This window comes from Lederbergia citrisecunda (genome assembly GCF_018343695.1).
Taxonomy (GTDB): Bacteria; Bacillota; Bacilli; order Bacillales; family Bacillaceae_C; genus Lederbergia; species Lederbergia citrisecunda.
On record NZ_JAGYPJ010000001.1, the window covers coordinates 2,857,597 to 2,914,915 of the forward strand.

The window sequence follows — 57,319 nt, forward strand, 5'->3', positions numbered from 1 at the left end:
TTTTTCATTTTTTATTTATATAAAAATATTAGGCCCACCACCACTTGCCATCCCACAATCTACTTTATATTATGCGAATGATGGATCGGTTATTGGCGAAAGCAACAGTGGCGAAAAAAGATATTGGGTATCTCTCGACGAGATTTCTCCATCTGCCATCAACGCGGCAATCGCCATTGAAGATCGTACTTTTTACAATCATTCTGGTTTTGATTTTAAAAGAATCGTCGGCGCTGTTCTAGCAAATATTAAATCGATGAATAAGGTGCAAGGCGCCAGTACGATTACACAACAATATGCTCGAAATTTATTTTTGACGATGGATAAAACATGGAAACGAAAAATTTATGAAGCCATTTATACAATACGTCTTGAGGCAAATTACAATAAAAATGAAATTTTAGAAGGCTATTTAAACACCATTAATTTTGGCCATGGTGCATACGGAATTGAGGCTGCTAGTCAATTTTATTTTGGGAAAAATGCAAGTGACTTAACTGTTGCAGAGAGCGCTATGCTGATGGGAATTCCGAAAGGGCCGGGAATTTATTCGCCACTGGTTAACTATGAAAAAGCTAAAAATAGACAGCTGCTCATTTTAAAATCAATGCAGGAAACGAAAACAATTACTGCTCAATCTGCAAGTGAAGCCGCTGAAGAAAAGTTGAATTTTACAGGGATACATCCACATCATAAAGCTGACTCCGCCCCTTATTTTTACGACGTAGTAAAAAAGGAACTTTTAACGACTGTAGGACTGGATGAAAGAGTATTAGCACTAGGTGGGTTAAAGGTATTTACCACTCTTGATCCAAGACAACAAGAGATTGCTGAAAATGCGATGAATGTAACATTTTCTGAAGAATCGGATATTCAAGTAGGATTTGCGGCGATGGATCCAAAGACGGGCTTTGTTACAGCTCTTATTGGGGGAAGGGATTATGATGACAGTCCATTTAACCGTGCAACACAAGCAGTGCGACAACCTGGCTCTACATTTAAACCACTTCTCTATTACGCAGCGCTTGAGCGTGGCTTTACACCATCGACATTGATAAGAAGTGAACCAACGACGTTTACATTTGGTGGGACTACCAAGTATACGCCTCATAATTTTAATAACCAATATGCAAATGGCGAGGTTACGATGGCCCAGGCTTTGGCCGTTTCTGATAATGTTTACGCGGTTAAAACTCATCTTTTTTTGGGAGAAGGAGTTTTAGTCGATACTGTTAAAAAATTTGGAATTACATCAAAAATGACTCCTGTTCCATCGCTTGCACTTGGAACTTCCGGAGTAAAAGTAGTGGAATTGCTAAATGCTTATAGTATGCTAGCAAATGGTGGAAAAAAGGTAGAACCCATCTTTATTCAAAAAGTAGTCGATTATCGGGGAAAAGTTATTTATGAGGTGGAGGAAAAGGAAGAGCAAGTATTAAAGCCGGAACTCGCCTTTATCATGAGTCAAATGATGACGGGGATGTTCGATCCAAAATTAAACGGATATGCGACCGTGACAGGCGCATCGATCGCAAATCAAATGAGTAGAGTGTATGCAGGGAAATCAGGATCGACTCAATCGGACAGCTGGATGGCTGGATTTACACCGGGACTCGCAGCTGTAGTTTGGACAGGATATGATCAAGGTAAAGAAATCACTTTAACCGCTGATAAGCTTTATGCCAAAAATATGTGGATTCGTTTTATGGAGCAATCGATACAAGGACAGCCTGAAAAACTTCATACATTCAAGCCGCCAGCTGGCGTAACAGCAGTTCCCGTCGATCCATCCAACGGAAAACTGGCTACGAACTTATGTCCTGTCTTTAGGATTACCTATTTTGAAAAAGGAACCGAACCAGAAGATATTTGTACAGAACATCTTTTAACGGGGCCAAATTAATGGTCCCGTTATTTTATTGCAATCCTGTTACGATGACTCCATTTTTATTATCCCCTGAAATTTCATAGTACCGGGTAACAGCTATTTTTAAGGAAGGTTCATTTTTAAAATCATGATAGGAAATATAATATTTTTCACCTTTATAATGAAGTGAAATTGATTTTTTCTTCTTTATATAGTCTAAATATTGTTCTAGAGTAAAATTTTTTTTGTACATAATGGCACTATGTGGCAAACCAACATAGCGAAAATGCCAAGGTTCATACTGGATACCTGTAATTGCCGTCTTATCTTTCGGATATCGTAAAATAAATCCGTATTTCCAAGAATTTTTCTCTAGCCATTTTCCCTCTTCCGCATCTTCCATCTTATTTAGCGCGGAGCCAATATCAAGTGAAAGTCCTAAATTATGTTCGCTAAACCCTGCCGGCAAAGCATATGCAGGTCCCATCTCTTCGTAAAGCTGATTTTGTTCTTCTAAACTCCGAAAACCACTATTAATCATAAAATGGTCGACATGGTCTTTTTTAGCCGCATTGACCATTGCTGAAAAACGTTCTGCCACTTGTTCTGATATTTTAATATTATGATCTAACAATTGATACCCTTGCATATGATTTTGATGCTCAATTAAATTTATAATATCTCGTTTTACGCCTATATCTTGCACAGGGTTATCATGATTGACTAATAATAGATTTCCGTGATGAATATGTTCTTTTTCAATTGTAATATACGTTGTATTCTTACTTTTTTCATCCGAAATGTTAACCTCCGGATGTAAATCATTGAACTTATAACCGAATAATAACGCCAGTATCCCTAATATAAATATCCACTTTATCTTTTTCATCGTATCTTCCCTCCATCTTCATAATAGGAAAGACTAATAAAGAAAAATGGAAGAAAAGATAAAGTTTTTATTAAGATTATTAGAAAAGCGCAAGGTGCCTTGCTCATCGATGTACAAACTTCGGGGCCTTCGACTGAGATAACGGAAATACGGTGAGCCTAAAAAGCGAACCGATATTGACTTATCGTAGGAAGAAACCGAAAGTTTGCTAGTCGATAGGAGCTGGACAGCGAGAGACTAAGTTCCAAAATATTGGCTATAAAAAGCTTATACTTTCTTATACTTTTTAGAAAAGCGCAAGGCGCACGTAATCGCCGACAAGCAAATGTTCTGAGACGCCAAAAGTCCTTCTTTGACTTTTAGTGGCGCGGGTTTCTGACCTCGAGCCGATGGTGCCTGGAGCTAGACATCTAAAGCCTAAGTTTAAAAATATAGACTTTAAAAGACTTATACTTTCTTTACTTTAAAGGCAGACACACTTGAAATTTAGTCTGAATCGGGTCGCTATGTGCAGTAATAGATCCTTGATGCTGTTCGATAATATTTTTCGCAATGAATAATCCTAATCCAGTGCTATTATGATTCAAAGATCTTGAACGATCACCTGTATAAAACACATCGAATATATGAGCTAGGTCCTCTTCAGGAATATAGCTTCCATAGTTCACAACGTCTACCACTACCATATTTCCATCTAGATAACCTTTTATATCAATATATTTTCCTTCGGAACCGTAACGGATGGCATTCGAAAGTAAATTCTCGAAAACTCTCGCCAGCATTTCCCCGTCGCCTAAAATTAGTAGGTTCTGAACCATTTCCACCCTAGCCACTAAACTATATTTTTCTAAGCTCGGATAAAATTCTTCGTTTAATTGTATGAGTAATTCTCCAATGTTAATAGGATCCTTTTCCATTTTGAGCATGCCATAATTAAGGCGAGAGATTTCAAATAGCTCATCAATCAGTTTTTCCAATCGCAATGATTTCGTATGGGCAATCGTTAAAAAATGCTTCATTTGATCTTCAGTTATATGTTGATCCTTCATGAGCAATTCTAAATATCCCAAAACCGAAGTAAGCGGAGTACGCAAATCATGGGCTAAGTTAACAATTAGCTGCTCTTTACTGCTGACGGCAAGATTTTCTCTTTGTAAAGATTCCTTTAACTCCTGCGCAGCTTTATTAATATCTTCAGCTATCGCTCGAAATTCATCATTCGTTGAAATATGCACGCGTTTATTAAAATCTCCATTTGCAAGATGATGTATGCCAGTTGAAATTTTATTAAAATATGTTGCGTAAGACTTTGTAAGCAAGAAGAAAAATAGAATGGCAAGTGGAACAAAAATAATTAGGAAAACATTTATATCCCCTATTTTTGCTATCGTATTTCGGATATTTGCCAAAGGCTCCCCCGTTTGCACATGGGAACTTTTATAATAGAATTGAAGTATTTTATAGATAGAAAAAGTAATAGCGCCTGCCAATAACATACTGAAACATAAACGAATGATCATTTGCGTTCTAAAGCTGCGCATCATTTTACCCATTGAATGTATACCCTACTCCCCAAACGGTTTTTATGAATTTATTTTTGTGCTGGTCTTCTTTTAATTTTTTTCGTAAGCCACGAATATGTACCATAACCGTATTACTGCCTTCATAATAATCTTCTCCCCACACGTGCTGGAAGATGTTTTCTACACTATAAACCTTTTTTGGGTAGCTTGCTAATAAATATAAAATATCAAACTCTTTTGGTGTTAACTCAATTAATTCACCGTAAAGTTTCACTGTGCGTTCATCTGGATTAATAACCAATCCACCAACTTCTACTTCATGGTTTCTCCCGTTCGCTAGGTTTAAAAGTTTTGAACGGCGAAGCTGGGCATTGACTCGAGCCACCAATTCCATTGGATTGAACGGCTTCGACATATAATCGTCTGCCCCCATGACAAGTCCTGTAATTTTATCTAAATCGGATGTTTTGGCGCTTAGAAAAATGACAGGTAGCGCAAAATGCTCTCGAACTTGGCGAATGACTTCATAACCATCCAATTTGGGCATCATAATATCTAGTATAGCTAAATCAATCTTTCTGGTTTGAACAGTCTGAAGCGCTTCCATTCCATCATGAACTTTGATAACTTGGTAGCCTTCTTTTTCTATATGAAACCCTACTAAATCAGCAATCTCTTTCTCATCATCTGCTATCAGGATTGTTACCATAGCTTCACCACCTACATAATCAATCAATAAAAAAACCTGAGGTGTGCGGCCTCAGGTTTTGGTGAAAAGCAGCAGGCCTATCGACTAACAAGCTCCTTGTCCTTTTCCCTACGATAAGTCAACATTGATTCGTCCATTCGGACTCATTGTGTTCCCTTTATCGCAAGTCTTAGACCCTGAAGTTTGTACGTCGATGTACAGGAGCCTCCGCTTTTCTTTGTCCTAGTTTGTATTTTTGTACAAACTATATGTAAGTTTACTTTTTTTCCTTACAATCGGCAAGCACACACTATTATATTTCGCAAATGTCATAGATTGTTCATATATTACAATTGGGTCAAGCCAATTCTTTCTTCAACTCTTCACTTGATCGTTCCCATATTTCTGCGTCATGCTGCTTTAAAAAGATACCGAGATTTTTTCTTGATTCCTCGTCCATATTATGAACAATGATGGTTCCTTTCATGGCCTTATCCATATGATTTACATGTTCAGGCATCGATTTATAGCCTCTGCGCGCAGGTCGGTTGATATATAATTCGCAAGCAGTAACCCCTGCGTAATACGGTCCTTCCGGTTTGCGATCGACCGCTACCCAAATGATCCAGTATTTCTTTGTATCTTCTTTCGGATAGTCCGTCAAAAGCTCGTCAAGACTTTTTACGTACCTAACTCCACGTTCTGTTTTACTTCGAGCATGCATGGCCTGAAGCTCAATCCATACTTCGCCTTCTTCTACATCTATCATAATAGGAGTAATATTATCCAAACTAAGTGAGCCTATGCCGAAACCTTTATGTCCATCTGTTGGGTCATTTTTAATAATATTAAATTCTAGTTTTTTCTTCCCTTGTTCCACAAAAAATACCTCCTAACACTAAAATGTTCACTTTTAAGCTTTTCCTCATAAAAACATCGTAAACACATTCTGAAGACTTTTAATAAAAAACGGCACTACCGTATAAATAATTGGATGAATCGTATATCGCCCTAGCGGTGTTATGACTAGAATGATAAATAATAATGAACCGAATTGTTCATATTGCGTCATTTTCGCCCTTACTGAAGGTGGGACAAGATCTTCTAAAATTCTATAACCATCTAACGGCGGAAGCGGTAGTAAATTAAAAACAAATAATAATACGTTAAAGTAAACAAATAAATTGAAAAATTGTATAAGCAATGGCGGCAATGAAGCAGCTATACCTGACATGATAAGGAAAGCTAAAATAGCTGTTCCGATAATAGCAAGCAGAAAATTACTTAATGGCCCCATTAAAGATACCAATATCCCGCCCAGACGAGGATTTTTAAAGTGATATCTGTTTACTGGAACAGGGCGCGCCCAACCGAATCCTGCGATGAATATGAGCAATGTTCCAATCGGATCCAAATGATGGATGGGATTCAATGTTAATCTTCCTTGGTCTTTCGCTGTTGAGTCTCCTAATTTATATGCTGTATAGGCATGTGCAAATTCATGCACGGTAAAAGCGATTAATAATACCGCTGCAATTAACGGAATTTGTTCCAAAGGAAATCTAAGAAAACGCTCCACGTATCCAACTCCTTTTATAATTGTCTCGTTTAGAAACATTATAGCAAATATATTCTTATTGATTCGATTATTAAAAACGAATACACTTTTCCTTGAATACATATTTAGTGGGAGGAATTTATAAAATGCCTTACGTAACTGTAAAAATGCTAGAAGGAAGAAATGAAGAACAGAAAAAAGCATTGGTGGAAAAAGTAACTGCTGCTGTCGTCGAAACAACTGGAGCTTCTGCAGAAAAAGTCGTTGTTTTCATTGAAGAAATGAGCAAAAATCATTATGCCGTTGGTGGAAAAAGATTGAGTGACGAATAGAAACTTTTGGGCATCAGCATGCTTATCATTTAGCTGATGCCCACATCTTAATCACTTAACCCGCGAAGGTCATATTCTTCAAGTCCTCAATATATGTATAGGATTCTTCAATTTCTTCCTTAGTATATGATTGCTCACTCTTTAAAACATGGATTTTTTCTTCCACTTCAGGCTTTGCTAATGAATCGAAGTATAAAACGGTCGACACTAATTCAAGAAAACGCGCATTTTTCCCGTTCATCTTCGCAAAACATTCCTTTAAATTCGGAAGATCCATTTGATATGATTCCAAAAATTCCTGCCCCGCATCAGTCACCCTATATTTATAATGAGCAAATCCGTTCTTCTCTTCTTTTATCTCGTCTATAAAGCCAAAATTGCATAGTTCCTCTACACGTAATGTCAATTCCTCAGAATATGGTCCATAAAAATGAAACTCGAATTTCTCTTGAAAAGGGAAATTCAATTTTTTCGCAATATAAACCATCTTTTGTAGCTTTTTACGACCGATTATTTCTCCTGACACAGCAAATATATTCATTAATCGTAGATGGTCATTCAACATGACAAACATTCAACTCCTGCTTGATTTTTCAGTAATGATTTATCCATGTTTCTTTAAGATGGATAATATTTGCTGTTTGATCTTTCCATGTTTCGATTGGTCTAAGAGGATATCTTCCGGGTAATACAATTTATGATCTGTTCGTCTTTTTCCCGAAATCGCTTGTACAATCGTTGACTCCCTTGATAATTCACGCAACTCGCCGTTAGGCATGAGTAAGTGAATTGGGAGACGTTCTTCCTCTTCGCCAGGTCGGTAAAAATCATAAGGTAAATCCGAAGAAGAATCGACTGCTAAATAATAGTCGGGATCAATTTCCGCTTCCCGAAACAGCTCATCCAAATTACCCAATAATTTATATTCTCGCGCAGGATCAAATTCCACATATTTCAGTAGATTGCGATTCATAAATCGATTGCACAAATCACGGAGAATAAAGTCCTCTTCGTCCTCCCACATTTGAAAATAGTACAAAATAATAGCTTCATCTAATTTTAAATAATCTTCTAAAGTCACATTTCCCTCAAAGAGAGAAATAAAGTGAGTCGGTTCATACTTAAAAGTATACGAGTTTTCGTATAAGGCTTTGGCACGCTGCAAAATTTTTGTCAAAATAACTTCTGCGCTTCTCGTTACAGGGTGAAAATAGACTTGCCAATACATTTGATATCGACTCATAATATAATCTTCAACAGCATGCATCCCCGTTGATTTGAAGACGACTTGATCCTCACGGGGCCTCATAACCCTCATGATTCGTTCCATATCAAAGTGACCGTAGCTAACACCAGTAAAATATGCATCACGCTGTAAATAATCCATTCGATCGGCATCAATTTGACTTGATATTAAACTGACAACGAGCTTATCTTCATACGTCTTTCCAACGACATCTGCCACTTTTTGTGGAAAGTCCGGACTGACAAGCCGAAGAACAGCATTCACTTCAGTATTCCCAAGAATGATTTGCCTTGTAAAAAACTCATGGTCTGTATGGTACACTTTTTCAAATGAATGGGAAAACGGACCGTGCCCGAGATCGTGTAAAAGGGCAGCACAAAGAGATAGAAGTCTTTCATCTTCATTCCATTCAGGTCTCCCCTTAAAAACGTCATCCACAATTCGCCGTACGATTTCGTAAACACCAAGCGAATGATTAAAACGGCTATGCTCTGCACCGTGAAATGTCAAATATGTCGTTCCAAGCTGCTTGATTCTTCTGAGTCGTTGGAATTCCTTTGTCCCAATTAAATCCCAAATTATTTTATCTCGAACATGAGCATAACGATGAACAGGGTCTTTGAAAACTTTTTCCTCGCTTAATTTAACATTGGAATGCTGCATCTACAAACCCTCTTCCTATCTATCATGTTTACATTATATCGGTTTTGATTTTTTTTATAAAGCGCATAAGTTTCTATTAATTTATTGCCATTTTGGTATATAACTTGGCTTTGTTGTCCATCCTATACTTACCGGAATAAAAAGAAAATAAATGGGAGTTGAAAATGATGAAAACACGTCAAGATGCTTGGACGGAAGAAAATGATTTGCTTTTGGCTGAAACAGTGCTCAGACATGTTCGTGAGGGAAGTACACAGTTAAACGCATTTGAAGAAGTCGGTGATAGATTGAATCGAACTTCTGCAGCTTGTGGTTTTAGATGGAATGCAGTTGTGCGCCATCAGTACGAAAAAGCGCTAGATTTAGCTAAAAAACAACGAAAACAACGCCACAGAATGCTTGGAAAAGAACAAGGTGGTAAGAAGAAACTACTTTATCAGCCGCCAGTCGCGCTAATTAATGAGAGTCAAGTAGAACCTTCATCGGGTCAAGCAAATACATTCGACATGTACACTGAAGAAATAGGAGAAGAGGATACAATTTCCCAATTGGCTCCACTAACAGGCAACTTATTGCCTGTACCTGCAACTGTACAATCTGGTGAAGGAATTAACATGGAAAAAATAATTTCATATCTACAGACGTTTCAAAGTTCTGAGATTCATTTAGATGTACTAAGAAGTGAGAATCAGAGATTAAAAAGAGAAATTTCCGCTCTACGAAAAGAAAATGAATCATTGAAGAAACAAGTATCCAAGCTTGAAGATAATTCTGAAACAATGCAAGAAGACTATGAGACATTGATGAAAATTTTAAACCGCGCTCGAAAGCTCGTACTATTCGACGAAGAGGAGCGTCCTGCGAATACATTTAAAATGGACAGAAATGGAAATCTAGAAAAATTAGCGGAATAAATAGATTAGCGAAAGCACCTTGCTTATCGACGTAAGACCCGCACGATGCGGGTCCGTCGACAGTGCCACAGGACGTGGCGGTTTTAGTCGACGTTCTTCTTTCGGCCTTTGACTGATATAGGAAACACAAAGAGTTCGTTAGAACGAGTTGATGTTGACTTATCGTAGGGAAAAAGACAAGAAGTTTGCTAATCGATAGGTGCTGGAGCTAGACATAAGGGAAAGCCGTGAGTTCTCACTCACGGCTTTATTTTACTATTTCTTTCAATCATCCGATCGTAATAGGATTGAAACCATTCGAGCTCATTACCTTGCAACCCGCTAGAATACAATTTTCCAGCTAAGCCTTGCAACGATTGAAGAAAACGTAGCATCACATCTTGAATCGATAATTCAACCTTTAATAATTCCGACAAAGAGGCCATGACTTCAGGCCGTACATCCGGGAAATGGTATTTGGACGATTCATTGAATCTTGCATATGTGTAAAAATCACGAACTAATTCAGCTCGTTTCCGTCCGCTACCTGTTATACAAAGATATATTTGAACGGCGACTCCTTTTCGAATGCGTCGCTGGGAAATACCTGCAAATTTTTTCCCATCAATGCTTAAATCATAGCTTCCAGGACAATAAGACCCCACTATTTCACGAGCTTCAATCGTTTGCGGAAAGTCTTTGAACATAAGGCGAATGAGATCATACATAGAATCATAGCCACGATTGATGTCGATGCCTTTTTCAGAATCCGGGAAAATGAGAGTAAGATTGAGTACCCCCTCATCAAGAACGACAGCAAGCCCTCCTGAATTACGGACAATTCCCTCATAATTTTTTGAAGCTAGAAAGTCAAGCCCCTTTTGCAATGCTGGAAGTTTCGTATCTTGTATTCCTAATACTAGAGTATTAGTGTGAACCCACGCTCTCGCTGTTGGTGAAGAATATCCACTTCCAACCGACATACAAAGGGTATCGTCAATCGCAAATGATTGCATCGCATGAAAATGCGGATTCACACTTGATTGATCGATAATTCTCCACTCTCTTTGCTGTAAAAGTTGATTACTACCTGACATGTACGTAAAACTCCTTCAAACCGGCACGATTATTTTTTTTCAAGAGATTGAACCGCAGTGACGAGTGCTAGATTGTACACATCATCCTCGCTGCATCCTCGAGAAAGGTCGTTTACTGGTGAATTTAACCCTTGTAATATTGGACCAATCGCTTCAAATCCTCCAAGTCGTTGGGCAATCTTATACCCAATATTACCTGCTTCAAGACTTGGAAAAATAAAGACATTAGCATCACCTTGAATAGGAGAATTTGGTGCCTTTTTCTTCGCAACAGATGGAACGATCGCGGCATCAAATTGAAACTCTCCATCAATGATTAATTCGGGGTTCATTTCGCGCGCCAATTGCAAGGCTTCTTCAACCCTCTTCGTTTCTTCAGACACAGCAGACCCTTTTGTCGAAAAACTAAGCATCGCAACACGAGGTTCAATATTAAACATGGTCGCTGTTTTGGCGCTTTCAACCGCAATTTCAGCTAAATCTTGGGCTTGAGGTGCAATATTAATGGCACAGTCTGCAAACACATACTGTTCTTCACCTTTTACCATAATAAACACACCCGATGTTTTACCAAGTCCTGGCTTCATTTTAATGATTTGTAAAGCTGGCCGTACGGTATCCGCAGTTGAATGGACAGCCCCACTAACTAATCCATGTGCCTTATTCATATATACAAGCATCGTTCCAAAATAATTTTCATTAAGTAGTAAAGTTTGTGCTTCTGATTCAGTTTCCTTACCTTTTCGCCTTTCAACGAAAGAAGCTATCATTTGATCCATTTCCACATATTTAGCAGGATCATATATTTCCATGCGATCGAGAGAAATATTCATTTCATCTGCTTTTTCTTGGATTCTTTCCAAGCTTCCGATCAAAACCGGTGTCAATACTTCTTCAGCCGCAAGTCTTCCTGCCGCTGCAAGAACCCTAGGATCCAAAGCTTCAGGAAAAACAATTTTCCGGTCCCAGCCTCGCGCTTTTTCCTTTAAAATTCCAAACAACTCATGATTCAAGTCAACCATGGCATTTTCCTCCTGATAAAAGTAGTATAACCTTGATGGCTTTCTATCATTATCTTCTCCTTAAGCATATACCCATTTTCGTCAGATTGATAATGAAATGCTGTGTATTCTTGACAATATTTTTACATAGCTCGTAAATGAAGCTACCTGTGAGAAATTATGATATAGTTTATTCTAGTAGCTAAAAGGCTAGAATGAATCTCAAATGATTAGAAATAGGAGTTGATCCAAATGAGTGAACCAGCACAAACACTAGATGGTTGGTATACACTGCAGGATTTTAGAACGATGGATTGGGCTTCGTGGAAACAACTTTCAAGTGATGAACGCCAAGCGGCAATTCATGAATTTTCTCAATATCTAGATAAACTTAACGCTGTGCAAGATCGAAAAGAAGGCAGTCATGCCCTCTATACAATTGTTGGCCAAAAAGCGGACTTCATGTTGATGATTTTGCGTCCAACATTGGAAGAATTGAATGAACTTGAAAATGAATTCAATAAATTAACGATTGCTGAATATACCATACCAACCTATTCCTATGTTTCAGTTGTGGAATTGAGTAATTATATGGCTAAGGAGTCAAATGAAGATCCTTACCAAAATCCGTATGTTCGCGGACGTCTATATCCAATCTTACCGAAAACAAAGCATGTTTGCTTTTACCCAATGGATAAACGTCGTCAAGGAAATGACAATTGGTACATGCTCTCCATGGAAGATAGAAAAGAATTAATGTACAGCCATGGTATGATTGGACGAAAGTACGCTGGAGTTATTAAACAGCTCATTTGTGGTTCTGTCGGATTTGACGACTATGAATGGGGAGTTACATTATTCTCTGATGAAGCTCTACAATTCAAAAAGATCGTATATGAAATGAGATTTGATGAAGTAAGTGCACGCTATGGTGAATTCGGATCGTTCTTCGTCGGTAACATTCTTGAAGATAACGATTTAGAGAAATTTTTATATATTAAATAATACATAAACAGTCTTCTTTCCAGATTATCGGAGTGAAGGCTGTTTTTTATTCAGTTTTGTTAAACATGAATGTGGGTTTCTGTTCCAAGAGTCGTTTTCCGGAAGACCCTCTTTAAAAATAAATACAATATAAACGTAATTGTTGATCTGCGTTACAGACCCTTCGCTTTCCGCTCTGGAGTCTCCACTTTACTACAAGAGTCTCGGGCCAACCATAAAAAACCATACATTATCATGAATAAACCTTTGCGGTAGCTTCTCTTTGCATCTGCTAGTTTCCCGGAATGAAGTACTGCATACGAGCCCTCCTTTTTGCATAGTAATGAAAGAGTGAATAAAATTGGTGCTTTTATCATTATTCCTACCCAAACATTCATTGTTGCAATAAGGAAAAGGCATCGAATTTTTAAGGAGGGAGTAATTTGTCAAATACAAATCCATATCAAAACATGGCCGGATATTATCCTCAAGCTCAAAGGCAACAAATGCCGTTTCCAGCACAACCCCAATATCCAGCAGGATTTTACCAACAACCTATGCAAGTTCCTACTGGCATAGCTGCTAAAGGCGGAGTCAATGTCCCGGGCATGCTGCCAATAGAGGAATCTTACATAGAGAATATTTTACGTCTGAACAAAGGCAGGCTTGTCCATGTTAACAGTACTTTTGAACACAACAAAGAATGGAATGCAAAAATATTTAATGGAATTATTGAAGCAGCAGGAAGAGATCATCTTATTTTGAGTGATCCTCAGACAGGCAAAAGATACTTAATCCCTATGGTGTACGTTGACTTTGTAACATTTGACGAGCCAATTGAGTATGAATATCCATTTGGCGCTGGCCCTCTTGCATCTTCCCCGCCAAGATAATTAGAAAAGTAAAAGCGCCTTGATAGGTCCATACTTCAAGGCGTTCTTTTATGTTTATCAATTACATCATTTATAAATGCCACACTTTCTGAAAAAAAGCTTTCATCATGAATTCCATGCAGAAGCATACCGCCAGTATAATCGACCTGGTCCAACTTTTCTAAAAAATATTCGAAATCTACAATTCCGTCCCCAGCGTATGTAGGAATCAAGTTTCCTCCCTCTTTTATATCTTTACCGTGTGCAAGATAAATGTCATTACCTAATAGATTAAAAGCATTGTCCATGATTGGTCTAACGTTTTCCTTTTGAGCTTGTCCTTTTTGGAAAAGATTCGCGATATCCATGATAATTTTTAAACGAGGAGTCCTGAATGTATCCAATAGTTGTCTAGCCCTTTCTGGAGAATTCACGCAGTTATTCGGTTCACATTCAATACCTAAAATTAAATCATATCGCTCTGCTTGCTCTAATACCTTGTCAGTGGAAGTCAAAATGTCTTCCCACGCTTTAAATTCTTGGTTATCCTCATGCCATGCCCACATACTTTTTGTATTTCTGCTCCCAGTGCATAGTGTTACGAATTCACAACCTAACTCCCGACTCGCTTCTGCTACAGAGGCGAACCATTTGTTTCCATTTTCCCTCTCCTGTGTAGAAGGGTGTATCATGTTGAAGGTTCCATTTACTGCAACAATTTCTACTTTATTTCTCTCAGATTGTGTTTTTATCTCTTGTATGAGATTTGGTTCGAACCTTAATGGCATCTGTTCATCACAAACCGAAGAAAAATCAAATTGTACTTGAGAGAATCCCGCATCGTTAATAGCTCTAAATAACTCCCCTGTTGTAGGGCGTTTCATTTCAACAGAGTACATGCCTAGTTTCATATTGATACACTTTCCTTTCTACCAATCTTTTGTAAAAAAAAATCAATAATCAAAATTACTTTTACTTAATCACCTTCTAAATACACTTCTATGCAAAGCACAAAATCCCCTGCGAATAAGTATTTTAAAAATCTCATTTAAAGACTGTAGTAGCAGAACATATAAAAAAACACCTTGCCCATTTACAATACAAGGTGTTTATTACTCAGATATCAAAGATGTTTTACTGCAAACACAATTAGAAGTACCCACGATATAAGAAACGCTATACCTCCTAATGGCGTAATTGCTCCTAATATCTTTATTCCCGAAGTACTCAAAATATATAGACTTCCTGAAAAAAGGATGATTCCAATGAGCATTGTCCATCCAGACCATGATAAAAGAGAGGAAACAGGTATATTTCTACCAATAATTCCAATAGCTATTAGACCAAGGGCGTGGAACATTTGATACGTAACCCCAGTTTTCCAAACTTCTAAATATTTCGGCTCAAGTTTCCCTTCCAAACCATGAGCACCAAATGCGCCCAATGCAACTGCTAAAAATGCATTAATTGCTCCAATAATAATAAAGACTTTCATAATTAATCACCCCATAATAAGTCAGAAATCAAATAAAGAATCTCCATTCGCTTCGTCATCCATTTTAACTCGTTCTTGGCTAGGGACAGAAATAGTTTGGATTTTTTCAGGAACCGTGTTTTGTTGTGTTGTAATGCTGCCTCCAACTTCTCCCTCTAATGCCAATTCAGCGAGAGCTTTTACTGCATATAAATGCCCTTTTAGCTCCTGCTCTCCATTTGCATCCCTAGCTTTTCTTATCTCAATCTCCATTTTTTCCAGCAACGTTTTATATGAAATACTCATTCCGACAACTCCAGTCATTCCATTTACAAATGGTGCGCCATTCGCTTCCTCGCTTAAGCATTTTTCATTTGCTACAATAACAGCATAGGCATTTTTACGATAAAAATCAAAAAATAAATTCATATGGAAAGGCGTGATGTTTCGTCGAATGGATTCAAAAAATAGATTCAGATTATTGGCTGATTGAACAAGATCGAGGAAATTTAACTGTTAGCTATCGTCTAAAAGAAATCATCTTTTCGGAAAAATCCACCTTTCAGCATGTCATGATTGCTGATTCCTATGATTTTGGGCGAATGTTAATTTTGGATGGAGTCGTTCAAACCACTGCATTGGATGGGCATATTTATAATGAAATGATTTCGCATGTCCCTCTCTTTTTACATAAAAATCCTGAAAAAGTGTTAATCATTGGAGGAGGAGATTGCGGCGCGGCGAAAGAAGTAACGAAGCACTCCGTCAAGGAAGTTCATATGGTTGAAATTGATGAGCTTGTCGTCACAGCGTGCAGCAAGCTTTTGCCTGAAGTCTCCGGAAACCTTTCCGATCCTCGTGTATCATTTATTTTTGCTGATGGAATTGAGTTCGCTAAAAACGCTGAACTGGAATACGATGTGATTATCGTGGATTCATCTGACCCTGAAGGACCAGCTGAACAATTATTTGAAATCGAATTTTATCAACATCTTAAAAATGCGTTGAAGGATGATGGTATTTTAGTTTGTCAAAGCCAATCACCCTTGTTCCAACCAAACATTACTAGAAAAACATTCAACAGCTTTCAAGAATTATTTGCTTATGCTGATGTCTATTATGCAGTTGTTCCTACGTATCCAGGTGGATTTTGGAGTTTTACCATTGGCTCAAAATCTCCATTTGCAATTAGCAATGATCCGCTTCCTGACTTGGGGACTAAATATTTCAATAAAGAGATAATGATAAATAGTTTTCAACTTCCAGAATTTCTTTCCGAGAAAATTAAATATTAGAAATTTGCCAATCAATGGGCGTTTCATCCAATTCCTGCAAATACTCATTCGTTTTTGAAAAAGGATGGCTGCCAAAAAAGCCCTTCCTAGCGGCAAATGGACTAGGGTGCGGGGATTGGATGATTTTATGTTTCTTCGTATTAATAAGCGTGATTTTTTCTTGTGCTGGACGCCCCCATAGAATAAAGACAACTGGCTTCTCCCTTTCATTAAGCAACGAAATGACTTTATCCGTAAAAATCTCCCACCCTTTTCCTCGATGAGAAAATGCCTGCCCTGCTCTGACAGTCAAAATCGTATTAAGCATGAGGACTCCTTGTTCTGCCCACTTTACTAAGTACCCGTTATTTGGAACTTCGCACCCAATATCATCCTTTAACTCTTTAAATATGTTCCGCAATGAAGGTGGAATTCGTACTTCTGGTTTGACGGAAAAACTAAGACCATGTGCTTGTCCAGGTCCATGGTATGGGTCTTGACCAAGAATAACAGCTTTTACATTTTCATAAGGTGTGTATTGGAGAGCGTTAAATATATCTTTCTGATCTGGATAAACGGTGAACTTTGAGTACTCTTCGATTAAAAAAGCACAAAGCTTTTCATAGTATGGCTTTTGAAACTCCGATTCTAGCAATGGAGCCCAATCATTTTTTAAAATGTTCTTCATGTTGTCCCTTCTTTCATCATTCAATTCTCTATTCTTTACCCAAAAAATGTTTCATTTAAAATGTATCCGGTTATATAAATAGTGTCCATTTATTATTAGAAAAGTGGAAGCGCCTTGCTTATCGACGTACAGGCCCACAGGATGTGGGTCCGTCGACGTCGCCACAAGACGTGGGGGTTTGTACCTATTTTGGCCTTCGACTGAGATAAAGGAAACACGATGAGCCTTGAAAAGCGGATGGCGCCTGATTAGCCCCGACAAGCAAATGTTCTGAGGCAAAAAAAGTCGCTTTTTGACTTTTATTGACTCAGGTTATTTAACCTCGAGGGGCTGGAGCATGCAGCTGGATCTGCAAAGCGAATCGAAGTTGACTTATCGTAGGGAGAAGGACAAGAAGTTTGCTAGTCGATAGGCGCTGCAGCTGGACAAGTAAGTATAAGTTCAAAATGATAGACCTATTATAAACTTATACTTTCTTCATTTACTAGAAAAGGAGATGTAATGTATGAATACCGTCAGAGTTTGCGAGAATGGTCTAGAGGCGAAAAATATCATCAATGAATTGACAGCCAAGGGATTTAAGCAAGATGATATATTTTTATTTGCTCATGATGAAGAACGTTCAAAGGATTTGACGGACGTTACAGATACCGGAACAGTAGGAGTGGGAGAGCTCGGAGTTCTTGATTCAGTCAGCAATGTCTTCCGAAAAAGAGGAGACGAGCTTCGCGCTAAATTTGAAGCAATCGGATTGACGGAAGCAGAAGCGGAACAATACGAAAGAGTTCTCGACCAAGGACAAGTTGTCATCGTTGCAACAACTCAACACTAAAGTTTGATTAATGAGGGCTGCCATACTTCTAACTGGCAGCCCTCAGACTGTTGGAAAACGCCCGAATACAGAGTTTTCAAGACAGTCTGGGAAATAATACACTCAAAAAACTCTTACATCTCGTCCTTAAATAATTTTCTTGATTTCACAACCCAGTAAATTGAACCTGCTGCGATAATTGCAATCAATAGCTCTACTATATAAATATTTTTAATCACACCTACTTGGTAAAGAGCCGCAGGGAAATCAAAAACTGCGTGAATGATAATCGCTAAGAAAAAAAACAAGATTTTTCGACTCCTGATTGCATACATCACGAGAATCGAAAGACCAAGATGAATTGAAAGTGCACTTAATCGTTCTATCCCACCTAGCAAAATGATAAAGGATGAACCATTCGTCAATTGATCCTTAATTGGAGTCATCGCTTCTTTTGTTTGATCACTCATAAGCAATGAGTCAAACGTTCCATTATTAATCATAAATGCAAAAACAATCATCACAATACTATTAACTCCAACTAATAGAATGGCCTCCATCCCGCCATGTCCAAGTCCAAACGCCAGTCCGTCCTTCCACTCCCGATATTTTTTCAAAGCAAACTTCATCATAATAAATCTGCCTGTTTCTTCAAAAATACCAGCCATTAGTCCTCCATATAGCATGAAAAGCCATGGATTTTCGAAAAACTGTTTCGTTGATTTATTCCATACTAGGAAATAGCTATGTAGAAGTCCTTCCAAAACCGAAGCAAATAGAAAAAACGTTGCCATTCCAATCAATAATACAATCAGCGATATTTTGTATCTTTTTTTGAAAAAAACAAGCAAAAATATAGGTGTACCAATTGCAATGATAAATGACATAATCAATGAAACAAGCGTCCCAGAACTTACCATACTACTACTCCTTCCTTAACCTATTAAAGAATGATAGATTCTCCTCGCTTCGTCTAGATTTTTCGTGCCATGAACGAGAGCACGACCATCTTTAAAAAAGACTAAACTTCTTCCTTCTTTTACGATTGAAAGTAAGAAAGGGTTCCCTCCAACTTCATATCCCGCTGAACGCCACCTTTCAGCAAGTTGTTCCAATAAAAGCGACTCCCCTTCAGCCGGTCTAATTTGTACTGCATCCCTACCACATAAAACCGCCACTTTCGTATTGGCATCCGCTTGTAAAAATGGATAAGTACAGTCTTCCCCACAAGAAAGACAAGCTTTATCTTTGAGTGCCCCAGTTTTTAGTGAAACATATTCATTATCCCAAAGATCAAACGAAACAAAGGTTTTTCGCACCGTGTCGCGATTACCAGATAAAATTTTTAAGGCTTCCGCACTTTGATGTGCCGTAACCATTTGAACTGTTGGCGCGATAATTCCAACGGTATCGCATGTTTGCCCCTGTAAAGGCAATTTTTTCAATAAACATTGCAAACATGGAGTCTCCCCAGGAATAATCGTAAATGCCATACCGAAGCTTCCGACACAGGAACCGAAAATATAAGGGATATTATACTTATGTGCAATGTCATTCATTAAAAATCTTGTTTCAAAGTTATCGGTTCCATCTATTAAAAGGTCGACATCTTCTATGATTCTTTCTACCAATGCAGCATCAGCCTGGGCAACGATTGCTTCAATATCAACTTCACTATTTATTTGCTGCAATCTTTTTTTTGCCGCTTCAGCTTTCGGCCATTTTTTTAGTGCATCTTCTTCCGTAAACAGATGCTGTCTTTGTAGATTGCTCATTTCAACATAATCCCGGTCAATTATGGTTAGCTTTCTTACACCAGCTCTAGCAAGTGTCTCCGAAGTATGTGTACCTAGAGCTCCTACTCCAAGAATAAGTGCATGCTTTTTGGCAATTTCCTTTTGACCTTCTTCACCAATTTTTTTAAATAATATTTGCCGAGAATATCGATCCATGCTTATTAGCCCCCGCTTACCGGTGGAATTAATGCAATCACATCTTCTTCGTTTATTACCGTTTCATCTGTAGCAAATTCTTCATTGATGGCAATCATTATTCCAGCCAAGCTACCTAAATCTGTTTCTGACTCTAAATAATCACGCAGTTCCCTTACAGTTTTTCCTGAAACATCAAAAGTTAGGTTACTGCTCCCAGCCTGCTCTTTTAAATGGGCAAATAATAAAATTTTATTCAATTAACTCTGCCTCCTCCGGTTTCCCATCCACATATTCCTTCGTTCCTTGTTGGTTGCCAATCCACTGCTCCCCGTCTTCCCAATGTTCCTTTTTCCAAATTGGAACAATTTCTTTAATCCTCTCAATGGCGTAGCGATTTGCTTCATATGCTTCTGGACGATGTGGTGAAGAAACAGCAATCGCAACAGCAATATCACTTATTTCTAGCCGTCCAATTCTATGTGAAATTGCTGCTTCTACTTCTGGCCAGCGTTCCTTCATTTCCGCTACAATTTGTTCAAGCTTTTTCAATGCCATTGCTTCATATGCCTCGTATTCCAAATACAGCGTTTTTCTGCCATGTGTAAGTTCGCGAACGGTTCCAATAAAAGTAGTAATAGCCCCTGCTTCCCTTCTCACCACTTTGGCGTATATTTCCTCTATCTTGATAGGGTCCCTAGTGATTTCACAATTCAATGAAGTTCTCTCCTTTCAATTATGTTTTTCGCTTCTAAGTAATCCTCTTTAGTATTCATATTCCGTAAAACTGATGAATTTCCAATTTCAATATACTCAACCTCAATACGATCGAGCAAAGATTTAACTGCCCTTTTATCGTCTTTTAGAGTTTCAATTACGTCTTTAAGAATCCTAGTGTTATAGACAGCAAATAAAGGATGGATTTGTCCATCTGCTACAGGAATAACCGCATCTACTTTTTTGTCAATGATTGTTTGTTCTAACTGCCTTGCTAATTTGTTGGAAGCTAAAGGCATATCGCAAGCAACAACAAAGCATAATCCCTCTCCCGCGGCAGTAAAGCCAGTTAACATTCCAGCTAGTGGTCCTTGACCTTTAAATGTCTCTGAATCTTCTAAGATTAGAACCGAATCATCTATTTGGGGAAGCTCCTCATTGGCGATAATAATGACCTTTTCCGAAACTGGAATAAATTCCTCTATCAATCGATCAATTATTCGTTTTCCGCCTATTTTCATTAAAGCCTTATTTTCACCCATGCGACTTGATTTTCCCCCAGCTAAAATAATCGTATTCACATAATCGCCCCCTTTAAAAATAGATTTACTACTGGGAAGAAGTCTTATATTCTTTAAGTATGAGGTGAGTTTAGATGAAATTTAAAAAGATATTACTATGTATACTGCCTTTTGCCGTATTCGGTATAACGATGTGGATAAAAACCGGAAATTGGATAATCGCTGGCAAGTTGCCAATAGCAAATGGACAATATGAATATGCCATTATTCTCGGTGCAAAAGTAAATGGCGAGGTCCCATCACTTTCTTTGCGTTACAGACTTGAAGCCGCTCTAGATTATGCAAAAGTCCATCCAAATGTAAAATTAATTTTATCTGGAGGACAGGGTCCTGATGAAGATATATCTGAAGCAGAAGCAATGAAACAATATCTCATAGAAAATGGCGTCGATGAAGATCGTTTAATTCGAAACAGCATCAACTTCCACCTATGAAAATATTAAATTTTCCAAGAAACTCCTCCCTGCTTCCGTTAACTCTGTTACGATCATTACTAGCGATTATCATCTCGCTCGGGCCCGAGAAATTGCGCGGCAACTAGATTTAGAGTCAGATGCCGTGGCGGCAAAAACACCAAAAGTCGTTGAATGGAAATTAACGACCCGCGAACGTCTTGCATTATTAAAAACTTCAGTATTTGGGAAGTAGTGAAAAATCGAGTGTTAGCAGTACAGACACTCGATTTACATCTCACTAAAAATATCCATCAATTCAAGATTTAATCCATCTAAGAACTTCGAAGAAATTGTTCCTACCTTTGTTTTTACATCATGTTGCTCATACATACCTTCATCATTAAGCTTGTAAACAGTAATTGACTCTAGCATTGGATTAACAATCCAATATTCTTTCACACCATAAGTCATATAAATATTTAATTTCGTAATTAAATCATGGGACTGATTAGATGGACTGAGGATTTCTATAATTAAGCTTGGTACTCCGACATATTTGGAATCGGTAAATCCCTTTTTGTCGCAAATAATAACGAGATCTGGAATAACAATTTTTGTGCCATCCATTTTTTCACTTTTCAACTCAATATCAAATGGTGCTGAAATAACTTCACAAGACGTCCCTTCCAAAAAACGATCCAATTTAACAAGAAGCTCCCTAGATACTCGTTGGTGCATTGTCGATGGAGAGGGTGTAATATAAATAAATCCATCGATATATTCCAAAAGTTCATCTGTATTCTCACAAATATGTATATACTCATTCAACGTAACTTGATTTTTTTGATAAAGAGTCATGATCATCACCCTTTCTTAATAAGAAAATTATAACACATACTTTTCAAAATTTTTAAAAAGGATATTGACAGCCTTTTTATGTAATGGTAACATTTCCCTTCTGATTATGTTTTTAAGGAGGGAAATGTTTGATTAGAATTGAAGGTTTAAATAAATCATTTAAGGTTGCCAAGCGCTCAACTGGACTTAAGAATTCACTGAAAGCGCTTTTTTATCGTGAGCATACGATTGTCCGAGCGCTTAAGGATATTTCTTTCTCCATTGAACCGGGAGAAATTGTCGGTTATATCGGTCCTAATGGTGCCGGAAAATCTACTACGATTAAAGTGATGAGCGGCATATTAGTACCCGATAGCGGAGAATGCAAAATTATGGGATATACTCCTTGGAAAGAACGAGTTTCATATGTTAAAAATATCGGAGTTGTTTTCGGTCAGCGTTCGCAGCTTTGGTGGGATGTTCCAGTTATGGATTCATTTGAACTTTTGCGTGATATTTATAAAATTCCTCCGCAAGAATATAAAGAAAATGTTGATTTATTAGTAGAAACGCTTGAACTAAACGAGCTTATTAACACGCCGGTACGACAGTTGAGCTTAGGACAGCGGATTCGTTGTGAAATTGCTGCTTCTTTATTACATAGTCCGAGCGTATTATTTTTGGATGAACCGACCATTGGACTTGATGCCCTTTCCAAAATAGCCGTACGTAATTTTATCAAAACGATAAACAAAGAAAAAGGCGTGACAGTTATCCTCACCACGCATGATATGAACGATATTGAAGCACTTGCCGATCGAGTCATTTTAATCGGAAAAGGAAGTTTACTATATGATGGAAAGCTGAATGAACTACGGAAAAAGTACGGATCAAACAAAATGGTAACGGTCGATTACAGAGAGGCCACGCAGCATTTCGAAATATATGGAGCGACTGTACTCTCTCAAACTAGCGACAGAGCAGTATTAAGCGTGGATACAGAGAAAGTAATGGTTTCTGATGTCATTGCTACATTATCAAGCTTGGTAGAAATCGTTGACCTTTCGATCGATTCGCAGCCAATTGAAGAAATCATTGTTCAGTTATATAAGGAGTACCAAATATGAATGCATATATCTCTGTCTTGAAGTTAAGGCTGATGAACGGTATGCAATATCGGACAGCGGCGCTAGCTGGTGTAGCAACGCAGTTTTTTTGGGGATTTATGTACATTATGATCTTTGAGGCATTCTACGAACATGCTATACAAACTCCACCAATGTCATTAAAGGAAATAATTATATATCTCTGGCTTCAACAAGCGTTCCTTGCCTTCATCATGCTCTGGTTCCGTGATAACGAGCTTTTCGATCTTATTACAAGTGGAAATATTGCGTATGAGCTTTGTAGACCTTGTGAAATCTACGGTTTTTGGTATGCAAAGTTGCTTGCCCAACGTCTATCCAGTGCCATTCTTCGTAGCTTTCCAATCCTTATTGTAGCGTTTATACTTCCACAGCCTTACAGAATGACATTACCATCAGACTTCACTACCTTTCTTTTATTTTTAACATCTATCATTCTTGGATTATTGCTTTTAGTCTCCATCTCCATATTCATTTACATCTCTGTCTTTATTACGATGTCACCAGTGGGATCTTTACTGATGTTCAGTGTTATCGGTGAATTTTTTGCAGGACTGACGATTCCCATTCCGTTAATGCCGACTTGGATGCAAAATATCGCCTATATGCTGCCATTTCGTCTCACTGCCGATTTTCCTTTTCGTGTCTATTCCGGGCATATCCCTCAGGATGAGGCTTTAATCGGTATTCTTTTTCAACTAATATGGCTGGTTGTTCTTGTTTTACTTGGGAGATTTGCTTTCCATAAAGCATTGCAAAGAGTCGTAGTTCAAGGGGGGTAAGGCTGGATGAGCTTATATTTAAAATATCTTCACATATTGTTTAAATCACAAATGCAGTATCGAACATCGTTTTGGTTATTATCGCTCGGTCAATTTTTCATTCCTTTTTCCGTTTTTGCCGGGCTATATTTTCTATTTGAACGCTTCGGACAAATAAAGGGATGGACATTTTTTGAAGTGGCCCTTTGCTTTGCCGTAATCCATATGGCATTTGCTATCAGTGAGTGTTTTGCACGGGGATTTGATTCGTTTTCTTCCCTTGTGAGAAATGGAAATTTTGATAGATTACTCGTACGACCTAGAGGTACAATCATCCAAGTAATGGGGTCTCAATTTGAATTTACGAGATTAGGAAGACTAATTCAAAGCGTCGTCGTCTTAGTTTGGGCATTAAGTAACTTACCGATTGAATGGAGTATTGTTAAAGTTTGCATCCTTATGTTGATGGTCATTAGCGGGGTTTTTATTTTTACAGGCATATTCATGCTAGCAGCTACATTATGTTTTTGGACGATCCAAGGACTTGAAGTCGTGAACATTTTTACAGACGGCGGCAGAGAAATGGCACAATACCCATTAAATATTTACCACAAATGGGTGACGAAATTTTTTACGTTCGTCATTCCATTTGGATGCGTAAACTACTTACCCTTACTGTATGTGTTAGGGAGAAGCGAAGGACAATCCATTATATATATGTTGGCTCCTGTAGCTGGAATTGTTTTTATTTTTCCTTGTTTACTTGTTTGGCGATTTGGAGTACGACATTATCGATCGACTGGGTCGTGAGTATACGGATGGGGTTTACTATGGGGAATTTTTGATTCGTGTAAATTTACGGAACAACAAAAAATCACTTTGTTATTTGAATCTCAAACTTATATACAAAGTTGATGACCTTCATCTTGAATATTTCTTCAATTAAAGTCGTCTGTATTCATTGGTGAACTTTCACTTTGATTTTATAAACAATTAAACAATATTAGATTGATTAATTCTTTTGAGGAGAGATAATATGGGTCAAATTAAAATTTACGGGGTTAAAGAAAAGCTAAATCCAATTAAGGAAACTTTATCGAACGTAGTTCATTCTTGTATGGTTGATGCGCTTAAATATCCTTCAGATAAGAAATTTCATCGTTTTTTCCCTATGGATAAAAATAACTTTTATTATGCAAATGGAAGAACTGAAGCATATACCATCATCGAGATTAGTATGTTTGAGGGTAGAACAGTTGAATCAAAAAAACGATTAATAAAGTTGTTATTTGAACGTATTAGTACAGAATTAGAAATATCCCCTCAAGATGTTGAGATTACTATTTTTGAAACACCAAAACATAATTGGGGCATAAGGGGATTACCTGGTGATGAGTTGGTTTTGAATTATAACGTAAATGTGTAAGCTTAGAGGTGGTTATTTACTAACCACCTTTATCAAACTTCTTACTTTGTATAGCAGCCATGATTTAATGACCGATTCATCAGAACGATGAGAAGCCACCTTATTTAAAAAATAAAAATCGCTTGGTTCAATTTCCATTTTTGCAATAGGTAATACGGATCGTTCACTTACCCACTCATTGAATTTAATAACACCTTTACTTATATTGATAAAGGTGTCTTCTGGCAACAAATAAATCATTCCAGTTGTCCACGGCATATTTATAAGTGTTGGTTTAGTTAAAGAATAAAAGTGAAAATACTTTTTGCCATTCGTGGAAACCGATCCATTTCTTATATTTCCAACTATTTTACTCTTATCTAAAATTGCATAGAAAATGGGCCACATTGGATCTTTGGTAGCAAATATTGCCGTCGTCATTTCCCCATTAAATAAGGTCTGCCTGCGAGGTTCAAAAGTATGTATATCTTTATTATTCGAGCCATGTAAAACGACTCGTTTATTTTTTGATAAGAAATAAAGAAATTTGTATTTGGGGATATCTAGGTTGTAGGCGATTAATTTATCCGCTTTTTTACAAGAACTTTCGAATAAATGATTAAAGGCGTGTTCTTCTTCTTTACTAATCGATATTTTTGGTAAAGGATAGAAGATAATACGCAAAAGAGTATTCATAAGTACTGTTTTCAACCAAATTCCCCCGACCTTCACTATATCTTCCCCTCTTTTATCCATCGCTGGATTCTATAACTTCCGTAAATAGATACTAGCAAGAGAATAATGCTTATTAAGACCCAAATGAACAACTCGTTAATTTTTAGTAATCCTTTCTCGTTTTTCACAATAAAAATAATAACAGCAGCAAACATTAAGTAACACATAATATTTGGGATAATCCATATCACTTTTTTCAAAAAAGACTCCTCCTGAAATTGTTTCAGAGTAGTAGATTTATATTCCTTTATACCAAATCAAAGCACGCTCTTCCATTTCTTTCACAAATGTTTTTTTAGCTAGGCTATATTCTCTTGTGTCATCAAACTTTCGAGCCAACTGTTCTTTGAAATTATTATATTTTTCTGCTTCTTGTGGATAAGTACGAAGATAATCACGAAAAATTAAATGTCTTTCAATATGTGGATTATTTTGTTGATAACAATGTATATGATGAGTTCTGTTTTCTCCGCCTTTTCGGAATAATCTTCTTCCTGGAATACCCCATTCTCCGGCAATGTCATATCCAAGGGAATCCATTTTATCATTGAATGAATCTATCTTTCCTATATCTTTCACGATACACATCATGTCGATTACAGGCTTAGCTTTTATACCTCTGACTGATGTACTCCCAAAATGCTCGAATTTGATTATTTCTACACCAAATATTGATTTTAGGAATTGGGCTTCGTCCTGAAACATTTGAGCCCAGTTTTCGTTAAAATCTGAGAGTCGCACTTTCATGGAGATCTCCTTTCAAATTCGTTATCCCTCTTTCTTCCTGTCAAAAGGATTTTAGAAATATAAATTTATAAATTCAACAGTGGAAGAAGGTCTTCGTGTTTAAACATAGTTTCACTTTCTGGGAAAGCTTGAGATATGAAACAGTCAATTGTACTAATTAATGATTTAAGAGCTTTATTAACAAAACCATTTTCGAATTGATTCAGAGGAACTGGCAACTCATCTTCGTCTAAGATAACAAAATGTCCATTTGGAAAAACAAGGATATCTATAATCAAATCTTCAAAAGAAACCGTAGTATCGGTAATATACGTATTTTTTACGATATTAAAATAGGAACCTAAATAAGATCTTTTTTTTCTCTCCAAATATACAAATTAAATGGTTGATCTTTATAATAGTATGCAAGTGTATAACTACCTTTGAGAATAGTTAGTTCGTGTTGATTATGTATCATCGTAAAGGGCTCTTTAATTTCATGAAAAAGGATGATACTTTGTTTCTCGGCTTGTAATAAAATACATTCATTTTCAACAATGACAGAGTCGTAACGTATTTTTCTTTCGGTTATTATCTTATGTTGAAAAGGTTGATTCATCGGATACACTTCAGTAATCTCCCTTCTATTTTCACCATATGTCTACCTACTGCAATTCTGATTATGTTTTTTTCAATTCATAGCTTCTTTATAATTGAACCTTAGTAAAGCATTAGATGTTTCTGAACCTTAACAACTAATTTTAAACCAGCCTGCATCATGTAGAAAGTCGTTTCTAGTTAAGGTTTGACCAGAAATCAATTGTCGATAAGAATTTATAGTACCATCATGTGATACGATATAAATCTTTTCTTTATTGAACTCTCTACATCTACTAATAAACTTTTTTGTTATTTCTATGAATCCACTTTCCGGCATAGTATTTATTCCTTCAGACCATAATTCCACAGGAGATGTCATATCAATTTCAACGTTCGGATATTCCGATTTGATAAGATTTATATCTAGAATTTTGTCACAAGGTAATGTTGTTGCATTAGGAAGAATAGGAAACATTCTTGGAGATACTAATGGGGTTATAATCTTTCGGCAAGGCACATTTTCACTCCAGATTAAAGCAGTTTCCAATGTTCTTCTTATTGGGCTTATTATGATAATGTCTTCTTTTGATAAAGGAAGATCACTTCTTAATAATCTTGCTTGTTCTACCCCTTTTTGTGTTAATGAAGGGTCGTTTAATTGAAGGCTAACAGGAATATCCAGTGTATGCTCACCCTGCCCATGGCGAATAAATATTAACTCCACCTGATCTCTCCTTTTATTTTTTCGGTTATTAAGTCTATTCCTCGTTTAATTTTGTAATCCTTCTTTGACAGATTTAAAAACCGCTCGAATTATAAAAATCCAAGCGGCCTCACATCAAACATCTTATATTTTTTGACAAACATATATCATTTGATAGCTATCATTCGTAATTGGCGTTTCGTTCCAATCTTTATAAAGATGTAGAACTTTAAATCCATGGGCAGATAACATTCGTTCCATTTCCTTTGGAAACACGTATCGCAAACTAATATTTGTTCTCTTTTCATTTACCATTTCATCATTAGTGTTTTTATATTTCCTAATCGTTGTATAATGCTGAATCTGGTTCAGGCTGTCATAATTGCTGATTGTATAAACATCCACTTTATTCCCAGTTTCACGGTCGATATACGTTCTCCAATATTCCTCTGAGCTTGGTTGTAATAATTCCTCCGTACTCGGAAACCTTGTGCCAAAAATAAAGATTCCTTCATCTTCTAAATGTTTATGCACAGAAGATAACAGTCCATCTTGCGCTTCATTACTAAGGAAATGTTGAAAAGAATTCCCAACTGTATAAATCAATCCACTTTTACCATCTAATTCAAACTTGGTACAATCTTGCTCAATCCATTCGATTGGCAGATTCTGTTTAGATGCTTTATTTTTCGCTTCGTTTAACATTCCACGATGTATGTCTACCCCAATCAGTTGATAGCCTTCCTTCGCTAATGGAATCGTAGCTCTCCCTGTACCACAAGCCAAATCAATGATTGGTCCTTGTTTTTTTGCCGCCCATTTCAATAAAAATGAAATATCTTCATTATAAGAATCATTTTCTTTATCGTATAATATTGGATCATTGTATTCTTCGGAATTATATAACATTTATTTACCCTGCCTCTTCAAATTAGCGATTTCACCATCGTATAATAACTACTTCCCGGGGGATAATCTTTGATTTCTCCGACCACTTCGTATCCCTTTTTTTCATAAAAAGATCGTGCTTGGAATTCATAAGTCGTTAATAGTGCCTTTTTTGCCCCTTTATCTATTGCGATTCTTTCGGCCTCTTCAAGTAATAGTCCTCCTAATCCTCTACCTCTAAATACTTCATCGAACCATAATTTGTTTATTTCGACCCAATCCCAGTAAACTTCAGCGGTTATACCTCCAACCCATTTTTCATTATCATCCGTAACAATAATATTAATTGGCTGTCTTGAACCTTCTTTCCTTACCTCTTTATGATGCAAGGAGTGTTCATTATTAAACTCTCTAATCATTTTATTTAGAAAGGATGAAAATTTATCATTATGTTCTAAAACAACTTCTATTTTATAGTTCATACTAATTACCTTGTCTTCCTCTGACCCATCGTAACTTTTTCCCTTTATCTTTTTGAGCTTGGGCAAGTTGTTGTTTATCTTCTTTTCTCTCTAAATAAGCTAGTTCTTTCTGCAATTTAAGATAGCTTTTATACCGTTCAGCATCCAATTCGCCTTGTTCAATAGCCTTGCGAACCGCACATCCTGGTTCACCATTATGTCCGCAATCTCTGAATCTACAACGGGATGCCAAATCCTTGATATCGGAAAATCCTTGACTGAGCCCTGTATCTGTTTCCCAAAGCTGCAACTCTCTCATCCCTGGGGTATCGATTAATATACCTCCTTGGTCAAGGACAACGAGTTCGCGGTGGGTTGTTGTATGGCGGCCACGATCATCGTCCTCGCGGATGTCGCCTGTTTTTAACGTTTCTTTTCCAGTAAACGAATTAACTAATGTCGATTTTCCAACACCGGATGATCCAAGAAGGGCAACCGTTTTTCCTTCTTGTATATAATCGGAAAGGGCTTCAAGTCCAATGTTTCGCCCCGCACTTACAACATGAATGGGGACTCCAATAGCGACTGATTCCGTTTCACTTACTTTCTCATCGATATCCTGACAAAGATCGGCTTTGCTTAAAATAATCACTGGATTCGCTCCACTTTCCCAGGCCATCAGCATATATCTTTCGATTCTTCGTACATTAAAATCCGCATTGAGAGCAGCTACAATAAATACAGTGTCTACATTGGCTGCGACAATTTGTTCTTCAGTTGTAGCCCCCGCTATATTACGGGAAAATTTACTTACTCTCGGTATAACATTATGAATCGTTGCTTTCCCCTCTTCATTTCTTATGGATAGCACGACCCAATCCCCTACTGCTGGATAGGCTCCTCGACCCGCAGCATTATATTGAAATTTTCCGGACACTTCAGCTAATACTTCTCCGTGTTCTGTTAAAACTCTGTACATATGCTTATGTTCTAAAGCAACTCTTCCTACTGAGTAGCCCTCTTGTTTATAAGTTTCAAATTCACTTTCAAATTGTTGATTCCAACCTAAAGTTTTTAATTCCATTATTAAGATTCCTCCGATTTTTTTCCAAAAAAAATAACCGCAAGTCGCGGTTTCTGTTTTTTGTAATATGGGCATACGTATCCCGTACAAATATAAAACCATGAGCTTATATGTGCCCATGGAAAATGGATGAATCAATGGATTTTAATATTAGCGTAAATTGACACCATGATCCACGGGCAGTATGAAATTTTCTTGAATAATATTGATTACATTCGACATACTACATTCCTCCCTTGGAAAATCATGTATAATTTAACATTTTTAGTTTACTATGGTACATCCCCATTTGTAAAGGATTAAAATCTTTTCTTTAAATACTATTTGGTATATTCTAAAATATAAACATCCGGTGAAACTAGGAGGAACGTTTTATGTCCATGAAAAAAGTATTAACTCTCGCTGGCTCCGATTCAAGTGGCGGTGCTGGAATACAAGCAGACCTAAAAACATTTCAAGAACACGACGTTTATGGAATGACAGCTTTAACATCTATCGTAACGATGGATCCAGATAGTAACTGGAGTCACGGTGTTTTTCCAATTGATGTATCTATTGTCGAGCAACAATTGAAAACAATCTTATCAGTCGGTATTGACGCAATGAAAACAGGAATGCTCGGATCTGTTGATATCATCGAACTCGGCGCCCGAAAAATTGATGAGCATAAATTGGATAAAGTTGTAATCGACCCTGTTATGGTATGTAAAGGGGAAGACGAAGTATTACAACCTGAAAACACAGAAGCATTACGTGAACTTCTCGTACCCCGTGCAACAGTTGTAACTCCAAACCTTTTCGAAGCATGGCAGCTTGCTAAAACTGGCCCTATCAAAACGATCGATGATATGAAAGAAGCAGCTACAAAAATTCATGAACTCGGTGCAAAAAATGTGGTCATTAAGGGTGGTAAAGGCTTAAACCATGACAAAGCGGTTGATCTCTTCTATGACGGAAAAGAGTTTGTACTCCTTGAAAAAGAAAAATTGGAGACAACATACAACCATGGTGCGGGCTGTACATTTGCTGCAGCCATTACAGCAAATTTAGCTTACGGTAAACCTGTAAAAGAAGCGGTTTCCGCTGCCAAAGAATTTGTTACAGCTGCGATTAAACACGGCTGGAAGCTTAACCAATATGTAGGTCCAGTCATGCATGGTGCTTACAATAAGAAAGCCTAAGTGAATGCCAGGAAAGAAATGTTGAATTAACAACGGCATGGCTTTAAAAGGGTGGCTTTTTATAGTTACTATCAAAAAAATATAACGGCGTGTTTTAATACGCCGTTTTTTTCATTGCGAATTTATTAATTTGTATCATTAAATTAACTTATTTATAAATGACTTAACATGTTTTTGAAAAGCTTCCGGTTGTTCACTCATAACATAATGTCCAGCATCTGGAATTACTGTTAAGTTTGAGCTAGGGATTGATTCATGTAAAAAATGAGAAAGTTCGAGAGGAGTAAGAATATCATCTTCACCCACAATGACTAATGTAGGAACATTAATCTTATCTAGAGATTTGCTCAAATCGTATTCATTTAATGCTTCAAAATCTTGAATAGTACTATCCACAGGAGTTTGAGCAAGACAATTTCCGACCTTTTGATGCACAGTTTCTGATGTTTTGGGAGAAAAACCAGCAAGAAATGATTCTTGAGTAAATTCACCTTTTCTAACCTGTTCCAAAAACTCCTGAGGAATTTCTAGTTTTGCCCCAGTCGCAACAATTACAATTCCTTTTATTTGATTTAATCCATCAACTGCCATTTGTTGGACAATTGCGCCACCCATAGAGTGACCTACTAAAACAACTTTCTTTCCTTCTAGATAGCTGGAAGCAAATTCGTAAACTATATCTGCGTATTCGCGAATAGATGAAAAAGCTGGTCCTTCCGATTGACCGTGTCCTGGGAGGTCGAACACTATTACATTATTATTTTCACTGAAGGCATTAACATGTTCTTTCCATATATAATGGTTTCCCCCACCTCCATGAATAAATAGAATAGTGATATCTGATTGGTATTGTTCGATTTCTTCATAATAAACTTTTTTTCTTCTTAAATTTATAAACGGCATGTTACTACCTCTTTCTAACAATATTTTTAATACTATACTGTTTGAAAACTTTAATAGAACAACTTTTTTATTCTGCTACTTTATTTGTATCCTTATTATGTGGTTTAGAGAGATCCACTTTATTTATAGCTAAGAGTATGGATTCCGAGGTATTGCAAGGGATTACGCTAAAAAAAGGGGTACAAATAACCGCTTTAATTAGCCTGTTAATGCGAGTGTAAATAATTTTGCGATTTTTCCGAACCCATTAATTCTTTTTCTGGGTGTTTATATAGGACAAATGATCATTTTATTAGTAAAATATGTTTATCGTTCCTTAAGGAAGGGGGCCAAGTAAATGGAAAAGATTAATACACTAAAGGTGCAACAACATATAAACGATTTTGCAGGAGAAAGTGTTTACATACATCTAGAGACAACAAATGGTGCATACGCCTCACATAATAATGAGTCATTTTTTTCGGCAGGGGCTTATATACGTAACGCGCAAGTGTGCTACGAACATGGAAAAATTGTAGGAGACGGCCCATATCGTGTTGGCTTAAAGCTTCCTATTGGATGGATTTATGCAGAAGGCCTTACACATTTTGAGCTGGATAAGCTAGGACGCTTGCTTTTAGCTGGTCACGGGAATGATGGAAAATTAGCTGTGGCTTTAGAAATTAGCAAGACGCCATTCGAATAAGTTTTTAGAAAGGAGATTGTGCCGATGGAGAAAGAGCGCCATGTATTAGTTGTGTTCCCACACCCAGATGACGAGGCATTTGGGGTTTCTGGAACCATCTCAAGTTATATTAAAAACGGATCACCCGTTACATATGCTTGTTTAACTCTTGGGGAAATGGGTAGGAATCTTGGAAATCCTCCGTTTACGACAAGAGAATCATTACCTAAAATTAGAAAAGCTGAACTTGAGGCTGCCGCAAAATCAATGGGTCTTACAGACTTAAGAATGATGGGGTATAGAGATAAAACGCTTGAGTTTGAAAATGATGAAAAACTCGCAAATATGGTATTTGAACTTATTGAAGAACTTAACCCATCGCTCGTTATTTCATTTTATCCAGGGTATTCTGTCCACCCTGATCATGAAGCGACAGGCAGAGCTGTCGTTCGTGCAGTAAGAAGACTTCCAAAAGAAAGCCGACCAAAATTGCATTGCGTCGCTTTTTCGAAAAATACAGAAGCCGAAATTGGCCCAGCTGACATTCATTATGATGTAAGTGAGGCATGGGAACAAAAGCTCGGAGCATTAAAAGCCCACATTTCCCAAACGGCTTGGATGCTCGCAGATATGGAAGAAAAGCTTTCTGCCAATGACCCAGCATTACTAGCCCATTGGCAAAAAGAACGTTTTTGGACGTATGATTGGGAAATTGATAAAGTATTGTAAACCTGGTTAGGAGTTCTAACCGGGTTTTTATTAATGAAAATTGCACGATTTTCGTTCCAAATACAGCGTTTTTAACAAAGTTTCGGTGTTTATCACAATAAAATAGACGATTTTATTGTCTATTATATCTGTTTCATGTTTCTATTAGCCGATTGCGACATTTATTGGCCAATTCACCCGAATCTAATTGCTGTTTCAGACTTAATTAGAGTGGTACAGTCCCTTTATTCCTGTACCTTTTCCCCTGTCACAGCATTTATAAAAACATGACAATCAATCATTTGCGTTGGCTTTAAAACCTTCTTGTCAAAATCGTATATATAATAAGGCTCGAAAAAGATATCTTTTTCTAACAGCTCCAATGCTTCGCCTTTCGTAATTTTCACATCAAATTCTGGCAATTCCTTTCCCATTTCACTGAATAACTTTCGCTTATCCAAAACATGAAGCAATATACACTCATTTGCGTCATATAAAAATTTGAATTTATCTAGAATCCGATCCAAGCGATTAATAGGTATCACGCCGGCATGTAAAAGTCCGTTTTGTCTTTCAATATTTTCTACCTGCCATTTTCCGCTTTCTTTCGGACGGTGCACTTTTAAATAATTCGAAATCATTTTTACAAATTCATTTTTTTCGTCCACCGTAATTGGAAGGCAATCTGGATGCGGAATATATAATGACATTTCTTCTTCCGTAATGATTTGAGATTCGTAAAACTTCTCCCACACTGTGCCGACTACTTTATCAGGGATGCGCATTTCCTCGGCGGTATCCTCCTCATTCCAATAGAGGACTAAATGACTTGGAACAACATCTATAAATGCTTCTTCCACGCCATATAAAAGTTGGTATCCATCTTCTTCTGGAAACCCAAAAAGAACAACTTGCTTTTCTTTAAATTCATCCATATTCAAAATAGACTGTTCTTGCTCCAATTCTATTGCTGGATAAAGCCCATGAAAGAAACCAGACAAAGAATAAAACACGATACTTCCTTGTTCATTTACTTTAACTTCAATATAACCTCCAGGTGATACCTTTCTTCCATTTATCATAGAAGAAAAGAAATATTCTGTGCAGTCACCATCTTTATTTTGCCTACGAATTTGAAAGTCGGTGTTATACTTTAATCCAGTATTTAACTCAATCCACTCCACAACATCATCTAACCCAGGACTCGTAAGCAAAGGTGGATTTTCCCTTAGATCCTCACTCATTACAACTATGAAGCTTGTTAAAAACCCGTATGTCAAATTTACTTCTGCATATATCGTTCCGGGAGGATTCAAATCTTCTTCCATTTCCGCTCCCAGAGGAAACCATTCCAATTCCAACTTATATTCCGTTGTTTTTATCACGGAGGCATCCCTTTTGATCGATGTATTTTTCAAATCGAAACGTTCTAATCCCCAATTTTTCTCGATTTCCTTAATCCATCTTTGAATCACTTAATACACCCCTTGTATAGAAAAAAGGCCCCTATCACTAGAAGCCTTTTCCATAATTATATACTTTCTTGTTTCAGAGCATCAATGATGTTTTCCTTCTTAACTTTGGAGCTTGAATAGAGCATCGATGTACCGACGATAAGGAAAACTGCCACAATTACATAGACAATACTTAACCACGGTAGTGAGAAACTATAACTAAACGAATTCGCTAAGGCCTTATAGATAAGAAGCATACATATGACACTCAATGGGAGTCCGTAAATTAATGCCTTTATTCCATAAAAAATGCTTTCGTAGTTAATCATTTTGTTAAAACCTTTTGGTGTCATTCCTACTGATTTTAGCATCGCAAATTCGCGTTTTCTTAAAGAAATGCTCGTCGAAATGGTATTCAAGATATTCGCAATCGAAATCGCTGTAATTAACACGATAAACCCATACGTAAAGACAGACATGATCATGACCATTTGTTCTTCCTGCTGACGGCTTTGGTAAACGTTTCGGATGTAATGCTTTACTTCTTCCATTTCCTCTATTTTTTCCTGAGTTTTAAGTGGGTCATTACTATTTAAATACAGCATTACTGAGAATTCTCCGTCAATACCCAATTGTTTTAAGGTTGACTGAGAAACTACTATATCCAAACCACCAGGTCCCCCTGGATAAGCTCCCATTGGAAGCTGATTCGTTAATGCAGCAACGGTCACTTTGTTCAAATATGTTTGTTCATCTGTTTCCATATCATTGGAATAAAGATCAATGTTCTCCCCGACCTTTGTATGAATGGCCTTTGTCTCCACATATTTTCCTGCATCACCATCTTCATACTTAATCGTATCAATGACAATTGCCTTTAACCCCGTTTGGAGTTCGTTATAATCAGCACCTACTTCTTTCGCATAAACTTCTAAACTTTTATCATCTAACACATAAAGATTAATATAATAAGGATATTTCCCATCTATTAGCTGACTATTAAAGTCTTCAAATGTACGTAGCACATCTGCGGTAGCATCCTTTTCTACCCGCGATGTCAAACCATGCACTTGTGACATAAGATTACTCTTCGTCACTTCATCCATCGATAAAATAGTATTGGCCAGCTGGTCGTCTCCTTCATGCCCTAACTCCATCATGATGTCAAAGCTTTGTCCATCCTGTGAAAGCGATAATGATTTTTTCAAATTCGCTGTAAAATATGCAACTGATAAAAAGAGCATAATACTAATAACAAGCGAAAAAACAGTAGCTTGATATCTGCGCTTATTTCTTTTTAAATTCTTCAAACCAATTTCAGCTTCAATTCCAAATACCCTGCGAACAAACTTAGAGGTTTTTACTGCCTTCCTCGTAAGCTTTACATCCGTTGATTGACGGATAGCATCTATAGCAGAAATTCGAGATGCTCTAATAGCTGGAATAAAAGTTGAGATGAATATTGTAATAATCGATACCAAGACGGCTACGAGAATAGAACCTGGAGTTACGGTCACTTCTAACTTTTCACTTACTCCCATCGCTCCTTGAATGATGGAATTAATAAATAAAAATGTTATTCCCATCCCTGCAAGACCCGCAATAATGCCAATTGGAATACTAATCAAACCAATGATAAATCCTTCAAAAAATACCGAGTTTTGCTTTTGTTTCTTTGTTGCCCCCACACTCGAAAGCATCCCTAAATGCCGGGAGCGTTCCGAAACGGAAATCGCAAAAGCATTATAAATTAAGGATACTGATCCGATTATAATGATGACCATGATGATAGCCGATAATGAATATAGCGTTGTACGCATACCTTCACTTTTTATCACACCGTAATAACGCAGTAAATTGTAATTAAATTCAACATTCTCTATCTGATTTTTTTCAGCTAATTTTTCTGCATGATCAAATAAAGAAGTTTTAATTTTGTTTACGACGACGGTTGCATTCACCAGATTATCTTTACCGAGTAATCCTTCATCAAGATAGGAAATGACCGTATAACCTGGTGACCAAGGTGGCTCCCATGTAGGGCGTTTGATTGTACCAACTATCGTGAATTCTTTTGTTGATGTATCTTTAAGCTCTTCATTTATTTCACCTTTTTCATTAGTCATTAAAGAAAAGGTTTGATCCATCGGTCCACGTATCTCAGGATCATTTGCGGTCCTCTTACCAACATCTAGTGTGATGATATCGCCAATTCTATAATCAACTTTGGCGTTATTAATAATTTCATCCGAAATGACAATTTCATTTTCTGTTTTTGGCAATCTCCCGCTGCTTAACTCTATTGGAAACTGCTCAAAGCCGTAACGATTATATTCTTTAATAAATAAATACGGCTTATTTTCATTTTTACTACCTTTTAGTAATGCATAGCCTAGATCTTTTGAGAGTACGACTTTTTGCGTATTCTCATCTTTTTTTATGGTATGAACCTGGTCAATGTCTACATCTTTATAAAGAACATGCCATTCCCCTTCATCCGCAATCGTCTGCCTTTTCATTAAATCCATAAAAGAAACACCAATCGTTGCTACTGCTGTGAGCATTGCCACAGAAATGATAACCCCAATAATCGTGACAAGGGTTCGCCTTTTATTCTTCCTTAGATGTCTAATTGTCAGTTTGTTGACAATGTTCATGGACGAACCACCTCATCCTTCGTTACCCGACCGTCTTCAATGGCGATAATACGGTCTGCTTGAAGAGCAATTCTTTCGTCATGTGTAATAACTATAAGAGTTTGATTATACGTTTTATTAAACATTTTTAGTAAATCGATAATTTCCCCGCTATTTTTACTATCAAGATTTCCCGTTGGCTCATCCGCAAGCATAATCGCCGGATTGCTAATTAGCGCTCGACCGATTGAAACCCGCTGTTGCTGTCCACCGGAAAGCTGATTCGGTAGATGACCCAAGCGGTTCTCTAAATTTAACTTTTTAACAATATCATCAAATTGCTTTTTATCCACTTTATGTTGGTCCAGCAATAGCGGTAATGTAATATTTTCTTCTACTGTCAAAACCGGAATGAGATTGTAAAATTGATAGATTAAGCCGATTTGTCTTCTTCTAAAAATCGCTAACTGTGTTTCATTAAGATTGTAAATATCCGTATTATCCACAAATACCTTACCACTCGAAGGTCTATCCACACCGCCGAGCAGATGTAAAAGCGTAGATTTACCAGATCCAGATGGGCCGATTATCGCGACAAACTCGCCTTTTTTAACGGAAAAAGAAACATTATCCAATGCTTTAACGGCAGTCTCACCTTTTCCATACACTTTAGACAGATTTTCTATTTTTAAAATTTCCATCGTAAAACCTCCATCACATTTACTGTTAATTATAGTTTATCTGTCTTAAATGACTTTCAAGTGACTTTGAAAATGACAATTTAGTCACTTAAGAAGGTATTCATATAATAAAAAAGACGGTAAAGTGCTGGACACACCCTACCGACTGGCACAATAAAGTTCGCTTTAATGAAATAAAAAAGTAATGTCGCAAGTAGTCATCACCTTACCCCCTTCTATACATCCAGGAGGTACAAGCCTTCCATCCTTAACTTCACTATATTATGCCTACCTGCTATTTGGGTCGTATTTCCAGATTATCATTCTCTAAATTACTTGTTTATAAAACTTAATCCTAAATTGTGTCCCCTTCCCTTTTCCACTATCAACACTGATATCCCCATTTTGACTTTTTATAATGCTATATGCCATCGCAAGTCCAATACCTACGCTATCTTCACTTGCATTTTTCCCTTTGTAAAAACGTTTAAAAATATACGGAAGATCTTCTTTCGGTATGCCTTTTCCATTATCAGCAATTATCATCTCCGTGAACAACGCGTTTTCTGTAAAGGAAATCGTAATTGTTCCACCTTCATCGGTATGTTCCACACAGTTTTTAAAAATATTAATAATTGCTTCCACCGTCCAATTGAAATCTCCAATAAATGAGACAGTGTCCTCACCTTCTATCGAAACGGTTTGCTCTTTAATATCAATTGGAATGAGGACCGATTGCATGGATGTATGAATCAGTTTCTGCAATATGATTTTATCTTTTTTAAACTGAACCGTACCTGCATCTATTTTTGATAGCTTTAATAATGAAGAAACTAGCCATTCAATCCGCTCGAGTTGAACTCGTATATTGCGTGTGAATTCCACTCTTTTTTCCTTTGGCAGTTCGGCATCACTTAATAAATCAGACATCACCATCATTGAAGTTAACGGTGTTTTTAATTGGTGGGATATATCGGAAATTGCATCTGTTAGTTGGATTTTATCTTTTTGTAAAAGCGAGCTCTGTTCAGAAAGCATTAATGTAACTTTATAAATATCGTTTTTTAAAATACTAAGTTCGCCTTCATGGTTGTCTCTTAAATCGAGAGAATAATTGCCACTAGTAATTTGACGTAAATAACTGGACAACTTTTCAATTTCACGATATCTCCAACTCGTAAAGATGAAACAGGAAGTAATCAGTAAAATAGATACACTCGAAACAAGAACAAAGGTAGACGTTGAAATAAAGAATGCCACAATCATTGCCGCCAAACTGATGGAGCACATAACTAGTAATAGAATCTGAATCTCTTTATTCCGCAGCATGTTAATCGCCAACCTTATAGCCCAGTCCGCGTACCGTTTTAATAATGGTTGGATTTTGCGGTTGGTCCTCTAGTTTTTCTCGCAATCTTTTGATGTAAACCGTCAATGTATTGTCATTCACAAAGTCCCCTGCTACATCCCAAATTTGCTCAAGCAGCTGGTTTCGGGAAAGAACTTGTCCAATATGATTGGCAAAGATTAGCAACAAACGATATTCTAACGCTGTTAAAATTACCTCAACGCCATTTTTATATACTTTTCCCTCAAGCGTGTTGATTCTAATATTGTTCATTTCAATAAGCGTTTTTGACTGGGCTTGCTTGTTATATCTTCGTAAAACTGATTTAATTCGGGAAAGCAGCTCGCGAATACGGAATGGCTTCGTAATATAATCGTCTGCCCCCATATCGAGCCCCATTACGACATTAACTTCGTCGTCCACGGCAGTTAAAAAAATGACCGGAACATCGCCCTTCTCTTTAACGATTTTACACAATTCATAGCCGCTTCCATCTGGCAAAGACAAATCAAATAAACATAGAGCAATCTGATCAAGTTGTTTCGCTATTATCTTCTTAGCTGAATCAGCATCGTGGCATAAAATCGTGGAAAAATGATCCTGTTGGAGGGAGTATTCAAGTCCAGAAGCAATCGTTTTATCATCTTCCACAAGTAAAATTTTCATATGTAGATCACCTTCTCGTGAATCATTATGTATAAAGTGTAAGGAATATGGGTTGATTGTGCAATAACTATCATTGTAATGAAGGGATTGACGAGTAGAATGCTGTACGAGTGTCGTTATGAAGATAGATTTTATAGAAATAGCATTTGGAAGCGCTATCCATTTCTATGATATAATAAAATTATACAGTTACATAAGCAGGGTGGGCAGCGACCACTTCCTCGTAGAGAGGAGGTGACGCTGATGGTAACTCTATACGAAGCAATAGTCTTGATGATAATGTTCTCAAGTCTAATCGTATCAGTAGTCGCCGTAGTTATTTCTCTATATAAAAAGAAATAACCCTCCCTTGCTTTGACCCGGCATAGGGGGTTATTTCTTCCTTGGGTCGCTGCACTTCATGCAGTGTAGCTGTATGTTGGGATGCCAGCTGCAACTGGCGTCCCTGTTTAATTTATGCTGTATATCTATATTATATTCATACCCTTTACAATTGTAAAGATAACATGGTACAAGGCAGGTGCAGGATAATTGAAGGTCAACAACGAAACAGATATCATTCGCTTAATTGAACAAGATTATTGGATGATGGATATTTTGCACTATGCAAAATCTCTCAAATTACCCGATTGGTGGATTTGTGCAGGATTTGTTCGTTCGAAAATTTGGGATGAATTACATGGGTTCACTAAACGAACCCCACTCTCAGATATTGATGTCATTTATTATGATCCTAACAATTTAAAGGAAGAGACTGAAAAGGAATATGAGGATCACCTACGAGCACTAAATCCAGCTATTCCGTGGTCGGTAAAAAACGAGGCGAGAATGCATTTACGAAATAATGTACCACCCTACGAATCTTCCATTGATGCTATATCAAAGTTTCCGGAAACTGCAACGTCTTTGGGAGTAAAATTAGATTCCAAGGATCGCATTATTTTAACGGCTCCATATGGAGTTCATGATGTCATTCACCTAGAAGTAAGGCCGACTCCCTATATTTTAGAAAATCAACTACTAGCTACACTATATAAAGAACGCATTCTAAATAAAAATTGGATTTCCACTTGGACGAATTTAAAGATATTTCATTGTTAAATGGAGTTGATTTAGCTGAATAACGAACAGATTTATCTCACTAGTAGAGTGCAAAGAGTCTTTCGTATTGCTGAAAATGAGGCACTTGCAGCTAATAGTATTGTATTGACTCCCGGCCATATACTCTTAGCTTGTTTTCTCGAAAAAACAGGTGTATTGGAGGAAATTTCATTAAGATGCAATATAGATTTAGACTTATTAAGGGCAGTAATTGAGCCTAAAAATTCTCCTATTTTTAGCGACTTTTTTACAGTCCCGGTTACTGAAGAAGTGGGAATGTTTATTGAAAAGCCTATTACTTATATGAAAAGATACAAGCAAATTTATATAAATGAGGGACATATACTTAAGGCCTTATTGACGACAAATACGGTTGACTTCTATTTATCCGAGAAAGATAAGAAAATAATTATGGCTCTCGGAACGACTTCACGCGACATGATTACTCACCTTGGTAACTATAACCTTCGCGACATTAAGCATCCACCTTTTATTCGAAAGGTGAAAAAAGACGATTATAAAAAACTTATTCAATTCGTAAAGAAGTATTTTTCCGAGGAATGGAGACAAACGATTGAAAAAGGATTTTGTGAAGAAAACCCTACCATCTACGTTGCTTTTGAAGGAAGTAATACAATAGTAGGTTTTGCAGCCTATGATGTCTATCAAAATAAAAAATGTTATTTTGGTCCAATGGGGGTACACCCTTCACAACGAACAAAAGGGATTGGATATTCATTGTTACATCACTGCTTAAAAGATATGAAAGAAATAGGATATTAATATGCAATTATTGGAGAAGCAGGTCCAATGGAGTTTTACGAGAAAGCTTGTAACGCAGTAGTGATTCCAACGCCTGTAGAAATCTAATAAAAGATTATCATAATAATGAGGATGTAATTTTAAACAAAGAGGCGGGATTCGTTTTGTTGTTTATTGTACTTTTCTTTTCTTTAATAGGTTCTACAATAATATCGATGTGGATATTTTATAAGAGCAATCATAAATGGTTAAGCAACTTATCATCTTTATGCATGAACACGCTCATTTTAGGTATGATGTCATGGCTGTTTTACAATTTTGACGAAGAAGCTAGAGCCTTTGGCTTTGGATATTCTAGCATGATTTATCTGATATTTTATATTCCCATTTTAACGTGGATCAACTTTTTCATTCTTGAATACGTGATTTTTAGGAGGAAAAAAATCTACGACAAAAACGCTTTTTAATAAAAAGCGTTTTTGTTCATACATTTATTCATCTGTATTTCCAGATTGCCTGCTATAATTCCTAAAAATCATACCATTCGTCCTGAACATTCCGAAATTCTCATAATAAGGAACTAAATCATCATCACAACATAGATCAATCATATATATGTGATTGAGTTCGTTTAGCATCCGGCTAACTAATTCCTTACCGATCCCTTTATTTTTGTATTCCGGTAATACTTCTAGAAGTGGAATGTATGCTGATAGAACTCCGTCACTTATTGCTGTTATGAATCCCACTACTTGATTATCAGTTTCATCTATTGCGATAACTACATTGCTACTGTTTCTTAAAAGCTTTAGGTGAGTTTGTGGATTTGGTGGATTTGGCCAATCTACAAAAAAACCGTTTAGCATATCAGATGAAATTCCATCAAGGGTATTTTTATATATCATATATATCATCTCCAATTTTGTTATTTATTAGGAAGATGATATATATCAACAGTAAAGTAACAAAATGATAACCGCCTTTTTTATTGAGAAGTTTCCATTTGCCTAAGTGCTTTCATTATCGCTTTGGCAACGCCATCTTCATCATTCGTATCTGTTTCGTATCTGCAAATATCTTTTATTTCCTGCTCGGAATTTCCCATCGCTACTGAATGGCCGACAATTTTCAACATGGATAAATCATTATAGTTGTCGCCCATCGCCATCGTGTCTTCTAGTGATATGCCCTTATCTTCTACATATCTTCTAAGTGCATTTCCTTTACGAGCTTCGTGATGCATAACTTCTAAGTTGTTTCGACCTGATGAAGTCACTTCTAACCCACCGATTTTTTTTAGACGCTCACTTGCTTCCATTAATAATTCTTCATCCATTGAAAAAGCAAGAAATTTATATACATGGCAATCTGTCTCTTCAAATATAGGATTAAAATCATCAATTATATGAATGAGTCGCTGATGAAATCGCTCGTCGGCAGATTCACGGATCTTATTAACATCTTGTGATGGGTTCGCTGTATGATAAATATCAACGAGTGCTTGTATTCCTTTTTCATAATCAGTTGTAAAGGTCCCACCAGTAGTATAAAGTTCAAAGTAAATGTTCAGATCTTCAAACACTGAAGTAATCTTCGCTCCAGTTGGTCCATCCAATCCTACAGAGTAACTGACATTCCCTTCCATATCACGAATTTCCCCACCATTTACACAAATGGCTGGCAATGTAAGCCCAGTCTTATTAAGTACATAACGGACTTCGTTATACGCCCTTCCTGTTACCAAAACGAAATCAATTCCCTTTTCCAGAGCTGCTTGGATGGCGCGAATATTCTCCTCACTTACCTCTTGCCTTGCATTTAATAACGTCCCGTCCATATCTGATGCAATACATTTTATCAATTTTCATTGCTCCTTCATTATGCTAAACGCACTTTTCTATTGTGAACAATTCTATCTGAAAAAGAGTATCAATGCAATGAAATGGGGACAGGTCCGATTAGACCTGTCCCTTTTGGACCTGTCCCCATAATCTCTAATTCTCCTTTTTAAGTCACGTCCCTCTATTAGGTTTTTAGAATAAAAAATGGGATATAGGTAGTGAAAGATATTAAAAGCCACAGAAGGATTTTTTCCTCTGACTTTATTAGGAAATTGCCATTTAATACATTTGGCATTTCTCGTCTTTTGAATTAAAATGAAAAACGTTGAATTTTTATAACGAAAGGTGAACATCATTGAAAAAACTCAATATTATACCGAAGGATTTTTTATTATTTCTAATACCTTCATTAATCGGCATTTTTTTATTTATGATTCCCGTTCCTTCTAAAGAAGGGGTTACGATTCCGATCGCCGTCTTATCTGAGACGTTGCAAAATATTCTTGGATCTACAATTCCTGCGATTATGACCGGCATCATTATTCTAGCTTTAATAGGAACAATGATTGCAAAAATAGCAAAACCTAAATTTATTAAAAACTCTCCATTTCTGTCGGCGTTATTTGATATCCCTGTAATATGGGTGATTGCTCGCATATTGGCCGTTGTTTTTGCGATAATGGTTTTCTTTAAAATTGGTCCTGAGGCTATCTGGTCAGAAAATACTGGAGGAACTTTATTGTATAGCCTTTTACCTGTTCTCTTCAGTGTCTTTCTATTTGCGGGACTACTTTTGCCATTATTATTGAATTTTGGGTTGTTAGAGTTTTTCGGAGCCATGATGACCAAATTTATGAGACCTATTTTTAAACTACCAGGTCGGTCTTCGATTGATGCACTTGCTTCTTGGCTTGGTGATGGAACAATCGGGGTATTGCTTACAAGCAAACAGTACGAGGAAGGACATTATACGAAACGAGAAGCAGCTATCATAGGGACAACCTTCTCCGTTGTGTCTATTACGTTTAGCATCGTCGTCTTAAAAGAAGTTGGCTTAATGCATTACTTTGTGCCATACTACTTTGCTGTAACATTCTCAGGTATCATTGCCGCCATTATTCTTCCACGGATTTGGCCACTTTCCAATAAGTCGAACACATTTATAAACGGAAAAGAAGATGACAATACCGCCGAGCTGATTCCCGATGGTTATTCAAGATTAGGATATGGAATTGAACAAGCACAACTTCAAGCAAAAAAGAGTAGTAGTGTTAAAGCATTTTTCATAGATGGAAGTAAAAATATTTTAGATATGTGGATAGGTGTAGCTCCAATTGTAATGGCCCTAGGTACTGTAGCTTTAGTCATAGCTGAGTACACACCATTATTCCAATGGCTCGGTCTCCCTTTTATTCCATTGCTTGAATTATTGAACATTCCCGAAGCAACAGCTGCATCGCAAACATTAGTCGTTGGTTTTGCCGATATGTTCTTGCCATCTATTTTAGCAGGAGGAATAGAGTCGGATATGACACGCTTTATTATAGCGGGCGTTTCTGTCACCCAATTAATTTACATGTCCGAAGTAGGGGGATTGTTGATTGGATCCAAAATCCCAGTTAATATGAAAGATTTAATTATTCTATTTCTGTTAAGGACATTGATTACATTACCGATTATTACGTTGATCGCTCATTTGGTTTTTTAGTTTATATTGATGTACTGAATATCCATATTTTGACCCGCACCCAAATTTATAGTAATTTGAGTGCGGTTTAATTTATTTACATAAGTTAAAGAAAGGACGTCCTAACTCATTACTAAAGTAACGAGTATGAGGTCGCCCAGAATATTATCAATTTTCCTTTATTAAAAAATCTACTATAGCCTTATTAACTTTTGTAGCCTGTTCTGCAATTAATAGATGACCGGAGTTTTGTATAATTGTTGTTTCAACATGTGGAATTTTCTCCTTTATTGTGTTTATTGCCTTATTTGCACGATATATTTTTTCTTCGTCTCCAACCATAAACAACGCGGGAATTTTCAATCCGCTTAGTTCTTCTTTTGAAAAATTTTTAGGAATAACTGCAAGAAGGGGTTTGCACTGCTTATAAGCAGTAATAACCTGCTGCATTACCATGGGGTGAATATCATTTCCTTTTGCACAGAACCATTCCCATCCTTTTCTAATTCTTTTTTCTGACGGAAACAGCATAGCGGGATAAATGTACCGAAGAAGTTTTATAAAAGGAATGGGTAATATTGATGCAACCGGAGCAATTAAAATCAATTTTTTTAGATTCTCCTGTCGTTTTCTTGCATAGGTCAACGAGAGCCATCCCCCCATTGAATGACCTATTAAATTACCTAATCCTTTCAATACTTCATCAAGCCATATAACGCAGTCTTCTTCTGTTTTCAATGGAGTCTGCACCAGGCTTTTCCCAAAATCTCCTAAAGTGTCTATACAGTAAACCCGATAGGATTGAAGGGCAGTGATATTTAAATACCAGAAACTTGAATTTCCGGTCATACCGTGTAGCATTACAACAGGCACACCATCTTTTGGTCCGCTAATTATTACATGTGTTTCTCCGAACTTTGTGGGAATTTTTACTTCTTCGTATGCTACTTTCCATAGATTCATTACTTCCTCATAAGATTTTAAGAACTCTTCTTCTCCAGTTTTTGATTTGAAAATTGATAATTTTGTTGTCATCTTTATCTCCTAAATTGATTTTACTTCATTCAAAATTAATAATATTTATTGCCTGCAGTTAAAATTTGTTAGGTCACCAAACACATATTATTATGAATAGTTTACCAAATATAATTCAGAAAGTCCCAGTTTTCACAAAATAGTTTGAGTTTTTTAAATACTCTACATAATTCAACTAACGGTTTGTGATGCGCTTTTAAGAGTAAGAGAATTAACAATAACATTAGATGGTCGGCAAGTTTCTCATCATGAAATCCCACCATTATTTAGGAATCAATGACTGAAATTTTTAAAAAAAGTATTGAATAGCCATAATAGGAAAAAGGGCTCCAAAGAAATTTTTTAATTTCTGTCATAGCCCCTTCTTCTAAAGTATTAAAATGATTGTCGTTGTTTTTGATCATCATATGAAAACTACCTTCTATTTTTTTTCCTTAATCATTAAAGCTGCGTGAATAAGAAAATTATCCTAGCCAATCACAAACTTTCAGCAATCTTTACAATCCCAGATGATATTTCATCAGATTTTACACCCGCATCATTCGTCAAAATTCAGAGTATAGGAGTTTTGCAATACGATTCTCCATCCATCAGGATCCTCTATAGTCACACTAGTCTCGGTGATTGGCACTCAAATTAAATCGATTCATTATCATAAAGTCTCAATTGTTTCTTTTTTATTTAAAAACTGAATTATATGATCATTTACCTCATTTGCTTGTTCAATTGATAGGGCGTGCCCTGCGTTTTGAATAACTTTACTATTAATATGAGGAATCAACTGCTGTGCCTTTTTTAACATTTTCTCATAATTATAAATGACTTCCTTATCACCAACCATAACCAATGTCGGCATATTTATTTTCTTAAAGTCTTCATGGCTAAAAACTGAAGGAACGATCGTTTTAGTAAATTTATAGTGTTTTAGCCCTAAGTAAAACTGCTCGAACAAACTTGATTCCACCTTATTCCCTTTGGCAACAAACCAGCTGCAGAATGAATTTATGACAAATGAACGTTTAGGAATTATCATGATACTGAATAGCCTTACAAAGAATTGCTTATAAAATGGAATAAATGAAGCAGCTGGAGCTAAAAGGATGAGCTTATTAACTTTTTCGGGATATAGAATTGAAAAATTAATGGCCTGCCATCCTCCTGCTGAATGACCGCATACTGCTGTTTGATCAATTTCTAATGCATGGAGAACATCCGATAGCCATTTAGCGCAGTCCTTTTTTTCCTTATAAGGTTTTGTTACTACGCTTAAGTTAAAATCAGCCAATATGTCAATCGCATATGTTCGGTATTGTTGGCTAAGCTCATGGATATTTGCATACCACATGGTCGCTCCAAATCCAAAACCGTGCAATAAAATTAATGGATGAGCATCCTTAGGGCCTGCTGCGAGAATATGTGTTTCACCGAAACGTGTTGTAACGTAAAAACTTTCGTAATCCACTTTCCATAACGAAAGATTGGCATCATACATGTGTTTAAATTTTTCCGAACCCTCAATAGTTCTAAATGCCATAGTATAATTGGACAAGCTAACATTCCTCCTATTAATCTAGTTATCATGAATACTCTCAAAAATTTTCTAATCAATCATTCTGTGGAATATAACTTCCATATCGTTTTCTAAAGTTTAGTTTTAAAAAAGCGCTCGGAATTAATCCGAGCGTTAGTTTATCAATTAGAACATTTAGAAAGTAAAAGAATTCCAACAATAATGATTATAGTAAGTATTATCGGAAGACAACCGCTTCCAGCAAATGCAGTTAAATCACCCGTCATCGAACGATTAATCGAATCTGATAGATTTATCATCGGATTTTTTTTATGCTCGTTTAATTGTCTTTTAAAGTGCTCATCTTCTTTCATAAAAACATCCTTTTTGGCTAATTACTATCTATTAAATATAGCCTTCGTTGCTGCAAACCTTGCACTAAAGGCTTAATTAGATGTTAGCCTGTATTTCTTTTATCTATATTTTTCCAACACCTGCTCTTCAATCAATTCTATATTCCGTTTGTTTTGTACGTAGTCCATTATATGTTCTTTGATATTAGGATATAGTTTAATATTTTCTAATTCAGAAAGCGGAATCCACGACACGTTTGTTTGATTTTCATCAGGATTTTCAGGCAGTTTCGGAGTGGATCCCTCTTTAATTTCACATTCAAACATTAATCCTAAAGAGTGTGTATTTCCATACACATTAAAGTTTAAATGGGGAGCATATTCATATACAAACGCTAATGGTCCAACTTCAACGTCCACTGATGCCTCTTCCATAGCTTCTCTTTGCACTGCTTCAATAACTGATTCGTTTGGTTCAACTCCACCTGCAGGCAAATTATAATGTATTCCTTTCTCATCATTGAATTCTACTAAGAGGATACTATTATTTTTAATAATAAGTGCACCTGCTCTAACTCTAATGGGATAGTTCACTGGTCACCCTACTCCTTTTTAGCTTTCTTTCCTTACCATAGCTTCTTTACGTTAATAATAAGTCTACTTAACCTGAACTATTTATTAACTTCTAGCAATTTCAACAATCCTCTCAGTAATAGAATAAAAGTCATCATTATTTTTGATTACATATAAATATTCAGATTCTCCTTCTATTGGCGCTGTAATGTCGCTTTTATGCGACTCAGCCTGTTGACGAGTTAGCACTTCCTCAAAAGAGGAAGCAGTTCTAAATATAGTTTTAGTCCGCTGACTATTTGCCACTCGTTCTTGAAGGACATGATCTGGAATATCGAAATTGACGAGAACGCTAATAAATCCTTTATTATGAAAGTGCCTAAGAAGATCCAAACGATTTTTCCGAGAACGATTTGAGTTGCATAGAATGAGATGAAGATTGGTTTGATTAACAGCATAATCCACAATGGTCTGAGTGATGTCGTACTTTATTGTGTTTGGCCCTTGCTTTGGTAGTAAGGATTTATAATGGGTGTTGATAAATTCAGCATGGTTATCTTGGTCAATAACAATTGAGTGGTGCAACTGTTGTTCTAAAGCTTTAGCAAATGTAGTTTTCCCGCTATGGGTTTTACCGACTGTGATAATTACAAGCCTTTTCATTAACGCAACTCCATTCGTAAAATTCTGGATTAATTTATCATTAGAGTATTGTCGATTTATATATGTTGGACAACATTCTCCTCTGCCAAGCTTCTGTTCCAATTCTTATTCTATTAATCTATCACTCTAATAGGTCTATTCTTTAACGATGTCAACAGTTTTCATTCAAGGTGAACTTAATTAACATCCCCTAAATAGATTGGAGTTTTTTCTCCATTTAAATGTCTAATGATATATTTTCTTAATTCTTTTGGATATAGCCGGTATTGTAGTAAATCATTAACGGGTATCCACTCAATTCCTATTTGATGTTGATCAGGATTAGAAGGGTGGAAACTCATTCTCTCAGTTTCATAAAGCTGACAAGCAAAATAATATTCAACTTGATGCACATTAACGTCGATGGCTGAATGTTCATGGTTTTTACCGATATATTCACGTATATGCGATAATTCTCCTATTTCAACTTTATTCCCAATCTCTTCCATACACTCTCTTAATAAGGTCTCGTGAAATGTTTCGCCGTGCTCTTGGCCACCACCAGGGCAAAGGTAAAAATCCCCTTCATGATCTCGATTTTTTGTTAATAAAATTTTTTCTTCTTTAATGATGATTGCTTTTACTGAGTTTCTAATCTGCATTTAAACTCCTCCTTCTGGAATTCATGTAAAACATAACTGGACTTAGTACTTCAAAATTGTCTTTTTTAAGAAACCTATGAATTCATTTGCTTCATTTGTTACCACTTTAGTTAAAACATAAGTCGAAGAGCTCGGGGGTTTGATTTTATCCGGCTTTATTTCAAGAAGCCTTTTCATTTTTATTTCGTTCTTCACCATCGAAGCAGGCAAATAAGAAACGCCAAGTCCTTGTTCTATAAATTGTTTAGTTATTTCTATTTGATTAACTTTCATTGTTCGAACAGTTGGATAGTATCTCTTAATCGTATTCAATAGATCATCCCAATAGTCAGGATGATTATGCGTGATTAGCCTGAATTTTTGTAGTGCCCTCATCTCATCATATTTAGATTCTTGATTGGGAATACAAGGGCCGACGAGAAGAACAGGCTCCTCGTGTATGATCTGACAATTAATATTGGTTTGTATCGGTTTTATCCTTGTTAATCCAAGATCCGCTCTTCCCGCGCTAATTTCATCACCAATTTCGTATGAATTAACAATGTTGATTAATACCTCTATATCTGGATTTATCTCAGTAAAACTTCGTAATATTGAAGGTAGTACAGATGAGGCAATTTGCGGCGCTGTTGCAATGATTAACTTTCTATTAAATCCTTGCTTCCATGATTCAAAGTCTTCTAAACCTCGTTCATATGCAGCGATCATTTCTTTTGCATAAGGGAGAAAATAATGACCCGCAGGTGTAAGCGCAATGTTTTTTCCGACTCTATCAAACAACTGGCTGTTAAGATTTTCTTCGAGTCTTTTTATATGCTTTGTAACTGCTGGCTGAGTTAAAAATAGTTCTTCTGATGTTTTACGAAAATTTTCATATTTAGCTGCTATAATAAATGTTTTTAGCCATTTCATATCCATATCAGTTCTCTCCATTTGATAACAGTTGGTTATTAATACTTTGAATTTTTGTTAATATTCATAATCTTCTTCATTAAGTATAATGAAATTAACACAAAAATACAGCCTATTTGGAGGAGAATACGGATGAAGAATGTTAAAAGCATAAATGATTCTTGGAATGCCAAATTGTATGATAACAAACATTCATTTGTTTCTATGTATGGTGATCACCTTGTTGAATTGTTGGCTCCAACGAAAGGAGAAAAAATTCTCGATCTTGGTTGTGGAACAGGAGATTTGGCAAAGAAGTTATATGATAGTGGAATAGATGTTGTAGGGGTTGATAAGTCTGAAAATATGGTTCATTTTGCAAGAAAGAAGTACCCACATATTCCTTTTATCATTGGAGATGCAACAGAACTAAACTATATCAACGAATATGACGCTGTATTCTCAAATGCAACACTTCATTGGGTCAAACCTCCAAGTCAAGCGCTATATTGTATTTATAAAAGTTTAAAACAAGGTGGAAGATTTGTTGCTGAATTTGGTGGGAAAGGAAATATTCAAGTAATAACGAATGAAATCATTAATCAATTAAAAATAGTTGGATTCGAAAATAATATAGAAAAATTCCCTTGGTATTTCCCTAGCATTGGAGAGTATTCATCATTAATGGAAGAAATAGGATTTAAGGTCACCTTTGCTCAGCACTTTGATAGACCAACGCCATTGGAAGGTGATAACGGATTACAAAATTGGATAGAAATGTTTGCAAACGATATGTTTGACGGTATTCCTAATGACCAAAAGAAGGTTATGTTAAAAAATGTTGAGAATAATGTAAGAGATATTTTATATCATGATGGTAATTGGATAGCTGATTATAAAAGAATAAGAGTCATCGGTATAAAATAGGGGCCATCTTGGTCCCTATTTTACATTATCAATCAGAAAATTACTCACTTTTCCCTAAGATGTACTTCATTGAAGAAGATCAAATTAATGGAGAAAAGACAAGGATAGAACCTTGCCTCTATTTTTGTTACCCTTTTACTATTTTTAACATGCTGTTAGCATTTCGTTGAAATTCATAAGATACGTTAACTTCTTCTACAGAATATCCATTATCAGTAAGATAACCTATGAATTTCTCTAAATGTTCATATCGTTTACCTTCCAAGTCCACTAAAGGGAAAATACGGATTTCCTCTTTCGTAACCCTCAATAACTCTTTAAGTGTTTCTATATGAAATTCATAATCTAATCGATCAGCGTACATAAATAAAAAATGGGCAGAAAGAAGAATATCAAATTCTGCATCTGCAAATGGTAATGTAGGTAAAGTGACGGCTATATACCTTTCACTCGATTCCCTCATATCATTAGAACAATCACTTAAAGCACTCAGACGATGTTTTTTAAGTTCTTCTACATCTTTGAAATAATCCCAAATATAATTACTCTTGGCTTTTTGCATATGCTCCATCGCGTGTTCAACATCCTGAAGACCTTTATTTTTCAGCTCTTCAGCAGAGTGATAATAAGCAATGTCACATGCTGTTATGTCTAGACCTAATTTATTTCCGATAGCAGTAAAAGAACACGCACCTGATGGACAATCAAGTATTTTCTTTCCTTTCAGTGATTCTACCGAAAGAGAAAACATATCTAAATACTCTTCAAAAGTCCTACCAATGAAAACAATTCTATCTATATCTAACTTTAAACCTTGTTCGATTCTATGCAATTAGGCTCACCACCTATTGTTTTTCCCCAATTAAAAAATGTAGGGTGATTTATTCATTTCCTTGACTCTATACCAGTAACGATAAATTTCCTTATAACCAATTTTTGAATACAATCTTAAAGCGGGTTTGTTATTCAAAACTACAGCGAGGTAACTGAATTTAGCTCCATTTTCTTTTCCCCATTTTAACAAGTTTAATATTAACTGTTCTCCAAATCCTTTATTCCTATAGTTCATATCAGTGACAATATCAAATAGCCCAATATATTCTCTTTCTATTATGCCGAGACCACAGGCAATCACATGTTCCTTATCGTAAAGAGAGATAAAACATTTTTTAGTTGCGATATTGGAAAGCATTTGAATCATCGTGTCTCTAGTACTCTCTTCAATATGACTCAATCTACAAAAATTCTCTATCCAATCAATATTAATATTCTCATCTAGGATTACAGAATGTAGAGTTGGTTCTTGGATACCCTCTAACTCTAAGGTCTGGACACTAGTATAATCTATCAAAGTGTAGCCCTTTTCTTCTAAAATATCATCTAAATTTGCTGGGCTAACAAAAGGAGTCATTTTAAATGTAGTACGTAAATCATTCTTCGTATAGATGCTCTCACATTCTTTTATTTTATGATTCAAATCCAAAGTTGAGGAATAGATCGGATTAATTGAATTGGCGCGTTTCGTATATCCTTTTGCAAATCTTAGTAACCATCCATCATACAGCAAAGTAGATAAAGGCTGCCAATTATTTAAAGATAGTTCTTCTATCATTTTATTATTTGTTGACCAAGCCATGGTTTCCAACTCCAATTTTTTGATTAAATAGTAATTCTATAAGAAATTGCTAATTCCTTCTTATATGAAAAAAGGAAACTAGTTATCCATGGTAAAGCACTTGTGTAAGGATAAACCAGTTCCAATTATTAGACTTAATAAAGCGCAGGGCATTGTGAAAAGGTATAAGTCCCGATACATCCAGAACTTTTACACACAAATAAAAACGAAACAGCTATGAGATTAAGGTCTTCTTAACCATCTGGAGCAAATATTGAGGGAAGTGGTTGAAATTTGATATTGAGATAACAAAGTAGGTTAGTAAATCTAATAGGGGTTAAATTGTTCCGGTAGAAAAATAATGGTATGAGGTAGTAAGAAAAGGTATCGATTTTTACTCCAGTCCGGTTGTTTGCGAGATATCATTGTATTTGACGACAGGCCATTTCTCCTTTCGTAATGCGTTTATTAGCTCTGGACCTACATGCAAATGGTCTTGTACTAGCTCTTTTGGAGTAAGTGCCATCCATTGGTTCAATGACACGTCTGAAAAACGATTACTCTTGAACATCTCCAAAAACCATAAGCTTTGGCTACCTGTGTTTTGAATGTAATGCCCCATTGCAAAAGGTACATACCCTACATCACCAGCACGGTAATTAAAAGTTCGGGCTTTGCCACTCGCTGCGAATACCGTCATCCGCCCAGTTCCTGTTAGGTAATACTGCCACTCATCGTTATTAGGATGCCAATGCATTTCTCTCATACCACCAGGCTTGATTTCTACCAATGCAGCCGTGATTGTAGTCGAAATAGGGAAGTTAGTGGAATCAACTATTCGTACCGTACCTCCGGAAGTTACAATTGGCTCCTGGGCAAGTAGCCGATGTGTAAAGCTTTTGGGAACTGTACCGTAAGGATCTGATACCTTCTGGCTCTCGAGTGGGCCAGGCACATTTGCTTGGAAAATGTAACGTTGTTTTGTAGGGATGCGTGCAAAGGAGCTTTCAGGCACACCAAAATTTGCAGCAAGCACATCCTTTGGTGTGTGAGCGAACCAATCGGTAATAGTGAAGGTGTCTAACTCAGAGAAGCTGCCGTCATCGAAGACGAGTAGAAATTCACAGCCTTCCTCCAGTCCTTGAATCGAATGTGGAATTCCGGCAGGAAAGAACCACAAATCCCCCGCACCGACATCGGCTATAAAGTTGCGGCCATCTTGGTCGACTGAAGTAATTCGTGCACTACCCCATATCATGTAAGCCCATTCTGCTTGCTTATGCCAATGTAACTCACGCACACCACCAGACGTCAGCCGCATGTTCACCCCCGCAAGCGTGGTTGCAATGGGGAGTTCTCTAACCGTTACTTCCCGCGACCAACCGCCGTGATTTAGCTGCATATGGGTATCCGAAAAAGAGAATTTTAAATTGGGGATCGTCCCAGCATCGGTAATCGGTGGAACTAGCATGTCGGGATTCTCAAGGTCCCTCATGATATCTCGAGGACCAAGATCGGTCGCTCCGGCACCATCATCCCTTATTGGATGGGGTACATTTTCAAATGAGGCTTGATTCCTAATAGGTTTCTTCATAAAAATGCTCCCTTCACTTGTATTGTTCGAGAGAGAATTACAGTAATTTATAACTCATACCTCATAGGTTTTTACACCTAATCTATATATCTTTTTCCGCTCTTTAACTGGTGACGAAGTACAATTCTTCTCTTACCAGAAAGCAAAATGATAATGAGCCCAATCAAAAAACAGGTACTTTTTTTATAATATTAAAAAGGAGTTCGATGACAAATGATCTTCACTCTTTATTTCATTATCGGGATATTGATCAGTACATCGATTTATGTGGTCGCAGACTTCCGCCCCATGTTTCTTTTTCTAATATTGTTCATTGCTTGGTTACCTCTAGTATGCGTTGGGATGACGATAGCACCATTTATAGATGTAGAAGATATTTCCAATAAGCTAAACACATGAAAGTACCAATCCAAGATACACATCCAAAAACCGCAACAATCGTAGTTTCTGACCACCCGTATTTTAAGGAAAAATGATAATGGATCGGTGTCATTCTGAAAATTCGCTTCCGTGTAAGTTTAAACGATGAAACTTGTAATATAACTGACAGCTGTTCTGCAAAATATATTAAAAATAAAATCGGAATCAATATTTCCACTTTCTCAAGAACAGCAAGAAATGACAAGGATCCCCCTATGGCCAATGAACCTGTGTCCCCCATAAAAGCTTTTGCCGGATAAATATTATATATTAGAAAGCCAAGCAAACACCCGATCATGATTAAACAAAAAAGTTGTACCTCTACCCTTTCTGAAATCATAAAAAAGAAAAAGTAGGTAGGAATGGCTACGACTCCTAAAAGTCCATCCAACCCGTCAGTAAAGTTAATTGCATTTGCGGAACCTACGACAAATAAAGTGATAAAAACAACATAAAAGATAATCGGAAGTTCAATGATCATGTTTTTGTAAATATGAATCGTAGTATCTATCCCTAATTCATTGATCACGTAAAATAATAAAACACCCGTAAAAGCAAATTGAAAAACAAGTTTTGTCTTACCTGATACCCCTCCTGGATCTTGCCGGGAAGCTTTCCAAAAATCATCTAAAAATCC

At 36.6% G+C, this 57,319-nt stretch carries 65 protein-coding genes and 2 pseudogenes (2 of these 67 running past the window's edge); 20 read left to right on the forward strand and 47 right to left on the reverse strand.

Going from position 1 to position 57,319, the window contains the following annotated elements; genetic code table 11:
* Positions 1-1,903, forward strand: partial view of a transglycosylase domain-containing protein gene (locus KHA93_RS13965; protein ID WP_213111284.1) — the 3' portion only. It extends 98 nt beyond the left edge of the window; 1,903 of the gene's 2,001 nt are visible here — the last part of the coding sequence; the start codon falls outside the window, past its left edge; the stop codon is at positions 1,901-1,903.
* Positions 1,904-1,916: 13 nt separating this feature from the next.
* Here the strand turns inward: KHA93_RS13965 and KHA93_RS13970 are convergent, their stop codons facing one another.
* From KHA93_RS13970 to KHA93_RS13990, 5 genes are all read right to left on the reverse strand, one after another.
* Positions 1,917-2,756, reverse strand: coding sequence for a M15 family metallopeptidase (locus KHA93_RS13970; protein WP_213111285.1), 840 nt, complete (start codon positions 2,754-2,756; stop codon positions 1,917-1,919).
* Positions 2,757-3,214: 458 nt separating this feature from the next.
* The gene (locus tag KHA93_RS13975; protein WP_213111286.1) at positions 3,215-4,309 is read right to left on the reverse strand and encodes a sensor histidine kinase; all 1,095 of its coding nucleotides are present in this window, start codon (positions 4,307-4,309) and stop codon (positions 3,215-3,217) included.
* Positions 4,302-4,988, reverse strand: a complete 687-nt coding sequence (locus tag KHA93_RS13980) for a response regulator transcription factor (RefSeq protein ID WP_213111287.1) — start codon at positions 4,986-4,988, stop codon at positions 4,302-4,304. The genes KHA93_RS13975 and KHA93_RS13980 overlap by 8 nt, the downstream gene beginning before the upstream one ends.
* 337 nt (positions 4,989-5,325) lie before the next feature.
* On the reverse strand, positions 5,326-5,847 hold the full coding sequence (locus KHA93_RS13985; protein ID WP_213111288.1) for a YwhD family protein: 522 nt from the start codon (positions 5,845-5,847) through the stop codon (positions 5,326-5,328).
* A gap of 45 nt (positions 5,848-5,892) precedes the next feature.
* Complete coding sequence (locus KHA93_RS13990; RefSeq protein ID WP_349772299.1) at positions 5,893-6,546, reverse strand: site-2 protease family protein; 654 nt, start codon at positions 6,544-6,546, stop codon at positions 5,893-5,895.
* A gap of 125 nt (positions 6,547-6,671) precedes the next feature.
* Here KHA93_RS13990 and thmT point away from each other — a divergent pair, with 125 nt between their 5' ends.
* Positions 6,672-6,857: a 2-hydroxymuconate tautomerase gene (gene thmT, locus KHA93_RS13995; protein ID WP_213111289.1), complete on the forward strand. Its 186-nt coding sequence runs from the start codon at positions 6,672-6,674 to the stop codon at positions 6,855-6,857.
* Positions 6,858-6,912: 55 nt separating this feature from the next.
* On the opposite strand, the gene KHA93_RS14000 is transcribed toward thmT, so the two are convergent.
* Complete coding sequence (locus KHA93_RS14000; protein ID WP_213112940.1) at positions 6,913-7,422, reverse strand: YwgA family protein; 510 nt, start codon at positions 7,420-7,422, stop codon at positions 6,913-6,915.
* A gap of 39 nt (positions 7,423-7,461) precedes the next feature.
* Positions 7,462-8,766, reverse strand: a complete 1,305-nt coding sequence (locus KHA93_RS14005; protein ID WP_213111290.1) for an HD domain-containing protein — start codon at positions 8,764-8,766, stop codon at positions 7,462-7,464.
* Between the two features lie 167 nt (positions 8,767-8,933).
* Here KHA93_RS14005 and KHA93_RS14010 point away from each other — a divergent pair, with 167 nt between their 5' ends.
* A complete protein-coding gene (locus KHA93_RS14010) occupies positions 8,934-9,680 on the forward strand; it encodes an RsfA family transcriptional regulator (RefSeq protein ID WP_285891563.1) in 747 nt (248 codons plus the stop codon).
* Between the two features lie 239 nt (positions 9,681-9,919).
* Here KHA93_RS14010 and lipL read toward each other — a convergent pair whose 3' ends face one another.
* Entirely contained in the window at positions 9,920-10,756 is an 837-nt protein-coding gene (gene lipL, locus KHA93_RS14015; protein ID WP_213111292.1) for an octanoyl-[GcvH]:protein N-octanoyltransferase, read from the reverse strand.
* Positions 10,757-10,785: 29 nt separating this feature from the next.
* Entirely contained in the window at positions 10,786-11,778 is a 993-nt protein-coding gene (gene pta, locus KHA93_RS14020) for a phosphate acetyltransferase (protein WP_213111293.1), read from the reverse strand.
* A gap of 231 nt (positions 11,779-12,009) precedes the next feature.
* On the opposite strand from pta, the gene hemQ reads away from it, so the two are divergent.
* Together hemQ and gerQ are read left to right on the forward strand one after the other, a co-directional pair.
* A complete protein-coding gene (gene hemQ / locus KHA93_RS14025) occupies positions 12,010-12,762 on the forward strand; it encodes a hydrogen peroxide-dependent heme synthase (RefSeq protein ID WP_213111294.1) in 753 nt (250 codons plus the stop codon).
* 449 nt (positions 12,763-13,211) lie between these two features.
* A complete protein-coding gene (gene gerQ, locus KHA93_RS14030; protein ID WP_213112941.1) occupies positions 13,212-13,634 on the forward strand; it encodes a spore coat protein GerQ in 423 nt (140 codons plus the stop codon).
* Between the two features lie 35 nt (positions 13,635-13,669).
* On the opposite strand, the gene KHA93_RS14035 is transcribed toward gerQ, so the two are convergent.
* From KHA93_RS14035 to KHA93_RS14045, 3 genes are all read right to left on the reverse strand, one after another.
* On the reverse strand, positions 13,670-14,512 hold the full coding sequence (locus KHA93_RS14035; protein WP_213111295.1) for a sugar phosphate isomerase/epimerase family protein: 843 nt from the start codon (positions 14,510-14,512) through the stop codon (positions 13,670-13,672).
* A gap of 224 nt (positions 14,513-14,736) precedes the next feature.
* Positions 14,737-15,108, reverse strand: a complete 372-nt coding sequence (locus KHA93_RS14040; RefSeq protein WP_213111296.1) for a DUF423 domain-containing protein — start codon at positions 15,106-15,108, stop codon at positions 14,737-14,739.
* Between the two features lie 21 nt (positions 15,109-15,129).
* The gene (locus tag KHA93_RS14045; RefSeq protein ID WP_213111297.1) at positions 15,130-15,516 is read right to left on the reverse strand and encodes a YwdI family protein; all 387 of its coding nucleotides are present in this window, start codon (positions 15,514-15,516) and stop codon (positions 15,130-15,132) included.
* A 59-nt stretch (positions 15,517-15,575) separates the two neighbouring features.
* On the opposite strand from KHA93_RS14045, the gene speE reads away from it, so the two are divergent.
* The gene (gene speE / locus KHA93_RS14050; RefSeq protein WP_349772355.1) at positions 15,576-16,382 is read left to right on the forward strand and encodes a polyamine aminopropyltransferase; all 807 of its coding nucleotides are present in this window, start codon (positions 15,576-15,578) and stop codon (positions 16,380-16,382) included.
* Here the strand turns inward: speE and KHA93_RS14055 are convergent.
* On the reverse strand, positions 16,372-17,049 hold the full coding sequence (locus KHA93_RS14055) for a uracil-DNA glycosylase (RefSeq protein ID WP_213111298.1): 678 nt from the start codon (positions 17,047-17,049) through the stop codon (positions 16,372-16,374). The two genes, speE and KHA93_RS14055, sit on opposite strands and share 11 nt — an antisense overlap.
* A 505-nt stretch (positions 17,050-17,554) precedes the next feature.
* Between KHA93_RS14055 and KHA93_RS14060 the strand changes: the two genes are divergently transcribed.
* Positions 17,555-17,881 (forward strand): YflT domain-containing protein, encoded by a 327-nt coding sequence (locus KHA93_RS14060; RefSeq protein WP_213111299.1) that lies wholly within the window; start codon positions 17,555-17,557, stop codon positions 17,879-17,881.
* 113 nt (positions 17,882-17,994) lie between these two features.
* Here the strand turns inward: KHA93_RS14060 and KHA93_RS14065 are convergent, their stop codons facing one another.
* The 5 genes from KHA93_RS14065 to mobA are packed head-to-tail and all read right to left on the reverse strand — an operon-like array spanning position 17,995 to position 21,089.
* The gene (locus KHA93_RS14065) at positions 17,995-18,780 is read right to left on the reverse strand and encodes a YhfC family intramembrane metalloprotease (RefSeq protein ID WP_213111300.1); all 786 of its coding nucleotides are present in this window, start codon (positions 18,778-18,780) and stop codon (positions 17,995-17,997) included.
* Positions 18,781-18,795: 15 nt separating this feature from the next.
* Positions 18,796-19,812 (reverse strand): ThiF family adenylyltransferase, encoded by a 1,017-nt coding sequence (locus tag KHA93_RS14070; protein ID WP_213111301.1) that lies wholly within the window; start codon positions 19,810-19,812, stop codon positions 18,796-18,798.
* A 5-nt stretch (positions 19,813-19,817) separates the two neighbouring features.
* Positions 19,818-20,051, reverse strand: a complete 234-nt coding sequence (gene moaD / locus KHA93_RS14075) for a molybdopterin converting factor subunit 1 (RefSeq protein ID WP_213111302.1) — start codon at positions 20,049-20,051, stop codon at positions 19,818-19,820.
* Positions 20,044-20,508, reverse strand: a complete 465-nt coding sequence (locus KHA93_RS14080; protein ID WP_213111303.1) for a molybdenum cofactor biosynthesis protein MoaE — start codon at positions 20,506-20,508, stop codon at positions 20,044-20,046. The genes moaD and KHA93_RS14080 overlap by 8 nt, the downstream gene beginning before the upstream one ends.
* A complete protein-coding gene (gene mobA, locus KHA93_RS14085) occupies positions 20,505-21,089 on the reverse strand; it encodes a molybdenum cofactor guanylyltransferase (RefSeq protein WP_213111304.1) in 585 nt (194 codons plus the stop codon). The genes KHA93_RS14080 and mobA overlap by 4 nt, the downstream gene beginning before the upstream one ends.
* 131 nt (positions 21,090-21,220) lie before the next feature.
* Between mobA and KHA93_RS14090 the strand changes: the two are divergent.
* A pseudogene (locus KHA93_RS14090) lies at positions 21,221-21,623 on the forward strand (YdcF family protein); the annotation flags it as partial.
* A 149-nt stretch (positions 21,624-21,772) separates the two neighbouring features.
* On the opposite strand, the gene KHA93_RS14095 reads toward KHA93_RS14090, so the two are convergent.
* A complete protein-coding gene (locus KHA93_RS14095; protein ID WP_213111305.1) occupies positions 21,773-22,342 on the reverse strand; it encodes a Uma2 family endonuclease in 570 nt (189 codons plus the stop codon).
* Between the two features lie 128 nt (positions 22,343-22,470).
* Between KHA93_RS14095 and KHA93_RS14100 the strand changes: the two genes are divergently transcribed.
* From KHA93_RS14100 to KHA93_RS14115, 4 genes are all read left to right on the forward strand, one after another.
* Positions 22,471-23,448, forward strand: coding sequence for an ABC transporter ATP-binding protein (locus KHA93_RS14100; RefSeq protein ID WP_213111306.1), 978 nt, complete (start codon positions 22,471-22,473; stop codon positions 23,446-23,448).
* Entirely contained in the window at positions 23,445-24,248 is an 804-nt protein-coding gene (locus KHA93_RS14105) for an ABC transporter permease (protein ID WP_213111307.1), read from the forward strand. Before KHA93_RS14100 ends, KHA93_RS14105 begins: the two co-directional genes overlap by 4 nt.
* Positions 24,249-24,254: 6 nt before the next feature.
* The gene (locus tag KHA93_RS14110) at positions 24,255-25,037 is read left to right on the forward strand and encodes an ABC transporter permease (protein ID WP_213111308.1); all 783 of its coding nucleotides are present in this window, start codon (positions 24,255-24,257) and stop codon (positions 25,035-25,037) included.
* 226 nt (positions 25,038-25,263) lie between these two features.
* On the forward strand, positions 25,264-25,653 hold the full coding sequence (locus KHA93_RS14115; RefSeq protein WP_213111309.1) for a tautomerase family protein: 390 nt from the start codon (positions 25,264-25,266) through the stop codon (positions 25,651-25,653).
* A gap of 12 nt (positions 25,654-25,665) precedes the next feature.
* On the opposite strand, the gene KHA93_RS14120 is transcribed toward KHA93_RS14115, so the two are convergent.
* The 8 genes and pseudogenes from KHA93_RS14120 to rsgA all read right to left on the reverse strand — a co-directional run bounded on the left by KHA93_RS14120 (position 25,666) and on the right by rsgA (position 30,829).
* Positions 25,666-26,343, reverse strand: a complete 678-nt coding sequence (locus tag KHA93_RS14120; RefSeq protein ID WP_213111310.1) for a hypothetical protein — start codon at positions 26,341-26,343, stop codon at positions 25,666-25,668.
* A 20-nt stretch (positions 26,344-26,363) separates the two neighbouring features.
* On the reverse strand, positions 26,364-26,558 hold the full coding sequence (locus KHA93_RS14125) for a hypothetical protein (RefSeq protein ID WP_349772356.1): 195 nt from the start codon (positions 26,556-26,558) through the stop codon (positions 26,364-26,366).
* A gap of 46 nt (positions 26,559-26,604) precedes the next feature.
* Complete coding sequence (locus tag KHA93_RS14130) at positions 26,605-27,114, reverse strand: GrpB family protein (RefSeq protein WP_213111311.1); 510 nt, start codon at positions 27,112-27,114, stop codon at positions 26,605-26,607.
* Positions 27,115-27,179: 65 nt separating this feature from the next.
* Positions 27,180-27,712, reverse strand: a pseudogene (locus KHA93_RS14135) (DUF402 domain-containing protein).
* 129 nt (positions 27,713-27,841) lie between these two features.
* Positions 27,842-28,417, reverse strand: a complete 576-nt coding sequence (locus tag KHA93_RS14140; protein ID WP_213111312.1) for a histidine phosphatase family protein — start codon at positions 28,415-28,417, stop codon at positions 27,842-27,844.
* 123 nt (positions 28,418-28,540) lie between these two features.
* Positions 28,541-29,305, reverse strand: coding sequence for a class I SAM-dependent DNA methyltransferase (locus KHA93_RS14145; RefSeq protein WP_213111313.1), 765 nt, complete (start codon positions 29,303-29,305; stop codon positions 28,541-28,543).
* 17 nt (positions 29,306-29,322) lie between these two features.
* Positions 29,323-29,766: a GNAT family N-acetyltransferase gene (locus tag KHA93_RS14150; protein WP_213111314.1), complete on the reverse strand. Its 444-nt coding sequence runs from the start codon at positions 29,764-29,766 to the stop codon at positions 29,323-29,325.
* Position 29,767: 1 nt separating this feature from the next.
* Entirely contained in the window at positions 29,768-30,829 is a 1,062-nt protein-coding gene (rsgA, locus tag KHA93_RS14155; RefSeq protein ID WP_213111315.1) for a ribosome small subunit-dependent GTPase A, read from the reverse strand.
* A gap of 374 nt (positions 30,830-31,203) precedes the next feature.
* On the opposite strand from rsgA, the gene pdxK reads away from it, so the two are divergent.
* Positions 31,204-32,010 (forward strand): pyridoxine/pyridoxal/pyridoxamine kinase, encoded by an 807-nt coding sequence (gene pdxK, locus KHA93_RS14160; protein WP_213111316.1) that lies wholly within the window; start codon positions 31,204-31,206, stop codon positions 32,008-32,010.
* A gap of 138 nt (positions 32,011-32,148) precedes the next feature.
* Here the strand turns inward: pdxK and KHA93_RS14165 are convergent, their stop codons facing one another.
* Positions 32,149-32,913, reverse strand: coding sequence for an alpha/beta fold hydrolase (locus tag KHA93_RS14165; RefSeq protein WP_213111317.1), 765 nt, complete (start codon positions 32,911-32,913; stop codon positions 32,149-32,151).
* A 337-nt stretch (positions 32,914-33,250) separates the two neighbouring features.
* Here KHA93_RS14165 and KHA93_RS14170 point away from each other — a divergent pair, with 337 nt between their 5' ends.
* Positions 33,251-33,598 carry a YojF family protein gene (locus KHA93_RS14170; protein WP_213111318.1) on the forward strand — a complete coding sequence of 116 codons (348 nt, stop codon included), beginning with the start codon at positions 33,251-33,253 and terminating at the stop codon, positions 33,596-33,598.
* Positions 33,599-33,622: 24 nt separating this feature from the next.
* Positions 33,623-34,306, forward strand: coding sequence for a bacillithiol biosynthesis deacetylase BshB2 (bshB2, locus tag KHA93_RS14175; RefSeq protein ID WP_213111319.1), 684 nt, complete (start codon positions 33,623-33,625; stop codon positions 34,304-34,306).
* Positions 34,307-34,530: 224 nt separating this feature from the next.
* Here bshB2 and KHA93_RS14180 read toward each other — a convergent pair whose 3' ends face one another.
* The 5 genes from KHA93_RS14180 to KHA93_RS14200 form a co-directional block, all read right to left on the reverse strand.
* Entirely contained in the window at positions 34,531-35,760 is a 1,230-nt protein-coding gene (locus KHA93_RS14180; protein ID WP_213111320.1) for a hypothetical protein, read from the reverse strand.
* Positions 35,761-35,816: 56 nt separating this feature from the next.
* The gene (locus tag KHA93_RS14185) at positions 35,817-38,396 is read right to left on the reverse strand and encodes an ABC transporter permease (protein WP_213111321.1); all 2,580 of its coding nucleotides are present in this window, start codon (positions 38,394-38,396) and stop codon (positions 35,817-35,819) included.
* Entirely contained in the window at positions 38,393-39,076 is a 684-nt protein-coding gene (locus KHA93_RS14190; RefSeq protein ID WP_213111322.1) for an ABC transporter ATP-binding protein, read from the reverse strand. The genes KHA93_RS14185 and KHA93_RS14190 overlap by 4 nt, the downstream gene beginning before the upstream one ends.
* Positions 39,077-39,382: 306 nt before the next feature.
* Positions 39,383-40,384 carry a sensor histidine kinase gene (locus KHA93_RS14195; RefSeq protein WP_213111323.1) on the reverse strand — a complete coding sequence of 334 codons (1,002 nt, stop codon included), beginning with the start codon at positions 40,382-40,384 and terminating at the stop codon, positions 39,383-39,385.
* Between the two features lies 1 nt (position 40,385).
* Complete coding sequence (locus KHA93_RS14200) at positions 40,386-41,069, reverse strand: response regulator transcription factor (protein WP_213111324.1); 684 nt, start codon at positions 41,067-41,069, stop codon at positions 40,386-40,388.
* Between the two features lie 243 nt (positions 41,070-41,312).
* Between KHA93_RS14200 and KHA93_RS23295 the strand changes: the two genes are divergently transcribed.
* From KHA93_RS23295 to KHA93_RS14210, 3 genes are all read left to right on the forward strand, one after another.
* Positions 41,313-41,411, forward strand: coding sequence for a putative holin-like toxin (locus KHA93_RS23295; protein ID WP_233711168.1), 99 nt, complete (start codon positions 41,313-41,315; stop codon positions 41,409-41,411).
* Between the two features lie 189 nt (positions 41,412-41,600).
* Entirely contained in the window at positions 41,601-42,170 is a 570-nt protein-coding gene (locus KHA93_RS14205) for a nucleotidyltransferase family protein (RefSeq protein WP_213111325.1), read from the forward strand.
* Positions 42,171-42,218: 48 nt separating this feature from the next.
* Positions 42,219-42,953 carry a GNAT family N-acetyltransferase gene (locus tag KHA93_RS14210; protein WP_349772300.1) on the forward strand — a complete coding sequence of 245 codons (735 nt, stop codon included), beginning with the start codon at positions 42,219-42,221 and terminating at the stop codon, positions 42,951-42,953.
* Positions 42,954-43,423: 470 nt separating this feature from the next.
* Here the strand turns inward: KHA93_RS14210 and KHA93_RS14215 are convergent, their stop codons facing one another.
* Complete coding sequence (locus KHA93_RS14215) at positions 43,424-43,837, reverse strand: GNAT family N-acetyltransferase (protein ID WP_213111326.1); 414 nt, start codon at positions 43,835-43,837, stop codon at positions 43,424-43,426.
* A gap of 80 nt (positions 43,838-43,917) precedes the next feature.
* A complete protein-coding gene (locus tag KHA93_RS14220; protein WP_213111327.1) occupies positions 43,918-44,793 on the reverse strand; it encodes a Cof-type HAD-IIB family hydrolase in 876 nt (291 codons plus the stop codon).
* A 410-nt stretch (positions 44,794-45,203) separates the two neighbouring features.
* Between KHA93_RS14220 and KHA93_RS14225 the strand changes: the two genes are divergently transcribed.
* Positions 45,204-46,481: a YjiH family protein gene (locus tag KHA93_RS14225; RefSeq protein ID WP_213112943.1), complete on the forward strand. Its 1,278-nt coding sequence runs from the start codon at positions 45,204-45,206 to the stop codon at positions 46,479-46,481.
* 147 nt (positions 46,482-46,628) lie between these two features.
* Here KHA93_RS14225 and KHA93_RS14230 read toward each other — a convergent pair whose 3' ends face one another.
* The 8 genes from KHA93_RS14230 to KHA93_RS14260 form a co-directional block, all read right to left on the reverse strand.
* Positions 46,629-47,495 carry an alpha/beta fold hydrolase gene (locus KHA93_RS14230; protein ID WP_213111328.1) on the reverse strand — a complete coding sequence of 289 codons (867 nt, stop codon included), beginning with the start codon at positions 47,493-47,495 and terminating at the stop codon, positions 46,629-46,631.
* Between the two features lie 538 nt (positions 47,496-48,033).
* Complete coding sequence (locus tag KHA93_RS23865) at positions 48,034-48,126, reverse strand: hypothetical protein (RefSeq protein ID WP_432806317.1); 93 nt, start codon at positions 48,124-48,126, stop codon at positions 48,034-48,036.
* Positions 48,127-48,147: 21 nt separating this feature from the next.
* A complete protein-coding gene (locus KHA93_RS14235; protein WP_213111329.1) occupies positions 48,148-49,044 on the reverse strand; it encodes an alpha/beta fold hydrolase in 897 nt (298 codons plus the stop codon).
* A 143-nt stretch (positions 49,045-49,187) separates the two neighbouring features.
* Entirely contained in the window at positions 49,188-49,379 is a 192-nt protein-coding gene (locus KHA93_RS14240; RefSeq protein ID WP_213111330.1) for a DUF6366 family protein, read from the reverse strand.
* 99 nt (positions 49,380-49,478) lie between these two features.
* Positions 49,479-49,952 (reverse strand): NUDIX domain-containing protein, encoded by a 474-nt coding sequence (locus tag KHA93_RS14245; RefSeq protein ID WP_213111331.1) that lies wholly within the window; start codon positions 49,950-49,952, stop codon positions 49,479-49,481.
* 84 nt (positions 49,953-50,036) lie between these two features.
* Positions 50,037-50,594: an ATP-binding protein gene (locus tag KHA93_RS14250; protein ID WP_213111332.1), complete on the reverse strand. Its 558-nt coding sequence runs from the start codon at positions 50,592-50,594 to the stop codon at positions 50,037-50,039.
* 176 nt (positions 50,595-50,770) lie between these two features.
* Positions 50,771-51,235, reverse strand: coding sequence for an NUDIX domain-containing protein (locus KHA93_RS14255; protein WP_213111333.1), 465 nt, complete (start codon positions 51,233-51,235; stop codon positions 50,771-50,773).
* A 42-nt stretch (positions 51,236-51,277) separates the two neighbouring features.
* Positions 51,278-52,168 (reverse strand): LysR family transcriptional regulator, encoded by an 891-nt coding sequence (locus KHA93_RS14260; RefSeq protein WP_233711169.1) that lies wholly within the window; start codon positions 52,166-52,168, stop codon positions 51,278-51,280.
* A 111-nt stretch (positions 52,169-52,279) separates the two neighbouring features.
* Between KHA93_RS14260 and KHA93_RS14265 the strand changes: the two genes are divergently transcribed.
* Positions 52,280-53,053 carry a class I SAM-dependent methyltransferase gene (locus tag KHA93_RS14265; RefSeq protein WP_213111334.1) on the forward strand — a complete coding sequence of 258 codons (774 nt, stop codon included), beginning with the start codon at positions 52,280-52,282 and terminating at the stop codon, positions 53,051-53,053.
* Between the two features lie 127 nt (positions 53,054-53,180).
* Here KHA93_RS14265 and KHA93_RS14270 read toward each other — a convergent pair whose 3' ends face one another.
* From KHA93_RS14270 to mraY, 4 genes are all read right to left on the reverse strand, one after another.
* A complete protein-coding gene (locus tag KHA93_RS14270) occupies positions 53,181-53,885 on the reverse strand; it encodes a class I SAM-dependent methyltransferase (protein WP_213111335.1) in 705 nt (234 codons plus the stop codon).
* Between the two features lie 30 nt (positions 53,886-53,915).
* The gene (locus tag KHA93_RS14275) at positions 53,916-54,689 is read right to left on the reverse strand and encodes a GNAT family N-acetyltransferase (RefSeq protein ID WP_213111336.1); all 774 of its coding nucleotides are present in this window, start codon (positions 54,687-54,689) and stop codon (positions 53,916-53,918) included.
* Between the two features lie 373 nt (positions 54,690-55,062).
* On the reverse strand, positions 55,063-56,262 hold the full coding sequence (locus tag KHA93_RS14280) for an oxalate decarboxylase family bicupin (RefSeq protein WP_213111337.1): 1,200 nt from the start codon (positions 56,260-56,262) through the stop codon (positions 55,063-55,065).
* A 358-nt stretch (positions 56,263-56,620) separates the two neighbouring features.
* Positions 56,621-57,319, reverse strand: the 3' portion of a protein-coding gene (mraY, locus tag KHA93_RS14285; protein ID WP_213112945.1) for a phospho-N-acetylmuramoyl-pentapeptide-transferase. The gene runs 234 nt beyond the window's last position; the window shows 699 of its 933 coding nt (coding positions 235-933); the start codon falls outside the window, past its right edge; its stop codon occupies positions 56,621-56,623.

Excerpts from the sequence above, each read along its gene's own strand:
- bshB2 (WP_213111319.1), top strand. The coding sequence starts at position 33,623 with ATGGAGAAAGAGCGCCATGTATTAGTTGTGTTCCCACACCCAGATGAC.
- KHA93_RS14070 (WP_213111301.1), bottom strand. The coding sequence starts at position 19,812 with ATGGATCGATATTCTCGGCAAATATTATTTAAAAAAATTGGTGAAGAA.
- KHA93_RS14260 (WP_233711169.1), bottom strand. The coding sequence starts at position 52,168 with ATGGAGAGAACTGATATGGATATGAAATGGCTAAAAACATTTATTATA.
- KHA93_RS14265 (WP_213111334.1), top strand. The coding sequence starts at position 52,280 with ATGAAGAATGTTAAAAGCATAAATGATTCTTGGAATGCCAAATTGTAT.
- KHA93_RS14065 (WP_213111300.1), bottom strand. The coding sequence starts at position 18,780 with ATGGTAAGTTCTGGGACGCTTGTTTCATTGATTATGTCATTTATCATT.
- KHA93_RS14130 (WP_213111311.1), bottom strand. The coding sequence starts at position 27,114 with ATGAAAGTGCGACTCTCAGATTTTAACGAAAACTGGGCTCAAATGTTT.
- KHA93_RS14230 (WP_213111328.1), bottom strand. The coding sequence starts at position 47,495 with ATGACAACAAAATTATCAATTTTCAAATCAAAAACTGGAGAAGAAGAG.
- KHA93_RS14095 (WP_213111305.1), bottom strand. The coding sequence starts at position 22,342 with ATGACTCTTTATCAAAAAAATCAAGTTACGTTGAATGAGTATATACAT.
- KHA93_RS14045 (WP_213111297.1), bottom strand. The coding sequence starts at position 15,516 with ATGAATTTATTTTTTGATTTTTATCGTAAAAATGCCTATGCTGTTATT.
- KHA93_RS14145 (WP_213111313.1), bottom strand. The coding sequence starts at position 29,305 with ATGTTATATAATTCCGAAGAATACAATGATCCAATATTATACGATAAA.
- lipL (WP_213111292.1), bottom strand. The coding sequence starts at position 10,756 with ATGTCAGGTAGTAATCAACTTTTACAGCAAAGAGAGTGGAGAATTATC.
- gerQ (WP_213112941.1), top strand. The coding sequence starts at position 13,212 with ATGGCCGGATATTATCCTCAAGCTCAAAGGCAACAAATGCCGTTTCCA.
- KHA93_RS14035 (WP_213111295.1), bottom strand. The coding sequence starts at position 14,512 with ATGTACTCTGTTGAAATGAAACGCCCTACAACAGGGGAGTTATTTAGA.
- rsgA (WP_213111315.1), bottom strand. The coding sequence starts at position 30,829 with ATGGAATTAAAAACTTTAGGTTGGAATCAACAATTTGAAAGTGAATTT.
- hemQ (WP_213111294.1), top strand. The coding sequence starts at position 12,010 with ATGAGTGAACCAGCACAAACACTAGATGGTTGGTATACACTGCAGGAT.
- thmT (WP_213111289.1), top strand. The coding sequence starts at position 6,672 with ATGCCTTACGTAACTGTAAAAATGCTAGAAGGAAGAAATGAAGAACAG.
- KHA93_RS13970 (WP_213111285.1), bottom strand. The coding sequence starts at position 2,756 with ATGAAAAAGATAAAGTGGATATTTATATTAGGGATACTGGCGTTATTA.
- KHA93_RS14165 (WP_213111317.1), bottom strand. The coding sequence starts at position 32,913 with ATGCCGTTTATAAATTTAAGAAGAAAAAAAGTTTATTATGAAGAAATC.
- KHA93_RS14215 (WP_213111326.1), bottom strand. The coding sequence starts at position 43,837 with ATGATATATAAAAATACCCTTGATGGAATTTCATCTGATATGCTAAAC.
- KHA93_RS14115 (WP_213111309.1), top strand. The coding sequence starts at position 25,264 with ATGGGTCAAATTAAAATTTACGGGGTTAAAGAAAAGCTAAATCCAATT.
- KHA93_RS13980 (WP_213111287.1), bottom strand. The coding sequence starts at position 4,988 with ATGGTAACAATCCTGATAGCAGATGATGAGAAAGAGATTGCTGATTTA.
- KHA93_RS14170 (WP_213111318.1), top strand. The coding sequence starts at position 33,251 with ATGGAAAAGATTAATACACTAAAGGTGCAACAACATATAAACGATTTT.
- KHA93_RS23295 (WP_233711168.1), top strand. The coding sequence starts at position 41,313 with ATGGTAACTCTATACGAAGCAATAGTCTTGATGATAATGTTCTCAAGT.
- KHA93_RS14055 (WP_213111298.1), bottom strand. The coding sequence starts at position 17,049 with ATGAAGAACATTTTAAAAAATGATTGGGCTCCATTGCTAGAATCGGAG.
- KHA93_RS14190 (WP_213111322.1), bottom strand. The coding sequence starts at position 39,076 with ATGGAAATTTTAAAAATAGAAAATCTGTCTAAAGTGTATGGAAAAGGT.
- KHA93_RS14240 (WP_213111330.1), bottom strand. The coding sequence starts at position 49,379 with ATGAAAGAAGATGAGCACTTTAAAAGACAATTAAACGAGCATAAAAAA.
- KHA93_RS14005 (WP_213111290.1), bottom strand. The coding sequence starts at position 8,766 with ATGCAGCATTCCAATGTTAAATTAAGCGAGGAAAAAGTTTTCAAAGAC.
- KHA93_RS14105 (WP_213111307.1), top strand. The coding sequence starts at position 23,445 with ATGAATGCATATATCTCTGTCTTGAAGTTAAGGCTGATGAACGGTATG.
- KHA93_RS14060 (WP_213111299.1), top strand. The coding sequence starts at position 17,555 with ATGAATACCGTCAGAGTTTGCGAGAATGGTCTAGAGGCGAAAAATATC.
- KHA93_RS14195 (WP_213111323.1), bottom strand. The coding sequence starts at position 40,384 with ATGCTGCGGAATAAAGAGATTCAGATTCTATTACTAGTTATGTGCTCC.
- pdxK (WP_213111316.1), top strand. The coding sequence starts at position 31,204 with ATGTCCATGAAAAAAGTATTAACTCTCGCTGGCTCCGATTCAAGTGGC.
- KHA93_RS14250 (WP_213111332.1), bottom strand. The coding sequence starts at position 50,594 with ATGAAAAGGCTTGTAATTATCACAGTCGGTAAAACCCATAGCGGGAAA.
- KHA93_RS14110 (WP_213111308.1), top strand. The coding sequence starts at position 24,255 with ATGAGCTTATATTTAAAATATCTTCACATATTGTTTAAATCACAAATG.
- KHA93_RS14150 (WP_213111314.1), bottom strand. The coding sequence starts at position 29,766 with ATGAACTATAAAATAGAAGTTGTTTTAGAACATAATGATAAATTTTCA.
- KHA93_RS14040 (WP_213111296.1), bottom strand. The coding sequence starts at position 15,108 with ATGAAAGTCTTTATTATTATTGGAGCAATTAATGCATTTTTAGCAGTT.
- KHA93_RS14000 (WP_213112940.1), bottom strand. The coding sequence starts at position 7,422 with ATGTTGAATGACCATCTACGATTAATGAATATATTTGCTGTGTCAGGA.
- KHA93_RS14185 (WP_213111321.1), bottom strand. The coding sequence starts at position 38,396 with ATGAACATTGTCAACAAACTGACAATTAGACATCTAAGGAAGAATAAA.
- pta (WP_213111293.1), bottom strand. The coding sequence starts at position 11,778 with ATGGTTGACTTGAATCATGAGTTGTTTGGAATTTTAAAGGAAAAAGCG.
- KHA93_RS14200 (WP_213111324.1), bottom strand. The coding sequence starts at position 41,069 with ATGAAAATTTTACTTGTGGAAGATGATAAAACGATTGCTTCTGGACTT.
- KHA93_RS13975 (WP_213111286.1), bottom strand. The coding sequence starts at position 4,309 with ATGGGTAAAATGATGCGCAGCTTTAGAACGCAAATGATCATTCGTTTA.
- KHA93_RS14280 (WP_213111337.1), bottom strand. The coding sequence starts at position 56,262 with ATGAAGAAACCTATTAGGAATCAAGCCTCATTTGAAAATGTACCCCAT.
- KHA93_RS14275 (WP_213111336.1), bottom strand. The coding sequence starts at position 54,689 with ATGGCTTGGTCAACAAATAATAAAATGATAGAAGAACTATCTTTAAAT.
- KHA93_RS14225 (WP_213112943.1), top strand. The coding sequence starts at position 45,204 with ATGATTCCCGTTCCTTCTAAAGAAGGGGTTACGATTCCGATCGCCGTC.
- KHA93_RS14255 (WP_213111333.1), bottom strand. The coding sequence starts at position 51,235 with ATGCAGATTAGAAACTCAGTAAAAGCAATCATCATTAAAGAAGAAAAA.
- KHA93_RS14010 (WP_285891563.1), top strand. The coding sequence starts at position 8,934 with ATGAAAACACGTCAAGATGCTTGGACGGAAGAAAATGATTTGCTTTTG.